The sequence below is a fragment of the Cytobacillus sp. genome (assembly GCF_032154635.1).
In the GTDB taxonomy this organism is placed as follows: Bacteria; Bacillota; Bacilli; order Bacillales; family Cytobacillaceae; genus Cytobacillus.
This window is the reverse complement of the sequence record NZ_JALDXW010000009.1, coordinates 1-57,671: the sequence shown is the minus strand read 5'-3', so window position 1 is coordinate 57,671 and position 57,671 is coordinate 1. Positions and strand designations below refer to the sequence as shown.

At 36.2% G+C, this 57,671-nt stretch carries 56 protein-coding genes (1 of these 56 running past the window's edge); 48 read left to right on the top strand and 8 right to left on the bottom strand.

Annotation, left to right across the window (positions count from 1 at the left end):
• From RUH74_RS08580 to RUH74_RS08570, 3 genes are all read left to right on the top strand, one after another.
• On the top strand, window positions 1-585 hold the 3' end of the coding sequence (locus RUH74_RS08580; protein WP_313799876.1) for a TldD/PmbA family protein. Its footprint begins 807 nt before the window's first position; 585 of the gene's 1,392 nt are visible here — the last part of the coding sequence; its start codon lies off the left edge, out of view; its stop codon occupies window positions 583-585.
• Window position 586: 1 nt separating this feature from the next.
• Complete coding sequence (locus RUH74_RS08575; protein WP_313799875.1) at window positions 587-1,930, top strand: TldD/PmbA family protein; 1,344 nt, start codon at window positions 587-589, stop codon at window positions 1,928-1,930.
• A 103-nt stretch (window positions 1,931-2,033) separates the two neighbouring features.
• Window positions 2,034-2,333 carry a hypothetical protein gene (locus RUH74_RS08570; protein WP_313799874.1) on the top strand — a complete coding sequence of 100 codons (300 nt, stop codon included), beginning with the start codon at window positions 2,034-2,036 and terminating at the stop codon, window positions 2,331-2,333.
• Between the two features lie 66 nt (window positions 2,334-2,399).
• Here RUH74_RS08570 and RUH74_RS08565 read toward each other — a convergent pair whose 3' ends face one another.
• Complete coding sequence (locus tag RUH74_RS08565) at window positions 2,400-3,038, bottom strand: Bax inhibitor-1/YccA family protein (RefSeq protein ID WP_313799873.1); 639 nt, start codon at window positions 3,036-3,038, stop codon at window positions 2,400-2,402.
• Window positions 3,039-3,110: 72 nt separating this feature from the next.
• Window positions 3,111-3,488 carry a large conductance mechanosensitive channel protein MscL gene (gene mscL, locus RUH74_RS08560; protein WP_313799872.1) on the bottom strand — a complete coding sequence of 126 codons (378 nt, stop codon included), beginning with the start codon at window positions 3,486-3,488 and terminating at the stop codon, window positions 3,111-3,113.
• A gap of 278 nt (window positions 3,489-3,766) precedes the next feature.
• Here mscL and RUH74_RS08555 point away from each other — a divergent pair, with 278 nt between their 5' ends.
• From RUH74_RS08555 to RUH74_RS08545, 3 genes are all read left to right on the top strand, one after another.
• Window positions 3,767-4,063: a YhdT family protein gene (locus RUH74_RS08555; RefSeq protein WP_313799871.1), complete on the top strand. Its 297-nt coding sequence runs from the start codon at window positions 3,767-3,769 to the stop codon at window positions 4,061-4,063.
• Window positions 4,060-5,508, top strand: coding sequence for a sodium/pantothenate symporter (panF, locus tag RUH74_RS08550; RefSeq protein WP_313799870.1), 1,449 nt, complete (start codon window positions 4,060-4,062; stop codon window positions 5,506-5,508). Before RUH74_RS08555 ends, panF begins: the two co-directional genes overlap by 4 nt.
• A gap of 133 nt (window positions 5,509-5,641) precedes the next feature.
• On the top strand, window positions 5,642-6,796 hold the full coding sequence (locus RUH74_RS08545; RefSeq protein WP_313799869.1) for a DUF4309 domain-containing protein: 1,155 nt from the start codon (window positions 5,642-5,644) through the stop codon (window positions 6,794-6,796).
• Window positions 6,797-6,839: 43 nt separating this feature from the next.
• On the opposite strand, the gene RUH74_RS08540 is transcribed toward RUH74_RS08545, so the two are convergent.
• The 3 genes from RUH74_RS08540 to RUH74_RS08530 all read right to left on the bottom strand — a co-directional run bounded on the left by RUH74_RS08540 (window position 6,840) and on the right by RUH74_RS08530 (window position 10,979).
• Window positions 6,840-8,072: an aminopeptidase gene (locus RUH74_RS08540; RefSeq protein WP_313799868.1), complete on the bottom strand. Its 1,233-nt coding sequence runs from the start codon at window positions 8,070-8,072 to the stop codon at window positions 6,840-6,842.
• Window positions 8,073-8,270: 198 nt separating this feature from the next.
• Window positions 8,271-9,551, bottom strand: coding sequence for an MDR family MFS transporter (locus tag RUH74_RS08535; protein WP_313799867.1), 1,281 nt, complete (start codon window positions 9,549-9,551; stop codon window positions 8,271-8,273).
• Between the two features lie 114 nt (window positions 9,552-9,665).
• Complete coding sequence (locus RUH74_RS08530) at window positions 9,666-10,979, bottom strand: short-chain fatty acid transporter (protein WP_313799866.1); 1,314 nt, start codon at window positions 10,977-10,979, stop codon at window positions 9,666-9,668.
• A gap of 179 nt (window positions 10,980-11,158) precedes the next feature.
• Here RUH74_RS08530 and RUH74_RS08525 point away from each other — a divergent pair, with 179 nt between their 5' ends.
• A complete protein-coding gene (locus tag RUH74_RS08525; RefSeq protein WP_313799865.1) occupies window positions 11,159-13,348 on the top strand; it encodes a DNA topoisomerase III in 2,190 nt (729 codons plus the stop codon).
• A 494-nt stretch (window positions 13,349-13,842) separates the two neighbouring features.
• Window positions 13,843-15,336 carry a histidine ammonia-lyase gene (gene hutH, locus RUH74_RS08520; protein ID WP_313799864.1) on the top strand — a complete coding sequence of 498 codons (1,494 nt, stop codon included), beginning with the start codon at window positions 13,843-13,845 and terminating at the stop codon, window positions 15,334-15,336.
• Between the two features lie 49 nt (window positions 15,337-15,385).
• On the opposite strand, the gene RUH74_RS08515 is transcribed toward hutH, so the two are convergent.
• Window positions 15,386-15,559, bottom strand: a complete 174-nt coding sequence (locus tag RUH74_RS08515) for a hypothetical protein (protein ID WP_313799863.1) — start codon at window positions 15,557-15,559, stop codon at window positions 15,386-15,388.
• A 196-nt stretch (window positions 15,560-15,755) separates the two neighbouring features.
• Between RUH74_RS08515 and RUH74_RS08510 the strand changes: the two genes are divergently transcribed.
• The 3 genes from RUH74_RS08510 (at window position 15,756) to motB (ending at window position 17,764) form a co-directional block, all read left to right on the top strand.
• The gene (locus tag RUH74_RS08510; protein WP_313799862.1) at window positions 15,756-15,968 is read left to right on the top strand and encodes a hypothetical protein; all 213 of its coding nucleotides are present in this window, start codon (window positions 15,756-15,758) and stop codon (window positions 15,966-15,968) included.
• A 220-nt stretch (window positions 15,969-16,188) separates the two neighbouring features.
• Window positions 16,189-16,983, top strand: a complete 795-nt coding sequence (gene motA, locus RUH74_RS08505; protein WP_313799861.1) for a flagellar motor stator protein MotA — start codon at window positions 16,189-16,191, stop codon at window positions 16,981-16,983.
• Window positions 16,976-17,764, top strand: coding sequence for a flagellar motor protein MotB (motB, locus tag RUH74_RS08500; protein ID WP_313799860.1), 789 nt, complete (start codon window positions 16,976-16,978; stop codon window positions 17,762-17,764). The genes motA and motB overlap by 8 nt, the downstream gene beginning before the upstream one ends.
• Window positions 17,765-18,218: 454 nt before the next feature.
• On the opposite strand, the gene RUH74_RS08495 is transcribed toward motB, so the two are convergent.
• Both RUH74_RS08495 and RUH74_RS08490 read right to left on the bottom strand, forming a co-directional pair.
• Complete coding sequence (locus tag RUH74_RS08495; protein ID WP_313799859.1) at window positions 18,219-19,421, bottom strand: MFS transporter; 1,203 nt, start codon at window positions 19,419-19,421, stop codon at window positions 18,219-18,221.
• Between the two features lie 153 nt (window positions 19,422-19,574).
• Window positions 19,575-19,991 carry a MarR family winged helix-turn-helix transcriptional regulator gene (locus RUH74_RS08490; RefSeq protein WP_313799858.1) on the bottom strand — a complete coding sequence of 139 codons (417 nt, stop codon included), beginning with the start codon at window positions 19,989-19,991 and terminating at the stop codon, window positions 19,575-19,577.
• Between the two features lie 152 nt (window positions 19,992-20,143).
• Between RUH74_RS08490 and RUH74_RS08485 the strand changes: the two genes are divergently transcribed.
• The 37 genes from RUH74_RS08485 (at window position 20,144) to RUH74_RS08305 (ending at window position 57,651) form a co-directional block, all read left to right on the top strand.
• The gene (locus RUH74_RS08485) at window positions 20,144-21,241 is read left to right on the top strand and encodes a carbohydrate kinase (RefSeq protein ID WP_313799857.1); all 1,098 of its coding nucleotides are present in this window, start codon (window positions 20,144-20,146) and stop codon (window positions 21,239-21,241) included.
• A gap of 13 nt (window positions 21,242-21,254) precedes the next feature.
• Window positions 21,255-22,166 (top strand): pseudouridine-5'-phosphate glycosidase, encoded by a 912-nt coding sequence (locus RUH74_RS08480; protein WP_313799856.1) that lies wholly within the window; start codon window positions 21,255-21,257, stop codon window positions 22,164-22,166.
• A 629-nt stretch (window positions 22,167-22,795) separates the two neighbouring features.
• Window positions 22,796-24,616, top strand: coding sequence for a polysaccharide biosynthesis protein (locus RUH74_RS08475; protein ID WP_313799855.1), 1,821 nt, complete (start codon window positions 22,796-22,798; stop codon window positions 24,614-24,616).
• Window positions 24,617-24,705: 89 nt separating this feature from the next.
• Window positions 24,706-25,740: a UDP-glucose 4-epimerase GalE gene (galE, locus tag RUH74_RS08470; RefSeq protein ID WP_313799854.1), complete on the top strand. Its 1,035-nt coding sequence runs from the start codon at window positions 24,706-24,708 to the stop codon at window positions 25,738-25,740.
• 76 nt (window positions 25,741-25,816) lie between these two features.
• Window positions 25,817-26,413, top strand: a complete 597-nt coding sequence (locus tag RUH74_RS08465) for a sugar transferase (protein ID WP_313799853.1) — start codon at window positions 25,817-25,819, stop codon at window positions 26,411-26,413.
• Entirely contained in the window at window positions 26,413-27,603 is a 1,191-nt protein-coding gene (locus RUH74_RS08460) for a DegT/DnrJ/EryC1/StrS family aminotransferase (protein ID WP_313799852.1), read from the top strand. Before RUH74_RS08465 ends, RUH74_RS08460 begins: the two co-directional genes overlap by 1 nt.
• A gap of 73 nt (window positions 27,604-27,676) precedes the next feature.
• Complete coding sequence (locus tag RUH74_RS08455) at window positions 27,677-28,030, top strand: helix-turn-helix domain-containing protein (protein WP_313799851.1); 354 nt, start codon at window positions 27,677-27,679, stop codon at window positions 28,028-28,030.
• A gap of 83 nt (window positions 28,031-28,113) precedes the next feature.
• Window positions 28,114-28,863 carry a YveK family protein gene (locus RUH74_RS08450; RefSeq protein WP_313799850.1) on the top strand — a complete coding sequence of 250 codons (750 nt, stop codon included), beginning with the start codon at window positions 28,114-28,116 and terminating at the stop codon, window positions 28,861-28,863.
• Window positions 28,835-29,530 carry a CpsD/CapB family tyrosine-protein kinase gene (locus RUH74_RS08445; RefSeq protein ID WP_313799849.1) on the top strand — a complete coding sequence of 232 codons (696 nt, stop codon included), beginning with the start codon at window positions 28,835-28,837 and terminating at the stop codon, window positions 29,528-29,530. The genes RUH74_RS08450 and RUH74_RS08445 overlap by 29 nt, the downstream gene beginning before the upstream one ends.
• 63 nt (window positions 29,531-29,593) lie before the next feature.
• On the top strand, window positions 29,594-30,358 hold the full coding sequence (locus RUH74_RS08440; protein ID WP_313799848.1) for a tyrosine-protein phosphatase: 765 nt from the start codon (window positions 29,594-29,596) through the stop codon (window positions 30,356-30,358).
• Between the two features lie 35 nt (window positions 30,359-30,393).
• Window positions 30,394-31,611, top strand: coding sequence for a glycosyltransferase family 4 protein (locus tag RUH74_RS08435; protein WP_313799847.1), 1,218 nt, complete (start codon window positions 30,394-30,396; stop codon window positions 31,609-31,611).
• A complete protein-coding gene (locus RUH74_RS08430) occupies window positions 31,611-32,645 on the top strand; it encodes a polysaccharide biosynthesis protein (RefSeq protein WP_313799846.1) in 1,035 nt (344 codons plus the stop codon). The genes RUH74_RS08435 and RUH74_RS08430 overlap by 1 nt, the downstream gene beginning before the upstream one ends.
• 20 nt (window positions 32,646-32,665) lie before the next feature.
• Window positions 32,666-33,775, top strand: a complete 1,110-nt coding sequence (locus RUH74_RS08425; RefSeq protein WP_313799845.1) for a polysaccharide biosynthesis C-terminal domain-containing protein — start codon at window positions 32,666-32,668, stop codon at window positions 33,773-33,775.
• Window positions 33,776-33,780: 5 nt separating this feature from the next.
• Window positions 33,781-34,905, top strand: coding sequence for a non-hydrolyzing UDP-N-acetylglucosamine 2-epimerase (gene wecB / locus RUH74_RS08420; protein WP_313799844.1), 1,125 nt, complete (start codon window positions 33,781-33,783; stop codon window positions 34,903-34,905).
• Window positions 34,906-34,919: 14 nt separating this feature from the next.
• Window positions 34,920-36,017 (top strand): glycosyltransferase family protein, encoded by a 1,098-nt coding sequence (locus RUH74_RS08415; RefSeq protein WP_313799843.1) that lies wholly within the window; start codon window positions 34,920-34,922, stop codon window positions 36,015-36,017.
• An 11-nt stretch (window positions 36,018-36,028) separates the two neighbouring features.
• Complete coding sequence (locus RUH74_RS08410; protein WP_313799842.1) at window positions 36,029-37,222, top strand: glycosyltransferase family 4 protein; 1,194 nt, start codon at window positions 36,029-36,031, stop codon at window positions 37,220-37,222.
• 17 nt (window positions 37,223-37,239) lie between these two features.
• The gene (locus RUH74_RS08405; protein ID WP_313799841.1) at window positions 37,240-38,562 is read left to right on the top strand and encodes an O-antigen ligase family protein; all 1,323 of its coding nucleotides are present in this window, start codon (window positions 37,240-37,242) and stop codon (window positions 38,560-38,562) included.
• 4 nt (window positions 38,563-38,566) lie between these two features.
• Window positions 38,567-39,880, top strand: coding sequence for a glycosyltransferase family 4 protein (locus tag RUH74_RS08400; protein ID WP_313799840.1), 1,314 nt, complete (start codon window positions 38,567-38,569; stop codon window positions 39,878-39,880).
• Window positions 39,864-40,847, top strand: a complete 984-nt coding sequence (locus RUH74_RS08395; protein ID WP_313799839.1) for a glycosyltransferase — start codon at window positions 39,864-39,866, stop codon at window positions 40,845-40,847. Before RUH74_RS08400 ends, RUH74_RS08395 begins: the two co-directional genes overlap by 17 nt.
• A gap of 9 nt (window positions 40,848-40,856) precedes the next feature.
• Window positions 40,857-41,921, top strand: a complete 1,065-nt coding sequence (locus RUH74_RS08390) for an ATP-grasp domain-containing protein (RefSeq protein ID WP_313799838.1) — start codon at window positions 40,857-40,859, stop codon at window positions 41,919-41,921.
• Window positions 41,887-42,390 (top strand): GNAT family N-acetyltransferase, encoded by a 504-nt coding sequence (locus tag RUH74_RS08385; RefSeq protein WP_313799837.1) that lies wholly within the window; start codon window positions 41,887-41,889, stop codon window positions 42,388-42,390. Before RUH74_RS08390 ends, RUH74_RS08385 begins: the two co-directional genes overlap by 35 nt.
• 33 nt (window positions 42,391-42,423) lie before the next feature.
• Window positions 42,424-43,329 (top strand): glucose-1-phosphate thymidylyltransferase RfbA, encoded by a 906-nt coding sequence (gene rfbA / locus RUH74_RS08380; protein WP_313799836.1) that lies wholly within the window; start codon window positions 42,424-42,426, stop codon window positions 43,327-43,329.
• A complete protein-coding gene (locus RUH74_RS08375; RefSeq protein ID WP_313799835.1) occupies window positions 43,295-44,383 on the top strand; it encodes a DegT/DnrJ/EryC1/StrS family aminotransferase in 1,089 nt (362 codons plus the stop codon). Before rfbA ends, RUH74_RS08375 begins: the two co-directional genes overlap by 35 nt.
• Window positions 44,384-44,419: 36 nt before the next feature.
• Complete coding sequence (gene rfbB, locus RUH74_RS08370) at window positions 44,420-45,463, top strand: dTDP-glucose 4,6-dehydratase (RefSeq protein ID WP_313799834.1); 1,044 nt, start codon at window positions 44,420-44,422, stop codon at window positions 45,461-45,463.
• Between the two features lie 4 nt (window positions 45,464-45,467).
• Window positions 45,468-46,958, top strand: a complete 1,491-nt coding sequence (locus RUH74_RS08365) for a lipopolysaccharide biosynthesis protein (protein WP_313799833.1) — start codon at window positions 45,468-45,470, stop codon at window positions 46,956-46,958.
• 13 nt (window positions 46,959-46,971) lie between these two features.
• Entirely contained in the window at window positions 46,972-48,258 is a 1,287-nt protein-coding gene (locus tag RUH74_RS08360) for a phosphotransferase family protein (protein ID WP_313799832.1), read from the top strand.
• Between the two features lie 38 nt (window positions 48,259-48,296).
• A complete protein-coding gene (locus RUH74_RS08355; RefSeq protein ID WP_313799831.1) occupies window positions 48,297-49,988 on the top strand; it encodes a M28 family peptidase in 1,692 nt (563 codons plus the stop codon).
• A 74-nt stretch (window positions 49,989-50,062) separates the two neighbouring features.
• Window positions 50,063-50,995, top strand: coding sequence for a beta-1,6-N-acetylglucosaminyltransferase (locus RUH74_RS08350; RefSeq protein WP_313799830.1), 933 nt, complete (start codon window positions 50,063-50,065; stop codon window positions 50,993-50,995).
• 8 nt (window positions 50,996-51,003) lie between these two features.
• The gene (locus RUH74_RS08345; RefSeq protein WP_313799829.1) at window positions 51,004-52,305 is read left to right on the top strand and encodes a type III PLP-dependent enzyme domain-containing protein; all 1,302 of its coding nucleotides are present in this window, start codon (window positions 51,004-51,006) and stop codon (window positions 52,303-52,305) included.
• 13 nt (window positions 52,306-52,318) lie between these two features.
• Window positions 52,319-53,287, top strand: a complete 969-nt coding sequence (locus RUH74_RS08340; protein ID WP_313799828.1) for an ATP-grasp domain-containing protein — start codon at window positions 52,319-52,321, stop codon at window positions 53,285-53,287.
• Between the two features lie 42 nt (window positions 53,288-53,329).
• Window positions 53,330-54,247 carry a metallophosphoesterase gene (locus tag RUH74_RS08335; protein ID WP_313799827.1) on the top strand — a complete coding sequence of 306 codons (918 nt, stop codon included), beginning with the start codon at window positions 53,330-53,332 and terminating at the stop codon, window positions 54,245-54,247.
• A gap of 476 nt (window positions 54,248-54,723) precedes the next feature.
• Window positions 54,724-55,320 carry a signal peptidase I SipW gene (sipW, locus tag RUH74_RS08330; protein WP_396229950.1) on the top strand — a complete coding sequence of 199 codons (597 nt, stop codon included), beginning with the start codon at window positions 54,724-54,726 and terminating at the stop codon, window positions 55,318-55,320.
• A gap of 82 nt (window positions 55,321-55,402) precedes the next feature.
• Window positions 55,403-56,035: a TasA family protein gene (locus RUH74_RS08325; protein WP_313799825.1), complete on the top strand. Its 633-nt coding sequence runs from the start codon at window positions 55,403-55,405 to the stop codon at window positions 56,033-56,035.
• An 81-nt stretch (window positions 56,036-56,116) separates the two neighbouring features.
• A complete protein-coding gene (locus RUH74_RS08320; RefSeq protein ID WP_313799824.1) occupies window positions 56,117-56,677 on the top strand; it encodes a TasA family protein in 561 nt (186 codons plus the stop codon).
• Window positions 56,678-56,772: 95 nt separating this feature from the next.
• A complete protein-coding gene (locus RUH74_RS08315) occupies window positions 56,773-56,991 on the top strand; it encodes a hypothetical protein (protein WP_313799823.1) in 219 nt (72 codons plus the stop codon).
• Between the two features lie 100 nt (window positions 56,992-57,091).
• Window positions 57,092-57,217, top strand: coding sequence for an anti-repressor SinI family protein (locus RUH74_RS08310; RefSeq protein ID WP_313799822.1), 126 nt, complete (start codon window positions 57,092-57,094; stop codon window positions 57,215-57,217).
• A gap of 119 nt (window positions 57,218-57,336) precedes the next feature.
• Entirely contained in the window at window positions 57,337-57,651 is a 315-nt protein-coding gene (locus RUH74_RS08305; RefSeq protein ID WP_313799821.1) for a DUF5658 family protein, read from the top strand.
• The last annotated feature ends 20 nt before the right edge of the window (window positions 57,652-57,671 follow it).

Below are 57,671 nucleotides of genomic sequence, written 5' to 3'. Positions count from 1 at the left end.
GTAGCTTCAGACGTTGTCACATACATTGATGATGGCACGATTGCAAATGAGTGGGGATCGATCACCATCGATGATGAAGGAGAAAAGGCACGTAAAAATGTCTTAATTGAAAATGGAATTTTGAAAGGGTATTTAATCGATAAATTTAACGGCCGCAGAATGGGAATGGAGTCGACAGGATCAGGAAGACGACAGTCCTACCGATTTGCCCCGACTTCGAGAATGACGAATACGTACATTGCGGAAGGAAAATCGACTCCTGAGGAAATTATCAGTAATACTGACCATGGCATCTATGCAAAATATATGGGGGGAGGTTCTGTAAATCCTGCAACGGGAGATTATAACTTTGCTGTAATGGAAGCTTACCTCGTTAAGGATGGAAAGATAGGAAAGCCGCTGAAAGGTGCTACACTTGTGGGGAATGGACCAGAAACAATCAAGCTTGTAGACATGGTTGGAAATAATGTAGCACATGGTGCAGGCATGTGTGGATCATTAAGTGGAAGCATTCCTGTCAATGTTGGCCAGCCGATGATACGAGTCAGTGAAATGACAGTGGGCGGAAGTAAGGAGGGGGAGTAGAATGAATATCCAAGCATTTCAGCAGAAGCTTTTCGAAATCGGTGAACAGCAAGGCTTTACGGATATGGAGCTTTATTTTGAACGTAAGGAAAAATTTAAATGTGGACTGTTTAAGGGGGAAATCGACTCCTATGAGACTTCTGAAATTGCCGGAGGATCATTCCGCGGGCTTTTCAATGGAAAAATGGGCTATGCTTATACAGAGAAGTTAGATGATGATTCCTTATTATATCTCGTTGAAAGCGCGAAGGAAAATGCGCAATTGATTGAGGAAGAAGTTCAAGAGGAGATTTTCAGAGGCAGTGAGGAATATCAAGAAGGGAGCTTCTACTCTACTGAACTTGTTAAAGTGACCGTTCCGGAAAAAATTGAACTCCTTAAAGAAATAGAAAAGCATATATATGCTTATGATGAAAGAGTTAGTGGAACGGATTACTTTATTCTAGAAAGTGAAGAATCAGAGCGTTACATTATTAATAATAAAGGGCTTTCTCTTAATGAGAGACAGAATTATATTGGGATGTTTATTACTGTTGTAGTTAAGCAGGGTGATGAGACGAAAACAGGGGCTTACGTAAAGGCAACTAAGGATTTTTCTTCCTTTGACCCAAAGGAGATTGCCACATATGCAGTGGAGGAAGCCCTGTCAAAGCTTAATGCACAAACGGCAGAAAGCAAACACTATCCTGTATTATTACGTAACGATGCTGCGGGAGACCTATTCCAAACATTCTCAGGAATTTTTTCAGCTGAGAACGCGCAAAAAGGAAGATCAAAGTTAAAAGGGATGGAAGGAGAATCAATTGCTGCTGGAGCACTGCAATTGGTAGATGATCCATTTCTAGAAGACGGCCTATTAAGCAGAAGCTTTGACAGTGAGGGTGTTGCCACAATGAAAAAAGCAGTTGTAAAGGATGGCAAGCTTGTCACTTTGCTTCATAATCGGAAAACAGCTAGCATTGCGGGAGTGGAATCTACAGGAAATGCGTATAAAGGTTCTTACAAAGGCAGCTTAACTGTGTCTCCAACAAATTTATATGTGGTACCGTCAAATAAGAGCCGTGAGGAGCTAACTGCATCGGTTGATGAAGGAATCCTCATTACTGATTTAGCAGGCTTGCACTCTGGTGCAGATACGATATCAGGAGACTTTTCTCTAGCAGCTAATGGCTTTTTAGTAAAGAATGGAAAAATCGAACGCACAGTGAAGCAAATGACGATTGCGGGGAACTTCTTTGATTTATTAAAAAACATAGAGGCAATCGGTTCCGATTTAGCATTCTCGATGTCTAATATTGGCTCTCCATCATTGCTGATTAAAGAATTAGCTGTAACTGTTGAATAGGCTGAAAATGGCATATCACATTGTAGTGGTATGCCTCTTTTGTTTGTTCTATAGGTGTGATTTATGTTTCAATGGAATCAGAAAAGACATTTGGAGGTTCTTTGTGAAGATAATCGCTGCCCTTCCTTATATGATTGTGTCTCGTTCAATTGATTGGAATAAACAATATTTTCAAGAGAGAGAAGAGCAATTGCTTCTAGCGGAAGATAAAATTATATCCCACATAAATGAATTTCTCTTAGATGAAGTCTGGGATATTTCCTACAGAGCATCTAGTTCTGAATTCGGTTTTTTCTATCTTCATACAAATAGGGGATTATTTTCCTTTCAAGTTAAAGCAGAACCGTCTAAATTTATTGGTAAGTATCATAAGATGAAGAAACGGGGAAAAGAGTATGATTAACTTTTTACCCGTTTTTTTTATTTTTGTAAATACCGTCAATAAGAAAAGCAGGAGTCACTCTCCTGCTTAGTCTCTGCTTCCAAGAATACCGAAAATACGTAAAATATTAATGAACAAGTTTATAAAATCAAGATATAGATTAAGTGCCATTAAAGGGACTTCTTCAGCTGATACCCCATAATGCTTCATGCGGTTAAAATCATACAGTACATATCCGCTGAATACGAGTACACCAATGAATGAGAATGCAAGCATTCCTGTAGAGCTCAGCGGCCAAAATAGGCTGAAGATTGAAATGGCAATCAGCGCTAATAGTGCGGCCATTAGCATTCCGCCTAGGAAAGATAAATCCCGTTTTGTCGTCGATGCGTAAATGGCAAGGCCAGTAAATACCGTAGTTGTCGTAGCAAGAGCAAGTAAAACTGGGTTAGGTCCTATAGTCGCTAAGTAGTGCGAAACAATTGGGTACGTGGTGACACCAGAAATAAATGTAAATGCAAACAGGAATGAATAAGACATTGCTTTTTTGCGGCGGATAATAAACGCAAAAATGAGCATCCCAATTTCAAGAATCATGAGTGGCAAAAACATAGCGGGTGGAACAAAAACACCTGCCATCGTACCAGCAAAGGCAATTCCTAAAGAAATCGCAAACGTTCTCAAAACGGATGGCAAATATGGATTAGTTGTTTGTTGTGCATACATATTTTCATTTCTCCTCAAATTAATTTAACTATAGTTAATATACGGGTATCCTTAAAAATGGTTTCAAAAAAGTTATTTTTCCTTTAATAAATCTCTTATTTCTGCTAATAGCTCCTCTTTCTTATCCACTTTCGGTGCAGCTTGTACTTCTTCTTCTTTTTGTCTAAATCGTTTATTAATTATTCTTATAAAGACAAAAATAGAAAATGCAATAATAAGAAAGTCAACAACTGTTTGAATAAAAGCTCCGTATTTTACTTCCGCATTTCCTATTGGAAAAGCAAGGTCTGAGAAGTCAATCCCACTTCCAATAAGAACCCCTACTAACGGCATAATAATGTCATCAACGAGCGAGGAAACAATTTTTCCAAAGGCAGCTCCGATGATGACTCCAACAGCAAGATCTAGAACGTTTCCTCTCAAAGCAAACTTTTTAAACTCATTCCACATGGATGAAAGCACCTTTCTATATAAAAAATTATCGTTATTATACTATTTGTAAGCAGAGGAAGCTAGTTTAAAAGGTCTCAATTTCAAGAAATCGGAAAATCCTTAATACATTCATCTGTGTGAATATTGACCTAGTGTAAAAGAAATTGTTGCGAATGTTTGGGTATCATGTAATTATTAGTATGAATATTCAGTTATTTGTTCTTTGATATTTTATGCTATGCAATATTTTGAGGTTTCTTTACAATACTAAAAGTAGAATACTTTAGGAGGATACAATGGAAAAACACAAACAGCGGAAAGATCCTCGATTTAAAATTGCTGTTAAGGAAGCTTGGATCGGGATTGGATTGGTACTTTTTAATTTTGTCTGGTGGTTTGGCTTTGCTTATGGTCCTCTTGGATCAGAGTCTGTCGAAAACTACCAATATATTTTCGGCTTGCCTGCTTGGTTTTTTTATAGCTGTGTAGTTGGATTTGTCATTATGGCCATTCTTGTTATTTTAGCGGTTAAATTATTTTTTAAAGATGTTTCTTTTGATGATGAAACAGAAGGGGAGGCCGAGACAAAATGAATGGGCAAGTGGTTACCCCGTTAATCATTTTTTTAGTTTTTATTTTTATTATCGGTTTTTGGGCAAGCAAAAAAATGAACTCATCCAATTCTTTTCTTCAGGAATATTTTCTTGGAGGGAGAGAGCTTGGCGGCTTTATATTAGCGATGACAATGATGGCGACATATGGGAGTGCGAGCAGCTTTATTGGCGGTCCTGGTGTAGCGTATACACAAGGGCTTGGATGGGTGCTGCTGGCTATGTCACAAGTCGTCACAGGCTATTTTGTGCTCATGATCCTAGGGAAAAAATTTGCTATCATGGCAAGAAGATATCAGGCAGTTACCTTAATTGACTTTTTAAAGGAACGTTATAAAAGCAAGTGGGTCGTTATACTGTCAGCCTTTAGTATTATTATCTTTTTATTTTCAGCAATGGCAGCCCAATGGGTCGGCGGGGCAAGGCTTATTGAATCACTGACGGGTATTAGCTATATGTCTGCTTTATTTATTTTTGCCATTTCTGTTATGGTTTATGTTGTTATTGGCGGATTTCGTGCGGTCGCCTTAACAGATGCTGTTCAAGGTGCAATCATGTTCATTGGCACACTTATACTTCTTATTGCTGTTATCATTGCAGGTGGCGGAATTCCAAAAATTATCAGCGATTTGGCAGCTGAGAATCCGAAATTAGTTACTCCTTATGGATTTGATGGAGGACTGACACCGCTCTATGTTTCCTCATTTTGGATTCTTGTTGGTGTTGGTGTTGTTGGACTGCCGCAAGTTACGGTCCGTGCCATGTCTTATAAAAACTCGAAAGCGATGCATCGGGCAATTATTATCGGAACAATTGTTGTAGGATCTATCATGCTCGGCATGCATTTAATAGGTGTTTTTGCCCGGCCGATTATGCCTGGTATTGAAGTTGGAGATTCGGTTATGCCGTTAATTGCTCTGAAAGTATTGCCACCATGGCTAGCTGGTGTGGTCTTGGCAGCTCCGATGGCTGCCATCATGTCAACAGTGGATTCTCTTCTGCTACTTGTAAGTTCTACCGTTGTAAAGGATGTATATATTAATTATATAAGACCAAATGCAAGTGAAGGTTCCATTAAAAAAATGAGCTTTGGTGTAACGGCCGTGTTAGGAATCCTTGTTTTTTTAATGGCAATTAGTCCTCCAGATTTGCTTATTTGGCTAAATTTATTTTCCTTTGGCGGTTTAGAGGCAGCATTCATTTGGCCAGTTGTCCTTGGGCTTTATTGGCAAAGAGGAAATAAATTTGGGGCAATAACATCGATGCTTGTTGGGACGGGTTCTTATATCATTATTCACCTTTACTTTCCAAATCCTCTCGGTATGCATACGGTTACCCTTCCGATTGTTTTATCATTGATTGCGTTTATTTCAGTTAGTTTAGTGTCTGGGAAAAAGGAAACAAATCAAGTAAGCCAATTAACCTAATAAAGAAAGAGTGTGAAATCTATATTGATTTTGCACTCTTTTTTAGTTCATTTTTGAAAATTGGGAGATTTGTAGAATCCTTTTTCTTTTGTTACACTCTTAACATAGTGATTGACATACTAGGGAGAATTCAATGAAAAATTATATATATATATTAGCTTTATTGATGCTAGCCGGAATGGCAGCTTGTTCACAGAAACTAGACACAACAATTAAAATAGAAAATCATGAGATGAAAAAAAACACCCAACAATCAAGTGATAATAGATTAGCAGTGATGACAGAAGGAAAAGAAAAGATGGAAACAGTATGGCTGAAGGAAAAAGCACTCTACCAATTTGAAGCAGTGGCTGATGAATTTGAATACACTGTGTTTCTTTTTGCAGATGATGAGCAAAGCCGATTAAAAGAGGCACCTTCAGATAATGCCAATAAAGGGGAACAATTGTACACAGGTCATTATTCTATGTATTTGGCAGAAAAAGATTCAACGGTCGCGTATAAACAGGAAGTGTTGGAGCAAAAGGGAGAATTAACTTTTAGTTCCTCCGCTGTTCAGGCATATCCATTAAACTTAGGGAAAAATACGGTTATTGCAGTGATAGACAAAGAATCACACCCCAATTTCTATTTTATAGATAAAGGAGAAATAAAAGAAATTCAACAAAGTGAGAGCATACTGCCGATTGTTGGTACTAAAGTGAAAGCAGTTAATCAGAAGTTTATTCAAACAGCTCATTTAGTTGGCGGGGAAGATTGGATATTTACGACATGGGGATTTGATAAAGAAGCAATGGTTTTATATAAGCATGATGAGACACAGGTGGAAGAACAAGAAGGGGAGAAATGGTACAAGCTATGGAACGAAAAAAGTGAATACTTTTTTCCGTTTTTAAATATAGAACTTACTAGTGAAGTACTAGAAAAAGCAAAGCAAGGAATTCCTTTAGGAAGCCCATATCCAATTGGAACAAGTATTTCAAATATAAAAAAGTCCAACCCGCATTATATAGATGAGGGAAGAGATGCAATTGATGTTCCGTACGTATCATACCCCGAAATCACCTACTATTTTGAAGAGGCTACAGGTATCGTCAATGCTGTATCCATTCCCGGTGAACGGCTGAAAACCACGTTAACGAATGTGAAAAAATTGTTTGGAACCCCTCAGCAAGAGATAGATAAAGGGGAAGGAAAACTTGCTGTTTATTTGGCAGATAAATACAGTATTGAAATTTTGACCGATAAAGAAGGAAAGGTAAAGCAGATGTTTTTACGAAAAAAATAAATGATCATGCGGAGGAAATCCGCATGATCATTTAAGTGTGCCTTTAAAACGCCCAATCTCCATTACGGAAGACAGGCTCGGATTTGCCGTCAGCAGTAATGCCGTCAATATCCATTTCAGCTGAACCAATCATGAAGTCGACATGTGTTAAGCTATCATTTAATCCATGTTCCTTCAGTTCATCACTGGACATTTGCTTGCCGCCTTCTAAACAGAATGCGTACGCACTGCCGATCGCTAGGTGGTTAGAAGCATTTTCATCAAATAATGTGTTGTAGAAAAGAAGATTGGATTGAGAAATGGGCGAGTTGAAAGGGACAAGTGCCACTTCTCCAAGATAATGTGAGCCCTCGTCTGTTTCGACAAGCTGCTTAAGGATTTCTTCGCCTTCTTCTGCTTTCACATCGACAATGCGTCCATTTTCAAACGTGAGTGTAAAGCGATCAATGATATTGCCTCCGTAGCTTAGAGGCTTTGTGCTCGATACCGTTCCGTTTACACCAGTTCTTAAAGGAACGGTGAATACTTCTTCGGTTGGCATGTTTGCCATGAACTCATGACCTTTTTCATTGATGCTTCCGGCACCACACCATAGGTGCTTTTCAGGAAGCTCGATTGTTAAGTCTGTTCCTGGAGCAGTATAGTGAAGTTTCTTATATCGTTTATTGTTTAAATAATTAACTTTTTCGTGAAGCGTTTCATCATGGTTTTTCCATGCTTGAACTGGATTTTCAACATCTGTATGCGTTGCTTTAAAGATAGCATCCCATAGCAATTGAACTCTTTCCTCTGCAGGTGCATCGGGGAAGACCTTGTCAGCCCATGCAGGTGAAGGAGCTGCGATAACAGTCCAGCTGACTTTGTCAGACATCATCATTTTTCTGTATTTAGACAATGCTTTCCCAGCTGCCTTTTGGAAGTTAGCTATGCGCTCTGGGTTAATTCCTTTAAATAAGTCAGGGCTTGCTGAAACGACTGACATGAATGCTGCACCATTTTCTGCAAGCTCTTCAACTTCCTTTGCACGCCATTCTGGATATTCATTGAAAGCCTCGTCAGGAGCAAGCTCGTATTTTGTACGGGAAACAACATCATCGCTCCAGTTAACAACTACATTATGTGCGCCAGCTTCATATGCTTTTTTTACGACAAGTCGGACGAATTCAGCTGCATCAAGTGTCGTGTTCACGACAAGAGTCTGCCCTTTTTGAATATTTACACCAACTTTTACTGCCAGCTCAGCATATTTTTCTAAGTTTTTTTGAAAGTCACTCATTATGTAATCTCCTTTTTCAGAATCTTCATTAACATTGTAGCGTTTTTATGGCAAAAAAGAAACTTTGAATGATTCAAAAGTTCCTGCTTTATCATATTCCGGTTAGATTATTAATGATTCCGGTCACTTTTGTGAGTTTTCCGGTTAATTTTTCAGTTTATCGGTCACAATAATGATGCTTGTTAAAAAAAGGAATCCTTATCCGGATTCCTTTTTTACTTTCAGATGATTTGACTTTTCAGTCATCGCAAACATAACCCAATATAAGAATGCACTTAATAAGGCAAGTACAGCTAATATAACAAATGTCCAGTCATAGCCAATCCATACAGTTAATGGGATCGAAATGGGGGCAATGGTTTTGCCGATCGTAAAACGAAGGCTTGCCGCTGCAAAATATTGTCCTCTCATATGATCAGGAGCAATTTTAGAAACAAAGCTTTGCTGAATGCCTGCGGCCATCAATTCACCAAGTGTAAAGAGTGCCATCGCAAAAATTAATCCCCAAATCCAATTCGTTTGACCAATCATAAAAATTGCTACTGCGTAGATTAAAGAAGAGAAAACAAACACATTTCTCTCTCTATACTTCGTCATCATTTTCGTAACGACTACTGTAAACAATGCAACTAAAAAGCCATTTTCAGAAAGCAAGATGCCAAAGGCTTGCTCCCCATGGACCGTGAATGACCACTCCCCAAATTGAAGCAACGTCTGATTTTGCACAAACTCTTTCATATAAACGGGAAGCAGCAGGTCGAGCTGCATAAATGTTTGTGCTGCTAGAACACCGGCTATAATAAAAAGCAGAAATGTTTTGTCCCGGAAAATTATTCCATAATCTCTTATTTGATCGATTAAAACAGTATGCCATTTCTTATTTTCTTGGGATAGTCCAGTATGTTCCGGCACGGTTTCTCTCGTCATTTTGGCAAGAAGCCCTGATAGAACGATGCAGATAATCCCCGCAGCAAGTAGCAGCTGATAGCGATAATCGGTATAAAAAATCGCTCCTAAAATCGGACCGACAACAACAGCTATATTAATAGACGTATAGAAAATAGCGAACACATGACTGCGATGCTTTTCTTCGACTACATCGGCAACCATGGCTTGACTTGCTGGCCAATAGAATGAGCTGAAAACACCGACAAGCGCAAAGCAGATAAACCCAATCCATGGGGAGTTTAACCATGGAGAACTAGCTAGAGCGAAAACAAGATAGCATATCCCCTGCCCGAAAGATGACAGAACCATCATCGTTTTACGTCCAAAACGATCGGCGAAATAACCGCCCATTAAGTTAGCTATTACAGAAAATACTTGTGAAAAAATAAGCATTAAGCCAGCTTTGTCTTTCCCAAATTCACCTGCGAAATAAATAGTTAAGAACGGAAAGAACATCCAAAAGGCAATATTTAAAGCGGCTTCCCCAAATAATCGAACCTTTAAATTTGAATCCCAATCTTTAATTCTCATGTTGTTTCCTCTATTTCCATTTTAGAATAACGCTATCATACTACCAAATTTGAGGAAAAAACAAGAAATATTTGAAAAAAGCGGAGAGTTGAAACATTCAATATAGAAAATTAATTAGTATACAAAATAGATAAGAACAGTGGTTAGGGCCCCTACCCAAATACTTAATAAAATGCAATAACCCATAATATGACGAATATGAAGACCGACTACAGCCAGTATTGGCAATGCCCAGAATGGCTGAATTAAGTTAGTCCAAGCGTCCCCCCAGCCAACTGCCATAGCAGTAATCGCAGGATCAACACCGAGCTGGATGCCTGCTGGAACTTGAAGCGGACCTTGCAGTGCCCATTGCCCTCCTCCAGAAGGGGCAAGAATGTTAACGAGACCTGCTGTCCAATACGTAAAAATATCAAATGTATCTTTGCTTGCAATTGAAGCCAGGCCATTAATAATAGCTTCAGCAAGTCCCGAGTTGCCTAGTACGGCAATGATTCCTGCATAAAAAGGAAATTGAAGGATAATAGGAGAGATCGCTGTCCCAGCATCTTTAAAAGCCTTTGCATATCGTCCCAGTGATTTATGGAGAATCAGTCCAAGTGATAAAAAAAGAATATTGATGATATTTAAATCCAGGTCTCTTCCATTAATACATTCATAAACAACATAAACGATTCCGATTAATCCGGTAATAATGCCTAAAAAAGAGGTATTTTCTAATCGTTCTGCAGGAGTTGATTCTATTTCATTGTGATTCTTAGTTTCTGCTTTTTTAGACTGAGATGAATAGGAAATGATGCCTTTTTTAGGAGCCATTAGAACAATAAAGATAGGAAGTGTTATTAATAGTGAGAGGAAGATGATCATTGTTCCGGGATGAAAGATAGTCTCGGAAGTTGGAACAACACCCATAACATTTTCTAGGAAATGGCCTTTAGTGGCAACCGTCAGCCCAATAGAACTAGATAAGCCAGCTGTATAAAGTGCAGTTGGTGTATAGGCAGCTGCAACTAAGAGGGGGAAGTGAGCTTTTTTATTCCTTTTGCCTAATTCCCGGGCAATTATGGCGCCAACCACAACAGCTAGTCCCCAGTTAATATAATAGGCAGCAGAAGATACAAGAAAGGTTATGACATATGCATGATTGGCTGTTTTTGCCTTAGCTGCAATAAAGGCAAGCATTTTTTCAACGATAGGTACAGAAGCTAATGCCATTCCAGTCATTAATAATAGAACCATTTGCATGGTAAAAGTAAGGTAAACCCAGAACCCATCACCAAATGATTTGAAAAGCTCGACAGGTTCAGACGGTCTCATAAAGAAACCGAGGACAAAAACAAGAAGCGTCATTAAAACAGCAATAACAAACGCATCAGGAAGATATCTTTCTACGAGCTTTGAAAAGCGGTCTGCAATTCTGTTTAACATTTCTTCACTCTCCTTCATTAAGTTAGTACATGCTATGAAAGGAGACGAGCTTTTTATGACAAAAAAGATAAAGAGAGGATATTGATCATTCAAAAAACTAGACTAATTCAGAATTGCTGATTCCACTAAGGACGTATGCTATATTTAACTTACGGCAATTTTGAAAGGATGTTTTAAATATGGCAAAAAGTGTTGTAATCGCAGAAAAACCTTCAGTTGCACGAGATATTGCACGTGTGCTGAATTGTAATAAAAAAGGAAATGGGTATCTTGAAGGAGATAAATATATTGTAACTTGGGCATTGGGCCATCTTGTCACACTTGCAGATCCAGAGAGCTATGATGTGAAATATAAAACATGGAATTTAGAAGATCTGCCTATGCTGCCTGAGCGTTTGAAGTTGACGGTGATTAAGCAGACTGGAAAACAGTTTCAAGCGGTTAAAAGTCAGCTGATCAGAAAAGATGTCAATGAAATCATTGTAGCAACAGACGCAGGAAGAGAGGGAGAGTTAGTTGCACGCTGGATAATTGATAAAGTAAAAGTCAATAAACCGCTGAAGCGGCTATGGATCTCATCTGTTACGGATAAGGCGATTAAAGCAGGCTTTGCCAACTTAAAACCTGGTAAAGCGTATGATAATTTATATGCTTCGGCAGTTGCACGTTCAGAAGCAGACTGGTATATCGGTTTAAATGCTACACGCGCCTTAACTACTAGGTTTAATGCTCAGTTAAACTGTGGCCGTGTACAAACACCAACTGTAGCGATCATTGCTGCACGAGAGGAAGAAATTAGAAACTTTAAGGCAAAAACCTATTACGGCTTTGAAGCCCAAACAACCAATCATTTAAAGCTGACTTGGCAGGATGCAAAAGGGAACAGCCGCAGCTTTGATAAAGAGAAAATCGATGGAATCGTGAAGAAACTCGGCAGCAAAAATGCCATTGTAACAGAAATGGAGAAAAAGCAGAAGAAGTCCTATGCTCCAGGTCTTTATGATTTAACAGAGCTGCAGCGTGATGCAAATAAAATCTTTGGCTATTCGGCAAAGGAAACGTTAAACATTATGCAAAAGCTGTATGAACAGCATAAAGTTTTAACCTATCCTCGAACGGATTCACGTTATATTTCTTCAGACATCGTCGGAACGCTTCCTGAACGCTTAAAAGCATGTGGAATCGGAGAATTTCGCTCATTAGCTAATAAGATTTTAAACAAACCGATAAAAGCGTCAAAATCATTTGTGGATGATAGCAAAGTATCTGATCACCATGCCATTATTCCAACAGAAAGCTATGTGAATTTCTCTGCATTTACAGATAAAGAGCGCAAAATTTATGAGCTAGTTGTTAAACGATTTTTAGCCGTATTATTCCCTGCCTTTGAATATGAGCAATTAACCCTTCGTGCAAAAATTGGTGAGGAGTACTTTGCTGCAAGAGGGAAAACAATTTTATCACTCGGCTGGAAGGAAGTATATGAAAATCGCTTTGAAGATGATGATGCAGCAGATGATTTGAAAGAACAACTTTTGCCTCGCATAGAAAAAGGAGACACATTAAACGTAAAACTAATTGCTCAAACATCTGGTCAAACGAAGCCACCTGCACGTTTTAATGAGGCAACATTACTTTCGGCAATGGAAAATCCAACAAAGTATATGAATACAGAGGATAAAAAATTAGCAGAAACGTTAAAATCAACTGGTGGTCTAGGAACTGTTGCCACAAGGGCAGACATTATTGATAAACTTTTCAATTCATTCCTTATTGAAAAGAGGGGCAAAGATATTTATATTACCTCAAAAGGAAAGCAGCTATTGGATTTAGTGCCTGAAGAGCTAAAATCGCCTAGTTTAACAGCAGAGTGGGAGCAGAAGCTCGAAGCAATCGCCGCGGGCAAGCTGAAAAAGGAAGTCTTTATTGGTGAGATGAAACGATATACGAAAGAGATTGTAGCGGAAATCAAAGCAAGCAATAAAAAATACAAGCACGACAACATTTCCACAAAGAGCTGCCCAGACTGTGGAAAACCAATGCTTGAAGTGAATGGAAAAAAAGGCAAGATGCTCGTATGCCAGGATAGAGAATGTGGACATCGAAAAAATGTCGCACGCGTAACAAATGCACGCTGCCCACAATGTAAGAAGAAGCTAGAGCTCCGAGGGGAAGGAGAAGGCCAAATATTCGCATGTAAATGCGGCTATCGTGAAAAACTATCGGCTTTCGAGGCACGCCGTAAAAAGGAATCAAAGGGGAAAGTAGATAAACGTACTGTACAAAAGTATTTAAAGGAACAAAATAAACAAGATGAACCAATCAATAATGCATTAGCAGAGGCGTTAAAGGGATTAAAATTTGATTAAGAGTTCGTTACTCTTTAATGTTGGTACTTTTCTAAAAGATTGTTATTTTGAACCAGTTGTTTAAATGAATAATGATTGCCAAAAACTTTGGTTAATTGAAGCGGAAGGTGAGAGACTCCAGAAGGAGAAGTGGGACAGCTGAGACTCTACAGGCGCAAATGCGCCGAGTAGGCTAACCGCCCACCCTTCGGGACGCTGAGCGACCTGCAGCGGAAATTAACCTCTATTCCCTAAGTATTAGTCTGCATCATTATTAAAAAAAACACTTTACTCTGCTAACGATCTAATAATCTAACTTGTTAAAATTTTACAAATATTCATTGACAATAAATCTGTTCTGATCGTAAAATTAATTATATTCGGAAAATTTTCGATTGGAATGATTGCTATGACTTGTCAATCAGTAGCTTGTTCATACAAAAAGGCTGTATTTCAAACGCTTGTTTGAAGTACAGCCTTTTCTTTATCTCACTAATGTACTGAGGAGGAAGGAAATGGTTATTTTATCTGGAAACACATTAACTTTAGAGGAAGTAAAAAAGGTTTTATTCAATAATGAAAAGGTTTCAGCATCTGAGGAAAGCATGGATAAGGTTAGGAAGAGTCATGACGCAGTTAAGAAAATCGTAAATGAGGAAAGAGTTGTATATGGAATTAATACGGGATTTGGAAAATTTAGCGATGTCCTCATTGATCCGAATGATGTGAACGATCTTCAGCTTAATCTTATTCGTTCTCATGCCTGTGGAGTAGGGGAGCCATTTCCCGAGCTTGTGTCACGTGCTATGGTGCTCTTACGGGCTAATGCGTTACTGAAGGGATTTTCAGGGGCACGACCTATTATTATTGAGCGTCTGATTGATTTAGTAAATAAAGAAATCCATCCAGTGATTCCGCAGCAAGGGTCACTTGGTGCTAGCGGGGATCTTGCACCGCTTTCCCACCTTGCACTCGTTCTAGTAGGTGAGGGAGAGGTTTATTATAAAGGGGAAAGAAGATCATCTAATGAGGTTCTTTCAGAAGAAGGAATGGAGCCTCTTACTTTAGAAGCAAAAGAAGGACTAGCATTAATTAATGGGACACAGGCAATGACAGCGATGGGGGTTGTCGGCTATCTGGAGGCAGAGAAGCTTGCCTATCAAAGTGAATTGATTGCTGCGGTTACGATGGAAGGCCTAAATGGCATTATTGATGCATTTGATGAGAAAATTCATATGGCAAGAGGCTATAAACAGCAGGTAGATACGGCTAGGCGAATCCGAGAATACTTATCTGGGAGTGCTTTAATTACTAAGCAAGGGGATATTCGTGTTCAGGATGCATACTCCATTCGTTGTATTCCTCAAGTGCATGGAGCTTCATGGCAGGCGCTTGATTATGTAAAAGAAAAGCTAGAAATCGAAATAAATGCAGCAACCGATAATCCGCTCATTTTTGATGAGGGTGATCATGTCATTTCAGGTGGGAACTTCCATGGGCAGCCGATTGCCTTTGCCATGGACTTTATGAAGATTGCTGTCGCAGAGCTCGCTAATATTTCTGAGCGAAGAATTGAACGTTTAGTCAATCCACAGCTAAGTGACTTGCCGCCATTTTTAAGCCCAGAACCAGGTCTTCAATCAGGGGCGATGATCCTGCAATATGCTGCGGCGTCACTTGTATCTGAAAACAAAACCTTAGCCCATCCGGCAAGCGTGGATTCAATTCCCTCCTCAGCTAACCAAGAGGATCATGTGAGTATGGGTACAATTGGATCAAGACATGCGTATCAAATTGTTCAGAATGTGAATCATGTCCTTGCGATCGAACTAATTTGTGCGCTCCAGGCAGTAGAATACAGAGGAATTGAGAAAATGGCAGATAAAACAAAACGCTTCTATGAAGAGGCACGGAAGATTGTTCCTTCTATTACAAAGGATCGTATCTTTTCAAAGGATATTTCAGTATGCGCTGCATGGCTAAAGGGTGTAAAAATCGATTTAATATAGAATGAAAGCGGGTCTAAATATATTAGACCCGCTTTTTCCCCTAATATTATCAGTCTTCCTCTTCCTCGACACGATTTTTAAAGGCTTCTTGAACAACAAGAAATTCTTCATCTTCCTGTGCTTCTGTAGCTGCACGCTTTTCAGTTTCGGCAATGTCAGGGAAATTCCCTGGATGATTTTTCTTTTTATGATTAAAATGTTCACCGCGAGCGATAGTAAACACCCCTTTCCTATATCTTCAAGTAGCTTCCCCCTATTCGAGAAACCTATGTAGATTAAATTTGGGTGATTTTCATTAAAAGAAGGTCTAGGTGAAAGTGTTAATTTAAGAAATATATCCCTTCATAGTAAGTTTGTCCATTCGATTCATTTTTGATTACATATTCTATAGTAATTGAGATGGAAGGAGGGGGAATATTATGTGTAATAGTTGGGGCCACCATAATAACCACCATGATAATAGCAATAGACGAGTTATAAATGCTGATCAGGTTATTATTCGTGCAAACAGAGTGTTCGTTATGGGTGCGGAAGATGACAATAATCATGGTCATCATTGCAGAAGAAGAAATGTAGCTGGTGTAGAAGACCGTAATAGACATTGCTGCAGAAGAAGATGCTGCTGGTTTTAATGAATGAAAGTCGGAAGCAGGGATAACATCCCTGCTTTCTAATTTGACCTCTCCATTTAATGCATAAAAAATGAAAATCAATTAAATATGTAATTTCACCTAAAGCTTATAAGAATATTGTCGAAATAAGAAGTAAGAAATCATTTACTATATCGAGGATTTTCAATGTATTTTTGATTAAAAATATCATTTATAGATTAATAGAAATAGGAGAGAGCATATGGATAAAACATCGTTAATTGGATTAATATTAGGAATCGTTGCTGTAGGGGTAGGGATGGTATTAAAAGGGGTTGATCTGCATGCATTGGCTAACCCAGCGGCTATCCTAATAATCCTGGCAGGTACAGCTGCAACAGTTATTATTGCATTCCCAACTAGTGAAATCAAACGGGTTCCCAAATTATTTGGCGTCATTTTTAAGGAAAAAAAACAAATGGATCCGATTGATCTAATCAAAATGATTTCTGAGTGGGCACAATTAGCAAGAAAAGAAGGGCTGCTTGCTCTTGAAGCAAAAACGAGCGAAATAGACGACCCGTTTCTAAAAAATGGTTTGTCATTAGCGGTTGATGGACAGAGTGCCGATTACATACGTGACGTTTTAAGTGAAGAAATTGAGGCAATGGAAGAAAGACATTCAGCTGGAGCACTAATTTTTACACAGGCTGGAACCTATGCTCCAACCTTGGGGGTATTAGGGGCAGTAGTAGGCTTGATAGCAGCATTGAAGGATATGAGTGACACAGATGCTTTAGGGCATGCGATCAGTGCGGCTTTCGTTGCAACTTTACTAGGGATATTCACTGGATATGTGCTTTGGCACCCATTCGCAAATAAGTTAAAACGTAAATCAAAACAAGAAGTAAAGCTTAAATCAATGATGATTGAAGGCGTATTATCTGTCTTGGAAGGAGAAGCACCAAGAGTGATTGAGCAAAAATTAGCTTCTTATTTACCTGTTGGGGATAGAAAGAAATTTCTTGAAGAAAGCAGTGTGAAGAAGGATGAGTAAACGAAGAAAGAAAAAGGGTCATGACGAAGGGCATGTGGATGAATCTTGGCTTCTTCCTTATTCTGATCTTCTAACATTATTGCTAGCCTTATTTATTGTACTTTTTGCATCTAGTTCAATCGATGCAGTTAAGTTTCAGGCGATTTCAAAAGCATTCAGCAGTGCACTTACAGGGGGGACTGGGATGATGGAGTTCCCAAGTCCATTGCCAGAGGGACAAATGCAGGCGGATGAAGAGACTAAGGACAAAAACAATGACGACCCAAATGGTCTGCAAATTGATAAAAAGCTGCTTCAAAAGGTAGATCAGAAGGAATTGGAAGCTGTCCAAGAGAAGGTAAACAAATATATTGAAGAAAATCAGTTAACAGGGAAACTGCAAACATCTTTAACAGGCGAAGGCCTAATGGTTTCTATAAGAGATAATGTGTTATTTGCACCAGGAAGTGCAGATGTCCGGCCAGAGGATTTAAAGATTGCCAACGAAATTGCTGAACTTCTAATTATGGACCCGCCAAGAAATATTATCATAAGCGGGCACACAGATAATGTTCCAATCGGGAATGCGCCATTTGAATCAAACTGGGAATTAAGTGTGATGCGGGCTATTAATTTTATGAAAATTATTTTGAAAAATAATGAACTTGATCCAAGAATGTTCAGTGCAAAAGGATTTGGTGAATTCCAGCCTGTCGCTTCAAATGATTCAATTGAAGGAAAAGCAAAAAATAGAAGGGTAGAAATTTTAATTTTACCAAGAACTGAAGCTGAACCTAAATAGGTTTGGCTTTTTTCTTTAAAAGAAAAAAACTGCTAATAGGCAGCAGCTAATAAAATGCATGAATTATTTATTTCCCTCCTGGTTAACGGTTTTATCGGGTTTACACATATGATCGATTAGAATTCCAAGACCAATCATTGAAACAATAGGAATGGTAAAATTTAATATCCAAATATAAACCATATGGTTTCCTCCTAAAAGATTTTACAATGTAAGTATCTTACTTACATTATATTCTATTTTTAACAATCAATACAATGAATATTCAGAAAAAATACATAATTATATATTGACAAATAACATTCATGAACAACTGCTCACAACCAATGTAAATGTCGATCTGCCTAATTTCTACTGTGCGGGTGTTACCTCGTACATAAAGGCTTGTTCAATTAATTAGACCGTCCATTCCCTTTTTACACAGAAAAAGAGCCCATAATGGGCTCTTCTGTCCTTACGCTGAAATATCCGCTTCAGTATGCATCATATTCTGGTCATTAGACTTTTTACCATGTAGAAGATAATAAGCAAATAAAGCAAGGAGAATCACAATAGCAAGAACTAAATACAAATTGGATAGATTCGTGTATACTGCCACAACACCTAGTGTATAGGAACCAATCCCAATCCCTGAATCAAAAAACGTGAAAAATGTAGAGGTAGCTAATCCCCTTTTTGAAGGTGCTGAGTTTTTAATGGCAACAGTTTGTAGACTTGGGGAAAGGCTCCCATAGCCTAGTCCGATAATAGCAGCTGAAAATAGGAATAAGAAGGTGCTGTTAGCCTGACTTAGCAGAACCATTCCGATAGCAAACAAAATAATAGACGGGTAAACGATTTTATTTTCCCCATAAAGGTCAAACCATTTTCCTGTAAATGGTCGTGATAGAACAATCGCAACAGCATAAACAACAAAGAAAAAGCTAGCCGCTTTAAATAATCCTAATTCCTTTGCGTAAACAGAGATAAACGAAAGGATTCCTGAATAAGCAAGAGCTAATATTCCACCTACAATGGATACTGAAATGGCATTCTTTTCGAAAAAGCTGCCAATCGAGAATTTAGAATGTACGGTTTCTACAAGGGGTGAAGCCTCAGGAATACGAACAATAAATGACAATACGAGTGCAAAGAAGGCTAAAACAGTACACAAGATAAAGAGAAGCTGAAAACTTGTTATTTGGATAACCGTTAGGCCAGCAAACGGGCCAATGACCATCGCTAAATTCATAAATAATGCATAATATCCAAGTCCTTCTCCTTTTCTTTCATTTGGAACAATGTCAGCAATGATTGCTCCTGTTGCAGTTGTTGCCATCCCAAACCCGATTCCATGCAGGAACCTGAGTCCAAGCAGTAAGGGAATCGAATTTGTCCATAAATACAAAAGACTTGAGATTAAAAAGATAATAACGGAAGAAAGAAGGATTTTTTTTCGTCCGATCACATCAATCCATTTTCCTGTAAATGGTCGACATAAAACGGCTGCAATTAAAAATACGGCTACAATTAATCCAACTTGGGTTTCATTTCCATCTAATTCATCTAATACATATAGCGGTAATGTTGTAAGCAAAATATAAAAGACAAGAAATAAAAATAAACTAATAAAGGAAATTCCTAAAAAATTCTTTGTCCATAGTGGTTGTTTCTTCATGATGACCTCCGTAAAATAGTAAGATTTTTAACTAGATGATTTTCGGAGTAAAAGTTAGCTGAAGTAAGGGAGTGGACCACAATAAATAAGCAATCGGCAGGGCACCGATTGCCAAGAATTTACCAGAGCCAAGCATATTCCAAACAGTTGGATTCAAAGGTTCCGATTCATTTTTTCAATAATACCCATCATTGAGCAAACTTCTTCGTCACTTATGTTTTTTAATACTTTTTTCTCGCATGATCGAACAGCTTCAAGCCATCCTTCATAGTTTTGGATTGCCGTGTCTGTCAGGATGATCATTTTCTCCCGTTTATCTGTTCCCGGTATTTTTGAAATCCAGCCTGCCAGCTCTAATCTTGCTAAAGTTCGTGTCATCGTCGGGGCTTCAACACCTAAGTAAAGGGATAAATCCTTTTGAGTGGCTGGTCCCTTTGTTTTTAGCAGATAAATGATTGTCCATTGAGCAGAATATAATCCTAGAGGGACAAGCACTTCGTTTAATGATTTAGAAAAATGACGTGTGAATTGGTTTATGGAATGAAAGAATGTACTTTGGTAATCGTTCATATATTCACCTAGTTAAAATTAGTTACCTAGCTAATTATATTCCTTTATTCAAAGATTGTCTAATCTTTTTTATCCGGAAAGTAATTGTATTTTTCTAAGACATGTGTTTATAATTAAGACATAAGTTTATGGATGATAGGGCTGAGCTACCAATGAATGAAAAAGAATCACTAATCTTGCAGCTAATAAAAGCGAATCCATTTATTTCACAAAATGAATTAGCTGAGAAAACACAGCTTTCAAGATCTGCTGTAGCAGGATATATTTCCTCTCTGACTAAGGAAGGAAAGCTGCTTGGAAGGGCGTATGTTCTTCCAATGAGAAAGGACATTATCTCTATCGGAGGATCAAACATTGATCGAAAAATCCAATCGTTAAGTAACCTTAAACTCGGAACATCCAATCCTGCTGAAAGTTCCCAATCTTGTGGAGGAGTGGCGAGAAACATTGCGGAGAACCTAGGAAGACTTGGCTGTGATGTAGCTCTTATGACAGTCGTTGGCGAGGATCATGAAGGGGAATGGCTGCTTGAATATACGAAGTCATTTGCTGACATCAGCCCTTCTCAAGTGTTACCGAATGCAGCGACTGGCACCTATACAGCTATATTGGATCATGAGGGTGAAATGGCTGTTGCATTAGCAGATATGGCGATTTATGACGCTATTGATCTTGATTATATTGAAAAAAGATGGGGCTATATCGCATCATCAGCAATGGTTGTCATGGATACGAATTTTCCAGCCAAGGTGCTAAAGCAGGTGATAAGCCGTTGTAAGGAAGAAAATATTCCACTTTGTATCACACCTGTGTCTTCTCCAAAGGTGAAGAAGCTTCCACCGAATCTTCAAGGAGTCACTTGGCTAATTGCCAATAAAGATGAGGCAGAAGCATTATCCGAGCTGAAAATAGAGAATGAAAGTGATTTTTTCAAGGCAGCTGAGAAAATCATGGCTAAAGGAGTAGAAAAGGTAGTTATCACTCGTGGCGATAAGGGATTAATCTACCGTACAAAAAATGGAGAAGCAGGTGCCGTACTTCCGCCAATGGTTAGTGTTGAAGATGTTACTGGTGCTGGGGACTCCCTTGTTGCTGGAATTATGTTTGCCCATTTAAATGGGATAAACACCGAGGAAGCTTGTAAGATTGGGGTTGCTTGTTCTATCCTGACACTTCAATCACATGAAACAGTGAATTCCACATTAAATCATATTCGTTTGCAAGATACATTTAAAAAATACTTTTTATAAGGAGTTTTACATCATGATCGAAAACTATTTAGACTATTCTGCTGAAGTGCAAGAAGCGAAGAAAGCAAACAAACCCATTGTTGCATTAGAATCAACCATTATTTCACACGGGATGCCTTACCCGCAAAATGTTGAAACAGCTAGAGAGGTAGAAGAAATTATTCGTAAAAATGGCGCGGTACCAGCAACAATTGCGATCATAAATGGAAGAATTAAAATTGGTCTTTCAGACGAGGATCTTGAGTTTTTAGGAACAAGCAAGGATATTGAAAAAGCAAGCCGCAGAGACCTGCCTTATTTAATTGCCAATAAGAAGAATGGAGCAACTACTGTTGCTTCCACAATGATCTGTGCACAGCTAGCAGGCATTGAGGTTTTTGTTACTGGAGGAATTGGCGGTGTTCATCGAGAAGCAGAAACGACTATGGATATTTCTGCTGACCTTCAAGAACTTGCTCAAACGAATGTAGCGGTAATTTGTGCAGGAGCCAAGTCCATCCTTGATCTTGGACTAACATTAGAATACTTAGAAACACATGGGGTACCTGTAGTTGGGTTTGAAACAGATGCGCTTCCAGCCTTTTTTACACGTACGAGCCCATTTAACGTGAATTATCGTGTGAATACTGCAGAAGAAGCAGCTGCGATGATTCGTACAAAATGGGAATTAGGATTAAAAGGCGGACTTGTTATTGCCAATCCAATCCCAGAAGCAGATGCACTAGACGAATCATTTATTACAAATGTCATCGAATCTGCATTGAAGGAAGCGAAGGAAAATAATATTGCGGGCAAAAAAGTAACTCCATTCCTATTAAGCAAGGTAAAAGAATTAACTGAAGGAAAGAGCTTGACTGCGAATATTGCCTTAGTGAAGCATAATGCTGAGGTAGGTTCAAAAATTGCAGTGAGTTTGCAGAAATAAAATAGAAACGTATGTATGATAAATAAGGCTGGTCTAATCTTGCAAACGGCAAGAAAGACCGGCTATTTTTTATTTCTATTCATTATAACGAATTGATTTAAGTGGCCTATATGTCTATGATAATGTTCATATATAGAGCTAACATTTTGATTTATATAAATCATTATTAAATAAAAGTTCACAAAAAAACTAATATTTTCTATTGATTTGTTCTTTATAATGAACTAAAATGATGTCTATAAGATCAAGTTTCCAAGGTTTGTTGTTGAAAATGATCATGATCTAGGTTTTTATTGATTTGTTGTGAAATCAGCCATTTTTTTTGCTTTATTAGTTCTTTATTAAGAACCTTATTGTTTATTGCCTTCAGATTAGGTTATGAATATATTTTTTTGCTTTAGTGTTCTTTATTAGGAATATTTTGTTCTTTTTATGCGGTGATGTCTTCTTACCGTTATCAATGGAGGCACTCGGCTATATTGTGGGTTGAAAATAACCTTAGACGCGAGTCGTCAATGGTATGGTGTGAGGATGGGTTAGATGCCCAAATTTTTAAAGTTTTTAATTATGAGGTTTTTAAGGAAGACTTTATAGATAAGAACTTTAAAAAGTATGAAAGGAGGATATAGGTGGCTAATAGGAATAGATTTTATTTTTTATTGTTTTCTGATTCATTTGTTGTACTTATAGCTATTTTTTTGGGCGTGTTTTTATCTAATAATCATCTTGAGATCACGAATAAAATATTATTTTTTAGTTCTTTTATATTAGTAATCACTCATCACTTTTATAGCTATCTTTACAAGCTTTACAAAAAGTCTTGGCAGTATGCAAGCATTGGCGAACTTATTATTATTTTTAAAACAATAACGTTATCTATCCTAACAGTTGGGTTTATCCAGATGATAATATTTCAGGATGTTTACTTTCGTCTGTTAATGATAACCTGGATGCTTCATATATTACTAATCGGAGGTATGCGTTTTTGTTGGAGGGTGTTTAGTAACCGAACAACTAAAGGAATTCAGAATAGAAAAAGAACGTTAATAATTGGTGCCGGATCAGCAGGGACGATGGTAGTTAGACAGCTTTTGCAAAATATTGATGCAGAGCTATTACCTATTATATTTATCGATGATGATGTTAAAAAACATCAATTAGAAATACTTGGGGTACCTGTAATTGGAGGAAGAAGTCAAATTGAAAGAGCCGTTCGAGAATATAATATAGAAAATATTGTCATTGCGATTCCATCGCTTCATAGTAAAGAACTAAACGAAATATTCCAGTTATGTATGAAAACGAATAGAAAAACACAAACAATACCAATGCTTGAAGATTTAATGACTGGAAAAATCTCTATCAATCAATTTCTTGATGTACAGGTAGAAGACTTATTAGGAAGGGAACCAATTGAATTAGATGTTGGGGGAATATCTAAATTTATTACGGATAAAGTTGTTTTAATTACAGGCGCAGGAGGATCAATAGGTTCCGAAATTTGTCGCCAAGTTTCATTATTTAATCCGAAAAAACTCATTTTGCTAGGTCATGGTGAAAATAGTATTTATTCGATAAAAATGGAATTAGAAGAAGTTTATGGTGAAAAGGATATTGAGTTTTGTACAGAAATTGCCGATATCCAAGATTATGAAAAAATGATGTTGATTATGAACAAGTATCGTCCACATATCGTGTACCATGCTGCAGCACATAAACATGTTCCTTTAATGGAAAGTAATCCAGAAGAGGCAGTGAAGAATAATGTGATAGGGACTTTGAATGTTGCAAATGCTGCCAGCTGGAACCATGTTGAGAATTTTGTAATGATTTCTACAGATAAAGCTGTGAATCCTACAAGTGTCATGGGGGCTACTAAACGCCTAGCGGAAATAATTATTCAAAATATGAATAGTAAAAGCAGCACAAAATTTGTTGCTGTCAGATTTGGAAATGTACTAGGAAGTAGAGGCAGTGTTATTCCTTTATTTAAAAGGCAAATTCAAAAGGGAGGGCCGGTTACTGTTACCCATCCAGAGATGGTTCGATATTTTATGACCATTCCAGAAGCTTCAAGGCTTGTGCTTCAGGCTGGTGCATTGGCTAATGGAGGCGAAATTTTTGTCTTAGATATGGGGGAACCAGTAAAGATAGTTGATCTCGCGAAAAACTTAATTCGGCTATCAGGAAAATCTATTGAAGAAATAGGCATTAAATATACAGGAGTAAGGCCGGGGGAGAAATTATTTGAAGAGCTGTTAAAAGCAGATGAAGTACATGAGGAACAAGTGCATCCAAAAATATATATTGGAAGATCACTCAATCAAGATACGGAATCAATTATGCAGCTATTAGAAGAATTTACACAAATGGATAGTGAAATGTTAAAGACGAGACTTCTCTTTCTTTGTAATCATAGTGTAGTTGATCGAACACTTGCCGTCCTCTAGATAAAGATTCGTATAAAACTAGAGCTACAAGATTAGTGTTTTTTTATTGGGTATGACTCATATTTCCTATATTTTTTGGAGGTGATCATTTGGCAATCCTCATAACTGGAGGTGCTGGCTACATAGGAAGTCACATATGTGTGGAACTTATTTATGCAGGTTATGACATTATAGTAGTAGATAATCTTTCAAATAGTAATAGAGAATCGATAAAACGAGTAGAATTAATTACTGGAAAAGAAATAGTATTTTATCAGATTGATATACTTAGCCAAAATGATCTTGAAACTGTATTTTTAGAAAATAGCATTGAAGCAGTTATCCATTGTGCAGGGTTAAAAGCAGTAGGAGACTCTGTAAAAGCTCCACTTCATTATTATCAAAACAACGTAACAGGGACGATCATTCTTAGCAAAGTGATGAAAAAATTCAACGTAAAAAAAATGGTATTCAGCTCTTCCGCTACCGTATATGGCATACCAGAATTTGTGCCAATCCGTGAGAGTTTTCTACCAAGACCGATCAATCCGTATGGCCGTTCGAAATGGATGATAGAAGAAATATTAAAAGATCTCCATTTGTCAAATAACGAATGGAGTATTACTTTATTACGGTACTTTAATCCGATTGGAGCCCATAAAAGTGGGCTTATAGGGGAAGATCCAAATGGCATTCCAAATAATCTTATGCCAATTATTACGCAAGTGGCTGCAGGAAAGTTGAACATTCTTCAAGTCTATGGGAACTGTTATCCGACAGTAGACGGAACAGGAGTAAGAGACTATATCCATGTTGCTGATCTTGCTAATGGCCATTTAAAAGCGTTAGAAAAAACATTTAATTCATCTGGAGTAGAAGTTTATAACCTTGGCACTGGTGAAGGGTATAGTGTTCTTGAATTAATTTCTGCCTTCGAATTAGCTACAGGAGTAAGAATACCTTACAAAATAACACAACCTAGACCTGGTGATGTTGCGGCCTGTTATGCAGATCCAGCAAAGGCGAGGCAGGGATTAGGATGGAGGGCAGAAAACGGAATAAGAGAAATGTGTGAGGATGCATGGCGATGGCAATCTAATAATCCTGATGGTTATCTTAGTGAAGAAGCAGAAATAAGATGCTAAAAATGCTGGCATGACAACCGGGATTTTTATTTAGAATGTGACGAAAGAAAGGTCAATTGGAATGGGAAGTGAATAGATGAAGAGATCAATGGATTTGATGATTGCATTAATTGGCTTAATTATTTTGTTGCCCTTCTTGTTATTGATTACTATTTTGGTTAAATGGAAACTGGGTTCTCCCATCTTTTTTAGACAACAGCGCCCCGGCTTGAACGGTAGACCTTTTTATCTGTATAAATTCCGAAGCATGAGTAACGAAAAGGACAATGATGGGAGGTTGTTGCCAGATCATCAACGATTGACTCCCTTTGGAGCTTTCCTAAGACAATACAGCCTTGATGAACTCCCCCAATTAATTAATGTAATAAAGGGTGACTTAAGCTTAGTTGGTCCACGCCCATTACTAATGGAGTATCTTCCGTTATATTCAGAAGAACAAGCAAGCAGACATTTAGTTAGACCTGGTATAACGGGATGGGCTCAAGTGAATGGAAGAAATGCAATTACATGGGATGAGAAGTTTAAATTTGATATTTGGTACGTGAAAAACCAATCATTATACCTAGATATAAAAATATTATGGTTAACAATTATAAAAGTTTTTCGATCAGATGACGTAAATATCGATGAGCAAGATTTTGAAGGAACAATGAGAAAAGAGAGTCATGGGTAATGAATGCACTGTCATTGGAGCTGTTAATTATGGTAGAAACGATTGTAAATAAAAGAATTCTTCTATCACCCCCTCATATGAGCGGGAACGAAATGAAATATGTTCATGAAGCATTCAAATCGAATTGGATTGCACCGTTAGGACCAAATGTTGATGCCTTTGAAAAAGAAATAGCGAGAACGGTAGGGGCAAAAGAAGCTGTTGCAGTAAGTTCAGGTACTGCAGCCATTCATTTGGCTCTTTCTTTATTGGATGTACAAAAAGGGGATACAGTGTTTTGCTCAAGTTTAACATTTGTGGCAACAGCAAATCCGATTCTTTATCAAGGCGGCGAACCTGTTTTTATTGATTCAGAGCCTGATACGTGGAATATGTCCCCAGTAGCACTTGAAAATGCTTTAAGAGATGCAGAGAGAATGAAGAAGCTTCCGAAGGCTGTTATTATTGTTAATCTTTATGGACAGATCGCTAAAATGGATGAGCTAATCGCTATTTGTGAAAAGTACGATGTTCCTATTATTGAAGATGCAGCGGAGTCCCTTGGCTCTACTTATAAAGGAAGAGCAAGTGGGACGTTTGGTGAATTTGGTATTTATTCATTTAATGGCAACAAAATTATTACGACATCTGGTGGAGGAGTCCTTGTTTCTAATAATTCCGATGCATTGAAAAAGGCACGTTTTTTGGCGACACAAGCCAAAGATCCTGCTCCCTATTATCAGCATAGTGTACGAGGATATAACTATCGCTTAAGCAATGTACTAGCTGGAATTGGAAGAGCTCAATTAGAAGTGCTGGAAAGGAGAGTTCTTGAAAGAAGGAATGTTTTCGAAACTTATCAACGAGAATTGGCTGAACTTCCGGGTGTCACTTTCATGCCGGAATTAGCGAACAGCTTCTCCAATCGGTGGTTAACCGCTTTAACGATTAATGAAGGGCTAACTGGAATGACCATTTGCGAGTTGCTTTCATCATTAGAAGAGAACAACATTGAAGCAAGGCATGTCTGGAAGCCACTGCACTTGCAGCCGTTGTTTAAAGAATGTAAATACTATTCTCATCAAGAAAATGGGAATGTGTCGGAGCAACTTTTTTTAACTGGAATATGCTTGCCGTCAGGGTCAAATATGACAATGGATGATCAAATGAGAGTAATCGAATGTTTGGTAAATAAACTGAATCATTCATAAGAACTGCAACGGTAATAAAGGAGTATTGAAGTGATCAAATTGTAAAATGCCAAAAAAGAGTAGAGGTATATAGATGATCGGAAATAATATAGTGAGAATTCGAAAAAAGAGAGGATACACCCTCTCTGAGTTTGCAGAACTAGCAAATATATCTAAGTCTTATCTTAGTAATATTGAACGGAATATTAACAAAAATCCATCCCTTGAGGTGATGCAAAAAATTGCAAAAGTGCTAAATGTAGACCTAATCACACTGTTAAAACCTAGCACGGACCTGGACAAACATCTTTATGTTGAACAAGAGTGGGTGGATTTTTTAAATGAACTAAAAGAATTAGGGATTGAAAAAGAGGAAATCCAGCGATACAAAACCTTGATTGAGTTTATTAAATGGCAGAATGAGAGAGAACTACAAAAAGGAAAGTAAATCCAGCAGCTGGTCTTTGAATAACCAATGAATCTTTTCATTTAGTTTTTTATAAATACAGGATGCAATTATCGGAGGTTCATATGGAAGATACGTTTAGTATTAAGGAAAAAATAAGTATCATTAAAAAACGTTGGTGGTTGATTGCCCTTTTTACAATAAGTACCACAGCGCTAAGTATTGTAGCCACACTTTATATTTTATCGCCCAAATATGAAGCATCTACACAGATATTAGTCAATCAAAAAAATTTAAGCAGCCAGCTTGATGTATCACAATTAAGAAATAATATTGAGTTAATTAATACTTATAGCGTAATCATTAAAAGTCCAATTATTTTAGAAAAGGTAATAAAAAAACTTGAATTGAAACAAAATGTGGACCAGCTTAATACTAATATTTTTGTAAATAGCCAATCAGATTCCCAAGTCTTTTTATTGACAGTTCAAGATAGTGACCCTGATCAAGCTGTAAAGATTGCTAATACGATTTCGGAAACCTTTCAACAGGATATTAAAGGAATTATGAATATTGATAATGTTAATATTCTTGCTAAAGCCGAGTTGAAGGATCATCCAGTTCCTATTAGCCCTAAACCTATTATGAATATTGCTGTCGGGATCGTAGCTGGGCTATTGATCGGAGTTGGGGTTTCATTCCTTATTGAGTATTTTGATAATTCAATCAAACGCAGTGAGGATATCGAGGCATTTTTAGATCTTGTCGTTTTAGGTATGATTCATAAAATACCAAAACAAAGGGTGAAAAAGAGCTACTTAAAACAAAAAATGGAGGTTGATAGATTTGAGTCGAAGGTTGAGAACGGAGGATAGAAACAAGAGCCGAATTCCATTAATTGCCCATACGAAACCTAGGGAAGTAATATCTGAACAATTGCGGCAAATAAGAACGAATATTTTGTTTTCAGCGGTAGATAAAGAAATTAAATCGATCATGATAACCTCTCCAGAACCGTCAGATGGCAAGTCAACAGTTGCTTCAAATCTATCCATCGTTCTGTCTCAGCAAGAGAAGAGAGTGCTGCTTGTGGATACGGATCTAAGAAAGCCTACTGTTCATTATTCATTTTCGGCAAGTAATCTCGTTGGTTTAACAAGTATTTTAACAAAAGAAGTTGACTTAGAAGGAGCAATTTCAAAAACGTATATACCTAACCTTGATATATTAACAAGTGGGCCAATCCCCCCCAATCCCTCAGAGTTGTTAAATTCAAAGGCGATGGAAACATTAATGAAGAATTTAAATGAAAGGTATGAATATATCGTATACGATACCCCTCCTTTACTTGCTGTAACCGATCCACAAATAATAGCTAATAGGTGTGATGGGGTAGTGATGGTGGTGGCTAGCAGGAAAACAAGTAAGGATCGTGCTTTAAAAGCCAAGGAGCTGCTGGAAAAAGCTAAAGCTAGAATATTAGGTGTCATTGTAAATAGGGTCGAATCAAAGAAGGGTGAATACTTTAGTACGTATAGTTAAATGAAATATTAACTAGATAAGTATATATATTCTAGTCTAAGTAAGAAGGAGATCGATTACAAATTGATTGAATTGCACTCTCATATTTTGCCTAATATTGACGATGGCCCTTCTACTATTTCTCAGTTTTTAGAGATGGCAAATTTGGCAGTAAGTTTGGGGATTACCCACATATTTGCTACCCCTCACCATATGAACGGGAAATATGAAAATAGAAAAGAAAGTATTTTGATGAATGTATCTTATTATAATAGACTTATTCAAAATGAAGGGCTCCCTTTAATGATTTATCCAGGTCAAGAATTAAGAATTCATTTAGATATTTTTAATTCCTTTAAGAAGGATGAAATACTCACACTCGGAAATAAGGGTAAGTATTTACTTTTAGAACTTCCATCATTTGAGGTGCCTAACTACACATATGAAGTTGTATATGAACTATTACTAAAAGGAATTACCCCCATTATTGTTCACCCCGAGAGAAATAAAGAACTGTACGAGGAACCAAATCTAATCGTTAAATTAATACAAGCGGGAGCATTAACTCAACTTACTGCTGGAAGCATATTAGGGCACTTTGGAAAAAAGGTTAAGTCTTTCTCTAAAAAGCTACTCGAGCATCATTTGGTACATTTTATCTCTTCAGATGCACATAACAATAGTTCAAGGAGTTTTTTTCTTCAAGATGCTTATGAGGCAATAACGAATGAATTTGGTTTTAAATATACATTTTACTTTAGAGAAAATACGGAATTGCTTTTTATTGGGCAAAGTGTTCAAGTAGAAGAACCGATCCGAATAAAAGGGAAAATTTTTGGTTTATTTTAATGGCTGCAAACTTTCCACTAAGCAGGTGAATGTCTTTGAATATTTTATTTTTAACTTTGTCGGGAATGGAGGATGTAAACGAAAGAGGAATCTATCCAGACCTTGTAAGAGAATTGTCTAAAAAAGGGTTGAATGTGTATGTCATATTTCCGAGAGAGAAGAGAACGAAGCTACCAACCGAATTAACAACAATAGGTAATATAAAACTTTTAAAAGTGAAAACAGGGAATATAACAAAAACTAGCTTTATTGAAAAAGGAATCTCGACTCTTTTATTAGAGGAGCAATATCTTCGGGCAATAAAGAAGTATTTTAGTAGCATTCGTTTTGATTTAGTTTTGTATTCCACTCCGCCTATTACATTTGAAAGGGTTATTAAGTATTTAAAACGTAGAGATAATTGTAAAACATACTTGATTCTTAAGGATATCTTTCCTCAAAACGCGGTCGATATCGGCATCCTGAAGGAGGGTAGTTTGATTTGGAGATACTTCCGGATGAAAGAAAAGAGTCTTTATCAAATATCTGATGTCATTGGCTGTATGTCAGAGGGAAATGTTAAATATGTACTTGAACATAATAAGGAGATTGAAAAACAGAAAATGGAGGTTTTCCCCAACTCAATTGAACCAATAGATATCAGAAGGAGTGGAGATAGAAAGACCTTTGAAAAATATCATATTCCAAGTCATTCAACATTATTTGTATACGGTGGAAATCTAGGAAAACCACAAGGAATTGATTTTTTATTAAAAATTTCCGATCATTTCGATAAAGTTAAGAATGGTCATCTCTTAATTGTCGGTTCTGGTACAGAATATGCATTAATTAGAAGACATTTAGCAAAAGTAAATTCTAAAAATGTAACACTTATTCAAGAACTGCCAAAAATAGAGTATGATCAGCTGCTTGAAGTAGCGGATATCGGTTTGATTTTTTTAGATCATCGTTTTACCATCCCTAATTTTCCATCTAGATTAACTGCCTATATGGAACATTCCCTTCCAGTCCTTGCAGCGACTGATACTTGTACGGACTTAAAGGAAGTAATCATTCAGTCAATGAGTGGGCTTTGGTCAGAAAGTGGAGATATAGAAGCTTTCATCTCTAATGCTAATAGACTTTCTATTGATGTAACTTTAAGAGGCAGATTAGGGATAAATGGACGGAAATATCTAGAAGAACATTATGATATTAGAAAGAATGTCAAAACAATAACGAAACATTTACCAATCTTGAAAGGGGCTACTTGATGTTTAAAGATAAAACCTTACTAATAACAGGTGGAACAGGTTCTTTTGGGAATGCGGTGATGGAAAGATTTTTAGATTCGGATTTGAAAGAAATTCGAATTTTTTCAAGGGATGAGAAAAAACAAGATGACATGCGAAAAAAATATAATAATAAGAAGTTGAAATTCTATCTGGGTGATGTAAGGGACTTAGCAAGCATCCAATCTGCCATGTATCAGGTGGATTTCGTATTTCATGCAGCGGCTTTTAAACAGGTCCCATCCTGTGAATTTTTCCCAATTGAGGCGGTAAAAACAAACATCCTTGGCACAGACCACGTATTAACAGCTGCGATTGAGCATGGAATTAAAAAAGTAATATGTTTATCCACTGATAAGGCGGCTTATCCGATCAATGCAATGGGGATCTCAAAAGCGATGATGGAGAAGGTGCTTGTTGCAAAATCAAAAACAATTGCACAAGAACAAACGTTAATTTGCGGTACTAGATATGGAAATGTAATGGCATCTCGGGGATCTGTAATCCCTTTGTTTGTCGAACAAATTAGAAGCGGGCAGCCATTAACTATTACAAATCCCAAAATGACAAGATTCCTAATGAGCCTTGAGGAGGCTGTGGAACTTGTCATTTTTGCATTCCAGAATGCTGATGCTGGAGATATTATGGTTCAAAAAGCACCATCATGCTTTATTGGAGATTTAGCTCAAGCCGTAAAAGAATTATTTAATGCGGATAATGAGATTAAAGTGATTGGAACTCGTCATGGAGAAAAACTATACGAGACTTTGTTGACAAGAGAAGAATATTCGGTTGCCGAGGATTTAGGTGGATTCTATAGGATCCCATCTGATAAGCGCGATTTAAATTATGACAAGTTTTTCAATGAAGGGGATGAAAAACTTTCAGAGGATATAGAATATAACTCCCAAAATACACAATTATTAAGTATCGAACAGATAAAGGAAAAATTACTGAAATTAGAATATATCCAAAATGAATTAAAAAGAGAAAGGTATACATTAGGCGTAATTTGAGATAAGGGGACGGGATTTAGGTGAACATACTCGTTACTGGTGCAAATGGCTTTATTGGAAAAAATCTACTATTACACTTAGAGAATTGTGGATATAAAAGTATTTTGAAGGTGACAAGGGAAACGGACTTAGCAACACTAGAACAATATGTGAAAGAGTGTCATTTTGTGTTTCATTTGGCTGGCGTGAACAGACCGGAAGATGAAAAAGACTTTAAAATGGATAATGATGGTTTCACAAAGGATTTATTACGTTTATTAAGAAAGTACGATAACAAATCACCGATTGTATTTTCATCTTCCATTCAAGCAGAAATGGATTGCCCATATGGAATTAGCAAGAAGAACTGTGAGGATTTACTATTTTCACATAGCAAGGAAACAGGCACTAGTGTGTATGTTTATCGATTACCTAATGTATTTGGTAAGTGGTGCCGTCCGGATTATAACAGTGTTGTCGCAACTTTCTGTTATAAAATAGCGAGAAATCTTCCTATAGAGATTCATAACCCTATTACAGAGTTAACGCTATGCTATATCGATGATGTAGTGAATGAGTTTTCAAGAGGCTTAAATGGCAAACCTACAATTAAAGGGAATTTTTGCATCGTTCCGGTAACATATGGAATCCAGCTGGGTGAATTAGCTGAGAAGCTGTATTCCTTTAAAGCCAACCGAGAGTCACTTGTCATGCCATCATTAGAAAAAGAATTTGATAGAGCATTATATAGCACATTTTTATCTTATTTAGAAGAGGATAATTTTTCTTATCTGCTAAAGAAAAATATGGATCAACGTGGATGGTTGGCGGAGTTTATTAAATCAAAGGAACTTGGTCAAATTTTTATTTCAAAGACAAAGCCGGGAGTGACCCGTGGGAATCACTGGCATCATACGAAGGTGGAGAAATTTCTCGTCATACAAGGAGAAGCAGCAATTAGATTCAGAAAAATTGGTTCAGATAAAGTCATCGAATATAAAGTAAACGGCGAAAGTCCTGAAGTTGTTGATATTCCAGTTGGATACACACATTCTATTAAAAATACAGGAGATGAAGATGTTATTACATTATTTTGGGCATGTGAAATCTTCAATCCAGAAAAGCCGGATACATTTTATGTGGAGGTTTAAAAAGGGTGAAAAAGCTTAAGGTAATGACGATAGTTGGAACGAGGCCAGAAATTATCCGCTTATCAGAAGTGATTAAAGCTTGTGATAAGTTTTTTGATCATATTCTCGTCCATACAGGTCAAAACTGGGATTACAAATTAAATGATATCTTCTTTGAAGAATTAAAAATAAGAAAGCCAGATTATTTTTTAGGGGTTGTTGGGGAGCATCTTGGTGAAACGATGGGGAATATTATCTCGGCTTCATATAGCTGTTTGTTGCAAGAAAGGCCTGATGCTCTTCTTATCTTAGGAGATACAAACAGCTGTTTAAGTGCAATTTCTGCAAAGCGTTTAAAAATCCCCATTTTCCATATGGAGGCTGGGAATCGCTGCTTTGATCTAAATGTACCAGAAGAGATTAATCGCAGGATAGTCGATCATGTTTCAGACATTAATCTTCCATATACGGAACATAGCCGGCGTTACTTGATGGCGGAAGGGATTCGAAAGGAACATATTTTTGTCACAGGATCGCCAATGGCAGAGGTGTTACGTGAAAATATGGATCAGATTCAGAATAGTAAAATACTAGAGGAATTAAAACTTGAACGAGGTAAGTATATGCTTGTTTCTGCCCATCGAGAGGAAAATATTGATCACGAGGAAAATTTTTTATCATTAATGAATGCAATTAACGAGATTGCAGAAAACTATCAGCTCCCGGTCATTTATTCTACACATCCTCGCAGCTGGAAGAAAATTGAGGAAAGTGGATTTTCCTTTCACCCACTCGTTCGTCAGCTGCAGCCATTTGGATTTTTTAACTATAATCATTTGCAGTTACATGCTTTCACGGTTCTATCAGACAGTGGAACGTTATCAGAAGAATCGGCTATTCTCGGTTTTCCTGGAGTCCTAATTCGTACCTCAACAGAACGACCAGAGGTGCTTGATAAAGGTACAGTAGTGATAGGAGGAATCAACAAAAGCGATATAGTGCAATCAGTTAACTTAAGTAGAGCAATGTGGGAAGGAAAAGCAAAAACCTACTTAGCAAATGATTATCAGGATGACAATGTATCTGTGAAGGTTGTGAAAATTATCCAGAGTTATACGGGAGTAATTAATAAGGTGATTTGGGGGAAATGAAGGATGAACAATAAATGAAAATTGCCTTAATTTGCCCATCTAATCTGCTTTTTATGCCCTATGTTTATAACTATGAAGTGATTTTGCGAGAAAATAATATTCAGTATACGATTATTAACTGGGATAGACATCAAATAGAACTCGAAAAGAAGGAAAGCGTTTATCGTGATTATAAGCAGGGGCATCAACGGAATTTTTATGATTATTTAAAGTTCAGGACATTCGTCATTAAACAGTTAAAAGTGTCCCATTTTGATAAGGTTATTATTTTTGGGGTCCAACTTTCGTGTTTTTTAGGAAGATATATAATGAAAGAATTCAAGAATAATTACTTAGTAGACATTCGTGACCATCATAGAATGATAGACTTTCCTGGCATGAAGCAAATCATTACTTCTTCAGCATTTACAGTTATTTCTTCTCCAGGTTACAAAAAATTTCTCCCGGAAGATGGGGATTATGTAATTAACCATAATACTTTAGTTGAGTCTCAAAATCAGAGGAAGATCTTCCATAATCAGATTAATAAAAAGAAAATAACAATTGCCTGTATTGGAGCGTTAAGGGATCTGCCAGCAAATACCTTATTTATCGGCACTTTAAAAAACAATCCTCGTTTTAAGCTTGAATACCATGGGGATGGGGAGATAAATCGAGATTTACAAAAGTATATTTCTGAAAATGAAATTAATAATGTAACAATAACAGGACGTTATACAAAGGAGCAAGAAGGAGAATTATATGAAAAATGCGACTTTGTCAACGTGATACATTTTTATAACGGAATGAATGACATGACTTTTTTGCCCAATCGACTTTATAATGCGGCGAAATTTAGGAGACCTCTACTTGTATTAGCTGGAAATTGTTTAGCTGAGTATATAAAAAAATATAGATTGGGTCTTGTGCTAGAAACCATTGGACAATTGGAAGAACGGTTAATAAATTATATCGAAAACTTTAATCAAGCAGAGTATGAAAGTGGCGTCCAACATTTTTTATCTGATGTCATCTCTGATAATCAAATTTTTAAAGCTAGATTACTGAACTTCTGCGGGAATAATAGTCATTTAGGACGGGATCTAGGTCGATTAAAACTTCAAATAAAGTGAGAAGAATAAGGATGAAAAATATTTTTTATGTATCATCAGTTTGTTCAGAACAGAAATTTGCGAGTTTATTTAAAGAATGCAAGGTAAAGCCACAACAGCAGGCACAAAAGTTCCATAGCCTCTTGGTGAAAGGATTAGAACAGTTAGGTCATCAAGTATCGGTCATGTCCTCGTTGCCAATAAATGCTGGGAGTATTGATAAGTTTTGGATTGGATTTAAAAAAGAAAATGAGGAGAATGTTCATTATACATATCTCCCATTCACCCGATTACCGATAATAAAACATCTTCTAATTTTTGTTTTCGGATTTCTTACCTGTCTAGTGTGGAGTTTGAAGAGGAAGAATAAAGTACTTATTTGTGATGTTTTAAATATTTCAAGTTCTGTTTCAGCATTAATCGTTGCAAAATTATTTAGGTACAAAAGCGTGGCAATCGTCACAGATCTGCCAGGCTATATGATTCAATACTCTCAACAAAAAGGGGTCAAATCTCATATCTTACATTTGTATGCCAAAGTATGTAATTATTTGATCAAGAAATACGATCGGTATTTAATCTTAACAGAACAGATGAATGAGATAGTTAACCCAATGAACAAGCCTTATGTTGTTATTGAAGGAATGGTTGATTCGAGGATGATTGACATTGATAATGATCTTGATCATAAGCATGGAGAGAAAGTTATCCTTTATGCAGGAGCACTCTTTGAAGTATATGGAGTCAAGAAGCTTTTAGAAGCTTTTATGAAAACAAACCATAAGGATGCACAATTATGGTTGTTTGGTTCAGGAGAGCTTGTCGATGAGATAAGAAGATATGAAAAATTAGATAATAGAATACGCTATTTTGGAGTAGTACCAAACGCGGATGTAGTTATGGAAGAACGGAGAGCGACCCTTTTGGTGAATCCTAGAGCAACTGAAGAGGAGTTTACAAAATATTCTTTTCCATCGAAAAATATGGAATATATGGTTTCAGGAACGCCGGTGATTACAACTAGACTTCCAGGAATGCCAATGGAATATAATGAATATGTCTATTTAATAGAAGATGAATCTGAGACAGGATTTCGGGAAACTTTTGAAAAAACGTTATCACTAGATAAAAAGGAATTACATGCACAGGGAGCTAAAGCAAAAGCATTTGTAATGAAGAATAAAAATAATATATTACAGGCAAGTAAATTATCAAAAATATTATGATAAATGGTGCTAATTCTATGAAAAATAGAAAAGATCAAGGTGATTCCAACAGATTAAGGTTGATGAATCCTTCTAATAGTAATGGGAAAGTACATTTTCTTGTACATCAATGGGCAGTTATTTTTATGTGTATATGGATATCCTGGCCATACTTAAATTATCAATTAGGAATTCTGCCATTCTTAGTTCTTTTTGTGTGCTGGTTCTTTTTAACTGATTTCAAATGGGTTTTTCATTATTTATCTATTGATATAGTAATGCTAATCGTTTGGGGAATCACACTTATTCCATTTATTTTTACAGGGGATTTTGAATATGGAAGCCTCTCTCCAAAGAATGCATTGGTTTCATTTCTATTATTTTTCACCGGTATGATTATTAATCATTATTATATGTATTACAAAAAGAATCCAGTTGTTTTAGGAAGGGTAGTATTTATTACGCTTCTTTTTTATTTCATCGCATCCATTCAAACATATTTCGGATTAAAGCAATTCCCTTTTGCTGCAAGGGAGCTTGCAACAGGTATGTCTTCACTGCCAACAGCTTACTATTCATTAGGCATAGGCGGCTTCGGGTTTGTATACAGTGCCGTCTTTATTAACATATTATTACTGTATTTTATATTTAATAAACAATCTAAGGGGCAGCGCTCCTTTAAAATTCTATGCTTGCTTATTTTTTGTATGATTACCGCAATGCTAGTTTTAGCCTCTTATGCAACGGCTTTGTTGTTTTTATTTATCGGATCTATGCTCGTACTTTTTATAAGAGGGAAAAGGAGCTTTATACTAGCTATTTTTTTGTCCAGCCTGTTTCTGCTTATCGTGCCAAAGGAAATATTTGGGCAAGTATTCATACATGCAGCTTATTTATTTGATGGAAATGGAGTTATTCAATCGAAGCTTTTCGATCTTGCACAAGGATTTGTAAGTGGGAACTATGGTGATCAGACAGTAGGAAGAGGTCAGCTGTACCTATCCTCTATACATGCCTTTTTGCATAATCCATTTTTCGGCATATATGGTCCGTTTAGTAATCCATTTAATACATTTGTTGGGGGGCATTCAGGCTGGTTAGACCAACTTGCCTATTATGGTTTGTTTGGGTCATTTCCATTGTTTACTGTGTTTTTTCTAAATATCCGAAAGCACCTGCAGCATTTTTCTAAACATCCATATTATCGTATTCTACTAATTGCCCAACTATTGTTTATTTTATTTGGATTTATAAACCCGGTCTTATATATCTATCAATTGGGGTTTGTTATGTTTGTTATTGCTCCTGCAATACCCTATCTTCCATATGCATTTTCAAAGAAAGAGCAAGGAAAGGATTAATCGTATGAAAATACTATGGGTCATTAATATTCCTATGTATGAGGCAAGCATTCTGATGGGAGAACCTCCTGTTCCCTATGGGGGCTGGCTTATTCATGCTGCGGCACAAATTAGTCAAATGAAAAATGTGTCACTCGAGATCGCTTTTCCATACAAAAATAGTGAAGTTATAGAATGGAAGGGCGAATATATTAAATATTATTCATTTCCTCCTGTTCCAATGAACAACAGGGAAATGCTAGAAAATAATTATCACCTAGAGAAGATAATGGATAAATCCTCTCCAGATATTGTTCATATTTTTGGCACTGAATTTGCACATACACTTGCAATGGTAAATATCTGTAAAAAAAGGAGCGTTGAGGCAATTATTTCTATTCAGGGGCTGGTATCAGTAATAGCCACTCATTATACATTAGGCTTACCAATGAGCAGTATTAAGAAGTACACTTTTCGCGATTTTATTAAGAGAGACAATATTTATCAGCAGCAGAAAAAATTTATGAAACGTGGGGAATTTGAGATTGAAGCGATAAAAAATGTATCACATATTATCGGGCGTACCACATGGGATAGGGCGTGTACAACCTTTATAAATAAGGAGGCCAAATACTATTATTGCAATGAGAGCTTAAGGGATTCATTCTATCAGAACTCTTGGAGCATCGATTCTTGCGAAAAATACTCCATTTTTTTAAGTCAAGGTTCTTACCCAATTAAGGGGCTGCATTTTGTGATAGAAGCAATGAGGTTAATTTTAAAACGGTTTCCAGAAACAAAGCTTTACATTGGTGGAGAAAATATTTGTCATTCAAAAACAGTTAAGGAAAAATTAAGAAGATCTTTTTATGGGAAATACATCAATGATTTAATTAAAAGGTATGCATTGGAGAATCATGTTAGTTTTACTGGGGTATTAAATGAACAACAGATGTGTGACCGATATCTTCATTCACATGTTTTTGTATGTCCATCAACAATTGAGAATAGTCCTAACTCTTTAGGCGAAGCAATGATTCTTGGTGTTCCATCAGTAGCATCCGATGTTGGTGGAGTATCTGACCTGCTGACAAATAAAGAAGAAGGATTTCTTTATCAAGCAGATGCCCCGTATATGCTGGCCTACTATATTTGTGAGATATTCGGGAGTAAGGAAAAAGCGGTAACCCTATCTGAGAGGGCAAGAAGAAAAGCGCTAATGATTCATGATAGAGAAAAGAATCTTCAAAAGCTAGTAGAAATATATACAGCAATATGGCAAGAAGGATCTTCAGAAATACTTGAAGTAAAGGGGAATTCTTATGAAGCCATTGGTTAGCATTAATTGTGCTACCTTTAATCATGAAGGATATATTGCCAAGGCAATAGAAGGATTCTTGATGCAGAAAACTACTTTCGACTTTGAGATTTTGATTGGAGAAGACTGCAGTACGGACAAAACGAGAGAAATTGTAGAAAAATATGTACGTCGGTTTCCAAACAAGGTAAAACTTATTACATCTCATGAGAATGTTGGTGCTGCGCAGAATTTTTTTCGGCTTTTTCAAAACTCTAAAGGGAAATATATTGCTTTATGTGAGGGGGATGATTATTGGCTAGATTCCTTGAAACTTCAGAAGCAGGTTGACTATATGGAGCAGCACCCAGACTGCACCTTATGTTTTCACAATGGAGAAGTTCTAGATTCATCTACTGATAAGACGACTAGGAAGGTAATTCCTTGGATGACTAACAATGAAAAATATTACCGCAAAGAAAATGCAAAATATTCAGCAGGAGAATTAGCGCTGCTAGGATATATTCCAACGGCTTCCTATTTGTATCCTAAACATTTGCTTTATAATCTTCCAGACTGGTGTTTTCACTCAGTGGTTGGGGATAATGTGATCAAGCTAATTACGGCGAGTCATGGTTATGCTTATTATATCGATGAAGTTATGTCTGTCTATCGGTTTGGCGTACCTGGTTCAGCGACTACAAATTGGGTGAACGATCACAACACGGTAAAAAGGCACATTAAACTTTGCCAAGGTTTTATAGAGCTTTTCGATAATTTTAATCATTACTCGAATTTACGGTTTGAAAGAGAAATTGACGAAGCAAAAAAATTTTTTGAGTTTCAAATTTCTTTAGCAAAAGGTGAATGGAAGGAAATTAGAGAAAACAGATATGTGAATATATTTAGGGAACTAGATACGAGTGTAAAGTTGGCTACATACATTAGATGTAATTTTCCACAAGTATACAAACTGCTAAAAAATTTTAGAACAGCCCTAGTAAGGTAAGGTGAGAACATGAACATTCTTTTTACATCAGCAGGCAGAAGAGGTTATCTTATTCGATATTTTAAAGAAGTAATTGGAAATGGTGAAATTCATGTTGCAAATAGTTCTAGCGATTCTACTGCCATTTTTTTTGCTGATAAAACCATCGTCACACCACTGATTTATGATGAATCGTATATTCCGTTTCTGCTAAACTATTGTATGGAGTATAGGATAGACGCGATCATCCCATTATTTGATGTGGATCTACGTTTGTTAGCAAAAAACAAAGAAAAATTTGAGAGAATGGGTGTTACAGTAATTGTTTCAAATGAAAAAATTATTGAAATTTGTAATGATAAATGGATGACCTATAATTATTTGAAAAGTAATGGGTATGAGATGCCTGTTACTTTTTTATCTTTAGAGGAGGCATTGGACTCGCTGGAAAAGAAATGCACTTCCTTCCCATTCATAGTAAAACCAAGATGGGGAATGGGGTCAATGCTTGTGTACGAGGTTGCAAATATTGAAGAATTGAAGGTTCTCTATAAAAAGGTAAGAAACAACCTTTCTAGCACTTATTTATCTTATGAATCTGAGCAAAACATGGAAGAAAGTGTTTTGATTCAAGAAAAGGTAGTTGGACAGGAATTCGGGCTAGATATTATTAATAATTTAAGTGGGTGCTACGAAAATACGATTGTAAAAAGAAAAATTTCGATGCGAGCCGGAGAGACGGACGCAGCAGTAACAGTTGATGATGTAAAGTTGCGTCATTTGGGGGAACACTTGAGTAGAATCGTAGGACATATTGGTAATCTGGATGTCGATATAATTAAGAGTGAAAAAGGCACATCATATATTTTAGAAATGAACGCACGTTTTGGTGGTGGTTATCCCTTTAGTCATATCGCGGGGGTGAACTTGCCGAGGGCTATTATTGCATGGTTAACGAATAGCCCAGTGGAGGGGAATGAATTAAAGGCTGAGGCTGGAATTGCAGGATACAAGGATATAAATATGATTTCAAAGGAAATAGAACGGGGTGCAGAAAGGAATGAACAAAGTAGAGGAATGCTTTCAAAAATATAGAAAGCAGTTTCAAAAAGAAAAAATTGATTTTCTTTTGTTAGATAAGGAAGCAATTCACATAGATAGAATTGCTGCTATTATGAAAAATATCAACTCAGAATATGTAATTCCGACAGATGATGAGGTGAAGCTTAGGCAATACTATAAGAAGCTGATTGAGAATGCCTACAATTTTGTTTTGGTACATGGGACTGAGGACATTGGGATTTTGTCCATTTATGCAAATAACTTTCAATCGAAAATCGCCTATACAAGTACAATTGGAATAGTTCCGTCATATCGCGGGGGAACAATTGCTCCTTCCCTTGTAAAGTTCGCATTGCAGTTTGCAAAGGAAGCTGGTATGGACGTTTATAAGGCGGAAATTGATAAGAAGAATACGAGGTGGCTTGCATTTCTAACTCGATATCACTTTCGTATAGAGAGTGAGACAACTAACAATTCCTACATTGTTTCGAGAGATCTATAAAAGTCAAATGATATCTCCATAGGAAGGTGTACTATGAAAGGGATTATTTTAGCAGGTGGCAGTGGAACGAGACTTTATCCAATTACACAAGCTGTTTCAAAACAGCTATTGCCTATTTATGATAAGCCGATGATCTATTATCCTTTGTCTGTACTAATGTTAGCGGGAATTAGAGAAATCCTTATTATATCAAGTCCTAAGGATCTTCCGCTTTTTAAAGATTTATTAGGGGACGGTTCAAAATGGGGAATCAGCCTTGAATATGCGATACAAGAGCATCCGCGCGGTCTGGCGGATGCTTTTATTATTGGAGAGGAATTTATTGCTCAAGATGCTGTTTGCCTTATTTTAGGAGACAATATTTTTTACGGACATGGGTTTAGCCCAATTTTGAAGCTTGCATGTGAAATAAAGAATGGCGCAGTCATATTTGGATATCAGGTCAAGGACCCGCACCGTTTTGCTGTCGTCGAAATGGATCACGAATATAATGCTTTATCACTGGAAGAAAAGCCAGTACATCCAAAGTCAAATTATGCTGTAACGGGTTTGTATTTTTATGATAATCAAGTTGTAGAAATAGCTAAGCAGGTTAAACCATCAGCACGCGGAGAACTTGAAATTACGGATATCAATCAAGTGTATTTAAAAAGAAACCAGCTAAAGGTTGGTGTGTTAGGGCGTGGATTTGCATGGCTTGATACAGGGACCTTTGAGAGTTTTATTGGTGCTAGTCAGTTTGTAGAAATGATTGAAAAAAGACAAGGGTGTAAAATTGCTTGTTTAGAAGAGATAAGCTTTCGAAATAATTGGATCACAAAGGATGACGTCTTGGACCGAGCGCTTGATTATAAAAATGACTATGGTTCATATTTGTATGATTTAGTACATGGGAGGTTTTTGAATGATTCCAGTCTCACACCCCTTTCTACCTCCTAAAGATGAGTATGATCAATTATTATCAAAACTATGGGAATCGAAATGGCTAACGAATAATGGTGTTTTTGTTCAACAATTGGAGAGGTTGCTAGAAGATTATTTGCGAGTACCATCACTTCATTATGTTAGTAATGGTACAATTGCTCTGCAATTAGCTATCAAAGCACTAGGTTTGAAGAATGAGATTATCACGACCCCGTTTTCTTTTGTGGCAACGACAACCTCGATTCTTTGGGAACAATGCACACCTATTTTTGTAGACATTGATCCAAAGACTTTATGTATTGATGCCAATCAAATTGAAGTAGCAATTACAGAAAAGACAGAAGCCATTCTTGCCACTCATGTGTATGGAATTCCTTGTGATGTTGAAAAAATAGAAGAAATAGCTAATCGGTATCATCTAAAAGTAATTTATGATGCGGCACATAGTTTTGGCGTTCAATATAAAGGACGATCGATAGTATCCTATGGTGATCTTTCGACACTAAGCTTTCATGCCACAAAGCTGTACCATACGATTGAAGGTGGAGCGGTAATCAATAATTCTGGTCAGCATCTAGATGAGCAAATCACCCAATTAAGAAGTTTTGGTTTTGTGGGGGAAAATTATTATTCTGCTGGAATTAACGGGAAAAACTCTGAGTTTCATGCTGCTATGGGGTTATGTAATTTAAAATACATCGATGTGATCATCGAAAATCGAAAAAAACGAACGAGAGAATATGATGAATTACTAGATGGCAAACTGGGCAGAATTCTAATCCCAGAGAACACCCATTACAATTATTCTTATTATCCAGTACTCTTCCGTTCAGAAGAAGAGTTGCTTGCAACCCAATGGAAACTAAAAAAAAATAATATTGATACTCGAAGATATTTCTATCCATCATTGAACAAACTGCCGTATGTAGCAAAGGATGATTCATGTCCAATTTCCGAGGATATTTCAAAAAGAATTTTATGCTTACCCCTTCATGATGGGGTGAAGGAAGAAGATATTATTCGTATTTCAGCACTTATAACAGAAAAAGAAACGTTAAGTATATTCTAAGGAAGCGGATGAAAATAACTTTATGGAGAGAGAAACATGAATTTACTTGTTACTGGAGGAGCTGGGTTTATTGGTTCCAATTTTGTTATCTACATGCTAGGAAAATATAAGGATATTCAGATTATAAATCTTGATCATTTAACATATGCAGCAAATTTACGTTATCTAGATTCAATAATGGATGATCCCCGCCATATTTTTGTGAAGGGAAATATTTGTGACCGAAGTCTTGTAGAAACTCTGTTTGACCAATATGAGATTGAGGGTGTCATCCACCTTGCTGCTGAATCACATGTTGACAACTCTATAAAGAATCCAATGGCCTTCATTGAAACGAATGTTCTTGGTACAAGTAATGTACTGGATGTGGCAAGGCGATACTGGATGGAACAGGTAGGTTCCTATAAAGAACGCTTCAAAAATGCACGCTTTCATCATGTATCTACTGATGAAGTTTATGGATCTCTTGGTATAGAAGGATTCTTTACAGAAGAATCACAGTATGCACCTACTAGCCCATATTCCGCGAGCAAGGCATCATCAGATATGATCGTTCGCAGCTATTTTTCTACTTATGGAATGAATGTGGTGATTACTAACTGCTCCAATAACTATGGTCCAAGACAGCATGAAGAAAAGCTCATCCCAACCATCATTCGAAAGGCTCTTGCATTGGAATCTATTCCTATTTACGGTGACGGGAAAAATATTCGTGATTGGTTATATGTAGAGGATCACTGTCGAGCCATTGAGCAGGTATTTTTCAAAGGAAAAGCTGGGGAGACCTATTTAATTGGTGGGCATAATGAATATTCAAACATCGAAATAGCTTGTAAAATTTGTGAATCACTTAATAAACTTATGCCAATCCGAAAGGACGAAAAAGGAATTACTTGCTATGAACAATTGATTGAATTAGTGAAGGACCGGCCTGGCCATGATTTTCGTTATGCAATTGATGATAGCAAATTAAAAAAGGAAGTCGGATTTGAAATCCTGTCTGATTTTGATCAGGGAATGGAGAAAACAATACGTTGGTTTCTAAATAATGATGCAGTAGTAAAAAATAATGAGGATTGAAAATATGACAAAGGAAACCTCTCTAAAGCAAAGAACGATTAAAGGTTTATTTTGGAGCTTTAGTGATCTGGTCGCTAATCAAGGAATTCAGTTTTTAATCCAAATCATATTGGCACGTTTATTACTGCCAGAACATTTTGGATTAGTTGGTATGATTTTGGTCTTAATCGCAATCTCAAATGCCCTTATTGAAAGCGGGATGGTTCAAGCATTAGTTAGAGAACAAAATTCCACTCAGGCTGAATATTCAACTGTTTTTTTCTTTAATCTATTTATGGCCCTCGCGTTATATGGTGTATTATTTTGCGCTGCACCAATTATAAGTGATTTTTTTAGAACTGGGGAATTGACTCTTATTATAAGAATACTTTCGATTGGTCTTATCATCAATTCTTTTGGAATGATCCAGCGGGCACAAATCATAAAAAAATTAGATTTTAGAAAACAAACAATCGTTAATATTGTTGCTGGCATTGTATCAGGAGTTGTTGCAGTGATATGTGCTTTATGTGGATTAGGTGTATGGAGTCTTGTTATTAAAATACTATGTATGCAACTATTTCAATCGGTGCTTTTTTGGTATTTTAATAGGTGGATTCCTTCCTTCTTATTTAAATATGAGTCTTTTAAGAAATTATTTGGATTCGGATCTAAGCTTATGCTGGCTGGGTTACTGTCTACGTTTTACTCTAATATTTTCAATATTATAATCGGCAGAATGTATTCAGCCACACGGCTTGGTTATTATTCCAATGCTCAGAAACTAAATGAAGTAGCATCAAGTTCGATCACATCCGCATTACAAAGTGTAACATATCCTGTACTTAGCAGCATTCAAAATGATGAGGAAAAATTAAAATACGGTTTTAAGAAAATAATACGCATTTCAACCTTCATTCACTTCCCATTAATGATAGGCTTAGCCGCAATTGCCAATCCGTTAGTATATTTGTTGTTTGGGGAAAAGTGGATGCCTATGGCGATCTACTTTCAATTACTGTGTATTGCAGGAATGATGTACCCGCTTCATGCAATTAACCTTAATATTCTACAGGTAAAAGGGAAAGCAAATTTATATTTATATTTAAGTATTCTCAAAAAGATTATGCTAACAATTTATATTTTTATTGCTATTTGGCTGGATACAGGTGTCTTAGGGTTACTAGGAGCGGCTATACTTGATTCTTATGTTTCTTTTCTAATTAATGGCTTTTTTTCTGGGAAAGAAATTGGCTATTCTTCAAGAGAACAATTAAAGGATGTTTCATTTTTTTACGCAGCCTCGATCATAATGGGCCTAGTAGTCTATCTAAGTGGAATGATGTTACCCGGAAATACATTAGTGAAGTTGATTCCCCAGGTGCTTGTCGGGTTGGTATTATACTGGGCAATGTGCACAATTGCTAAGGTTAAAGAATTACGTGAATTCTCGGATATTATTAGTCCGATAGTAAAAAAGCTTTTAGGTAAAAAGGGAACTAAACTAGCGCAGTAAGGGGAAAGTGTAAATGCGTTTAATAATCAAGTCATTAAGGATCATGAAAGAAAAAGGAATAATGGCTTTCATTAAAAAGGTAATAGAATGGAAAAATAATAGGGATTTCCAAAAATCCATCATTCAAAAGGAATGGGATAAGGCTTTAATTTATTGTCAAAGGCTAGCATTTGTCCATCCGGAGAAAATTGAATATAACCTGAGGATAGCCAGATGCCTTAAAGAGTTAGGGAGAGATGTTGATGCTACCCTTACCATGGAAAAATGCTTTAATAGCATTAGTTCATTAAATGAAGTAATGAACAAATTAAATCCCATTCTTCATTTGGACCCTTCTGCCACCCATAAGTATATGTATTTGGGAGGAGATCAAAATTTGGGATGTATTGAACATTCGGTTTTTTTAACGCAGAAAAACAAGAAATATTTAACGAAAATATCTACTTTATCCATTGGCGAAAAAGAGAGGCTTTTTTATTTGGAAATATATAACACCTATCCAGAAATGAATGAAATCACACCTAGATTACTTAACTATACTGAATGGCCTGAAAAAAAACTTTCTTTCCTAACTATGGAGAAAGTTGAAGGAGAATTACCGATTTTTAACAAGGAAACAATACGAGAAGTCATTAAAACTAGTAAGATTATCGCATCTATAAGGTATGAAAAACTAATAGAACGAATTCCAAATCCTCATTTTAATGAGGATTTTATTCTGATTTTTGATCTTTATCCAAGACATCCAATAAATGCTCTTCATTCATTTAGCTCGATCCATCTTCAATCGACGAACGAACAATTATTTCAGTTGATATATAAAAGAATGGAAAAATTAAAATACTCTTCCGCTTCGTTTCGTTACATTAAGCGTTTAGAGAATGTGATTTTACAAAAAAAATTGTACAAAAATATAAAGCCACTGGTTCACTATTCCCTTCAGCATGGTGATTTTCAACAACATAACATGATCTTGGATAAATCTAGAAAACTATACGTTATTGATTGGGGAAACATGAGGATCGGACCAAGATGGGTAGATATTGCAGGGTTTTTAGGGCAATTAAAGGAGCCGTTTCCTGTGATCAAAGATGATTTTTTATTAAATCGAGAGGAAAGTGACCATTTTGATTTAATTGAAAAAGTGTTTTTTATTTATACACTCATTGTTACATGGTTTATTGTTTTTTCACGTGAGGAATTTGAAGGTCAATATAAAAATTATCATGAACCTGCTTTAGAATGCATGGAAGGGATGGCTCAAAATATTGTAGAGTATGCCCATTTATTAATAGGCTAATAAATGATCTCTAAAATGAAAAATGAGGAGTTGAAACGGTGATAGAGTCAAATCAAAATATGAGACAAGTGTCTATTATGCGGAAATCCCTGGCTATCACCTTGTTACTTTTAATACTCGTACTTACCATTTGGATTAGTTTACTTCAATTTCGTACACCTGAGGTAATATCTAAAAGTGCAAATTTAGACCTATTTTCTGCCGAAAGGGCACTAAATTATTTAAAGGATTTTGCAGTTCAACCTCATCCACTTGGTTCCAAAGAGCATGATAGAGTTAAAAATTATCTGATAACGACTTTCTCAGAACTCGGACTATCTCCTACAATTCAAAAGGTTGATAATCTAAAAGAAGAAATGGGAATAAATTATGAGGGTAAATTGGAAAATATTTTGGTGAAAATTCCAGGTGAGAATAGCTCAGGGACAATTATGCTTGTTTCTCATTATGACTCTGAAGAAGGGAGTCCGGGAGCAGGGGATGCTGGATCAGCCGTTGCCGGAATAGTAGAAACGGCACGAATCTTAGCACAAGGTCCAGCTTTAAAGAATGATCTGATTTTACTTTTGACAGATGGAGAAGAGAATGGATTGTATGGAGCTCAAACATTTGTATCAAAGCATCCATGGGCAAAGGATGTAGGACTGGTGTTTAACTTTGAGGCGCGTGGAAGCTCAGGACCGTCTGTATTGTTTGAAACGAATGCAGGGAATGATCGTTTGATAGCTGAATTTGCCAAAGCTGTCCCAAACCCTGTTGCACATTCTTCTCTGAATGACCTTTATAAATTGGTTCCGCGAGACACCGATTTATCCGTTTTTAAGTACTGGGGGATGTATGGATTGAACTTTGCATTTTTTGGTGATGTAATTAATTACCATACGCCTAATGACTCCATTGAAAATTTAAATATCGGGAGTTTGCAGCATCATGGAGATTATATGATTCATCTAGTTCAACATTTTGGAAACTTAGAACTAGTGTCAAAAAAAGATGGGGACCGTATTTTTTTCAATATAATAGGAAAAAAGCTTATCACTTATTCTGAACAAATGGTTTTGCCAATAATGATATTCTCCATCCTTTTATACATTTTAACCTTTATTCATGGCTATAAGTTAGGGAAACTAAAATTTTCAAAGACAGCGCTCGGCTTTTTATTTGTCCTTATTAAAGGAATCATTGTATTTTTATCTGCTTACGGAGTTTGGTGGCTTATTTCTAAAGTATTTGTTGGCAGCATAGCGACAATTGAAGGAGAGCTAAGAGTAAGTAATCCTGTTTTTGTCGTTTTTATTCTTACACTTATTTGTATCCTCTCACTGATTTATCAAAAAATTTCTAAAAAAATTTCTGTATATAACCTAACAATGGGTGGGTATTTTATTTGGCTCTTATTAGTAATCGTAACTAGCATATATTTTAAGGGTTCAAGCTATATTTTCGTATGGCCACTTATCTTTGGAACAATTGGTTACAACCTATTTATTAGATTAAAAAATAAATCCCTTGTTAAAGGATATGTACTATCAATAGGATTTGCTATACCTGGAATCTTAATTACTGTGCCAGTTTTATACCTAGTCTATCTACTCTTCACTTTAGATGCTATGGGTGTCTTACTAGGCATCACTTCATTACTTGCTGTATTCCTAATTCCAGTATTAAGTACATTAAACCTATTCTTTATTCCATCGGAGTATAGGGAGAGGGTAGAAAAATATATGTAGGTATAAGTTACTAAAATAATGCTTTTTTTTTGCTTTTAATAACGAAAACTCTCTATTTAGGAGGGGAGATAAAGATGAATCCGATTCATCAACGCACAGCATATATTTTACAAGTTCATAATAATCCAGATCAAGTCAATAAGTTTATTCGTCAGCTCATTATAGAAAATCAAGCGGATGTATATATTCATATTGATAAAAAAAACGTTGAAAAATTCAACGGTAGAATTATTAATAGTCCCAATGTGATCGTTTTAGAGCAAAGTATAAATTGTGAATGGGGAGATATAAGTCAAGTAGATACCACCCTTTTACTGTTAAAAGCAGTTATGGACTCAAAGAAAACGTATGATTATGTTTGTTTAAGAAGTGGGCAAGATTTACTTGTTAAAAAGGGCTTTAAAGATTTTTTAATGGAGAATAATGGGAAAGTATTTATTAATATAAGATCAATGAAAAATGAATTAGCGCTTGTTAAGCTGGATTGGCCAAAAATTACGCGCAAACGTTACACAACAGCTCATCCTGTACGGATTTATAGGAGAATTGTTCAAGAGTTGTTTAGAAAAGGAATCAATATATCACCTAATGATCATTATTGGCCAAAAGAATATTCATTTTATAAAGGCTCGCAGTGGTTTTCGATTCCTTTTAATACAGCTAAATATATTAGTAAGTTTTTAGAAGAGAATGAGTGGTATTACAAATTTTTTGAAAATACGTTAATTCCAGACGAAAGTTTTTTCCATACGTTGATCATGAACTCACCATACAAAAATGATGTTGTGAACAACAATCTTCTATATTTAAAATGGGGAGAAACATTAAGTGAGAGAAACTCCCCACAATATTTGACTAGTAAAGATATTCCTGTGATTGAAGGCTCTAGTCAGTATTTTGCCAGAAAGTTTGATGAAACAATTGATCAAACGGTTGTTGAGTACTTTGCTGGAAAGTATCATTTGGAGAAATCAGAAGAGGAGAAAATGATTGTATTGGCAGATTAAGGAGGAAAATGATGAAGAGCATAGCTAAATCAAAAGATTCTTATTCAGAATATGAAGAAAACACACATAAAAATATCACACAATTAGAGGAGGAGTTCGGCTCCTCCTTTTATTTATTAAATCTAGAAAAATTAAGAGAGAATTATAAAAAAATAGACCAAGCATTTAAAAGTAGATATAGCAATTTTATTATTGGGTACTCCTATAAGACAAATTATGTGCCATATCTATGTAAAGAACTAGCAAAATTAGGTGCATATTCAGAGGTAGTTTCGAGGTTGGAGTATGATTTAGCTATAAAGATTGGCGTTGATCCTAGCAAAATTATCTTTAATGGGCCATTAAAGACGAAAGATGATATTTTTAATGCATTGAATAATAATAGCAAAGTAAATATTGATTCTATTTATGAGATTGATTTTGTAAAGGAATATTGTAGGAGAAATCAACAAAAACAAGTCAAGATAGGTTTAAGACTAAACTTTGATATTTTTGAAGATGGTGTTAGCCCACTTATAGAGGGACATGAGGTATGCAGATTTGGAATATGTACGGAAAATGGCAGCATGAATGATGTAATGAATGAATTGAAGAATATTAATAATTTGAGGGTTGTAGGCTTACATGGTCATTTTTCTACTAGCAGGAGAAGAGTATCAACTTATTCAAAAATTACTAAAAGTCTATGTAAAATAGCAAAGTCATATTTATTCGATCATTTAGAGTATATTGACATTGGCGGGGGAATTTTTGGTGAAGTGCCAAAGTCTCTTATTGATCATGCCCCGACGTTCGATGATTATGCGGAAGCCGTATGTTCCATTATGAATCAGGAATTTCCTAATGAAAAAGAGCAACCAGCGTTAATTCTAGAGCCTGGAATTGCCATGGTAGCTAATGCGTTTAATTTTGTGGCAAAAGTTATTGGTACAAAAATGATTAGGGATATTAACTTTGTATTGGTAGATGGGAGCATACATAATATTAAACCGACCATGCATAGTAAAAACCTCCCCATGAAAATTATTAGAAAGAACAATGATGATACGAAAACTGCCAAAAAATTTCATATTGTTGGGTATACGTGTTTGGAAAAGGATTATTTAGCTCGCGAATTGGAAGAAGAAATGCCAGAAATAAATGATTTTATCATCTTTGAAAATGTAGGGGCATACACAATTGTTTTTAATCCTCCATTTATTAAAGAAAGACCAGCTATTATTGCTAAAGATAAGAATGAACTATTTGTTGTAAGAAAAAAGGAAACGATTAAACAATTTTTTAATGAAGAATTATACATTTTTAGTTAGGGGAAATGGGTTTATGAATATTCTAATTTGCAGTGTAGGAAGGCGCGTACAGCTAATGAATTACTTTAAAAAAGAATTGAATAAAATAAACGGGAAGGTTATAGCAGTTGACTGTGATCCAACTGCCCCTGCCTTGTATCATGCTGACCTATTTGAGGTTGTTCCAAGGATTGATCATTCGGAATATATTTCTGTAATCAAGCATCTATGTAAGAAGTATGATATCAATGGAATTCTAACACTGATTGATCCAGAACTCACCTTATTAACCAGCTACAAAAATGAGTTCGAAAGGGACGGAGTTCAGGTTATAGTATCGGATAAGAAAGTAATCGATATTTGCTATGATAAATATTTAACATACCAATTTTTACAGGATAATGAATTGCCATCCGTTCCAACCTATATTGATTTAGAGCTTGTTTTTCAAGAATTAAATGAAGGAAGGCTTAAATTTCCTTTGGTCGTCAAGCCACAAAAGGGGAGTGCAAGTATAGGTGTACAGAAAATAACAAATATAAACGACCTTAAAGCATTTTGGGAAACACATCCTGGATATATTGTGCAACCTTTTATGGATACTAATGAATATTGTGTGGAGTGCTACATCGATTTACTCACACATAATAATACGAGTCAGTTTAGTAAACGGAAGTTTAATATGCGGGGGGGAGAGACTGACAAATCCATAGTAGTAAGAGACGCTGCTTTAAATCAAATCACTAAAAAGTTAATCGAGTCGCTAAAGCCTATTGGTCCAGTGGATATCGATTTCTTTAAAACTGCGGATGGATATAAGATTTCTGAAATCAATCCAAGATTTGGCGGGGGATACCCTTATGCCTATGAAATGGGAAATAATTTTATAGAAAATATTATAAACAATTTAAAGGGGATTCCAAATATTCCAGTGAAAGAATATTTAGGCGAATACGAAGAGGGAGAAATAATGGTTAGATATGATCACTTTGCAATTTTATAGTAATAGCTAAACTAGTTCATTTTGGATCTAAAAGGAGCAATAATGATTACGTCCATTAGTAAAAGAATAAAATGGAAGGGTTTATTATTTGGTTTTTGCATTTGTGTAAGTGTAATTGGCTATACCGTCTGGGACAATCATCGCATAATAATTGAAGAACAAGAAATAGTAATTGATCATCTTCCAGAAGAGCTGGATGGCTTTGCTATCCTTCAAATTACAGATTTGCATGAAAGAGAATTTGGTAAAAATCAAATTAAACTATTGGAAGCGATTAGATCTATTGAATATGATGCAATTGTTTTTACAGGGGATATGCTTGATGCTGCGAGCAGTACAAATTATAAGCCATTTTACACATTAATAGAGGGAATTGAAAATAAGGAGATTGCATTATTTGTTCCTGGGAACACAGATCCGCAAATTGATCCGATAGATCATGTAAAGAATGATTTTATTAAAGGGATGGAACAAAGAGAAGTAAAATGGCTAGAGTCGGTTTACACAACTAAAATAGCAGATTCAACTGTTTATTTTGTCAATTTCGAAAAGTCGATAATGAAATATCAAAATGAAATAAAACGATTAAGCGGAATGAAAGATGCTGATATTTTAGTTGCTCTCAGTCATTACCCTGTAATAGATGAAAAAATCGATACTATTAAGATGGATGATTATTATCAATTTAGAAATTATGATTTAATTATTGCCGGCCACTATCATGGTGGCCAAATTCGACTGCCTTTTATAGGTGCGCTTTTTGTTCCAGAAGAATCCTATTTATGGGGTGGGCTGTTTCCGCCCTCTGATCGAGTAAAGGGATTATGGGAATATAAGAAAACGAAACAGTATGTGAGTACAGGCTTAGGCAGTAGCGATGCGATTCCTTTTATGAAATTTCGCTTTTTAAATCCCCCAGAGATTAACTTGCTTACATTTAAGAAATCTAATGGAGAATAATCTTGCAGTATGCACAAAGGCCAGTCTATTCTTTACTAATATAAAGTTTTAGACTGGTCTTTATTTGGATTCACAATGAGTAAAAATTAGCTTCCAGTCAATATTTTTAATTGAATAATAGAATTTTGCCCTCCAAGATCAGATAGCGAATGCATATTAGTAAATAGAAACTAGCATTTAATCATCTTCATCGAATCACTTCCTCCTAAAAGATAATTTCATTATAAAGAACAAATAGTTCGATAAAAAATACAAGAATGTAAGATAATGTAAGAAAACGCAAGGAAATCAATGAGAAGTGTTCTTTATAACGCAAAAATGACAGAATTTAAACTTTTTCAAAATATTACATTTGAACTATACTCAACTCATGGGATTCTTTAAAAAGAACGATAGTGTTGGTAGAAAAGAACAAAAGTGTGGTTCTGATAGAAACACATTGTTCGAAAAAATAGTATCAAAGGAAGGTGGACATGATGAAATTGATATGGGGAAAAGGGAGAAAAATCTTAAGTACTATCATTACTACTATTTTATTCATCAATTTAATTGTAATGGCCGTTTTAGTCATCTCTTCAAAAGCATCAGGAGGAGAACCCCAGGCATTTGGTTATCAGCTTAAAACAGTATTATCTGGTTCTATGGAACCAACCTTTTTAACAGGGTCTATTATAGCAGTTACACCACTTGAGGGGGAAGAAAAGAAAAACCTCAAAGAAGGAGATGTGATTACTTATGTGGATAGTGAAGAAAGGCTCATTACCCATAGAGTCATCGGAATCAAAACGAGCGGAGAACATGTGATGTTTGAAACAAAAGGGGATAACAATGATGCAGCTGATTTGGAGCCAGTCCTTTCTGAAAATGTTCAGGCAATCTACTCTGGCTTTACGATTCCTTATGCAGGGTATTTCATTGATTTTGCTCAGTCTAAAGAGGGAAGTGCCATTCTGCTGATTGTTCCAGGTTTACTGCTCATAGCTTATGCAGCATATTGCATTTACCAAGGTCTTAAAGAACTTGAGCCTAAAAAGAAAAAAAACGACATCGATACAGAAGAAAAGCCAGCTTAATTCGGTTGCACTCCTTGTACATAACAAGGGTCAATATACAAAAAATTATACATACCCAAAGGGTAAGAGGAGGAAATTGAAAATGAGCATTAAGAAAAAATTAGGTTTGGGAATTGCATCAGCAGCACTAGGTATTTCATTAGTTGGCGGGGGAACATTTGCTTACTTTAGTGACACAGAAGTAACAAATAACACTTTTGCTGCTGGTACACTGGATTTAGCAGCTAATCCAACTGAGATTATTAAGGTAGACAATATCAAGCCTGGTGATACGATGGTCAGAGAATTTATTCTAGAAAACAATGGGACTCTAGACATTGCTAAAATTGATTTATCCACTGCATATACGGTTAGCGATGCAAAGGGGGACAATTCGGATGACTTTGGTAAACATATTAAAGTCCTTTTCCTTGAAAATGCAGACAAAACAGGTGATGGCTGGGTGATCGGGGACTACAACGATGTCATTTCAGAGACAACTTTATATGACCTGCAACAAATGACACCTGATGCTGTAGAAAATTTAAATAGCTTCTGGACGGAGCTCTTAGGATTAGGGGGAGAGGAAAGCGGTTTAAAAGCTGGTACTGCTGATAATATGTATGTTGCATTTGAATTCGTTGACAATGGAGAAGATCAAAACGAATTCCAAGGTGATGGTTTAGAACTTACATGGACATTCGTAGCTCACCAAACAGAGGGAGAATCAAAATAATATTCTAATAGTCAAAGGCGGGAATTCGTTCCTGCCTTTTATTAAGAATCATATCGAGAGGCAAAGAGGAGGATTTTAATAATGAGTATTAAAAAGAAAATCGGTCTTGGAATTGCGTCTGCAGCACTAGGAATATCATTAGTTGGCGGAGGAACATTTGCATACTTTAGCGATGCTGAAACAACGAATAATATATTTGCTGCAGGAACACTGGATTTAGGGATTGATAAGGAAGCAATTATCAGTATTGACAACATTAAGCCAGGAGACGGTTTCTTTAGGTATTTCCAGCTTTCAAATAATGGATCACTTGATATGAAAGAAATAGTGCTAAACACAACTTATGAAGTAGCTGATGTGAATGGTGACAATGCTGGAGAAGATTTTGGGGAACATATTATGGTCGAATATTTGTACAATGCATCTGGTAAAGATACAGTTATTTTCCAAAACACTTTGGCTGAAATAAAGGATAATCCAATCCAAATCCTTGAAAATTTCCCTGCAGGAGCAAAAAACGCCAAATTTACTGTTCAATTTAAGTTTGTTGAAAATAATGAAGATCAAAACAAATTCCAAGGTGATTCTTTAAAGCTAAAATGGTCTTTTGAAGCTAAACAGCAGGATGGAACCAATAAATAAATTGATTTAGAAAATATTAAAAGGGAGGTTCATAGTTTCTGCGGAATCAAAAAAATTCCTCGGCAAAACATTCCTTACATAGGAGGAATCCTTTTATGTATCAAAAAAATTGCGATCGATGCAGCAGGCCTTCATATAGCAGCAGTGAAAAAGGTGAGTGGCTATGTCCAATTTGTGGACATGACCTAACCGCTTATCCTTTTTTTGATGCGATGACATTGGAAAGAATAAATGTAAAACTACCATCCATTCGGAAAAAGGTTGAAACCTATCGGAGAGGATACGCTTATATGAAAAGTAGGAATGAACACTAGTCGCATATTTTAAATTTTTCCTACAAAAGAAGCATAAAAATAGATACATAATAATAAAAATAGATTATCTAGTATATGATTCCTATTAGGGGGAAAAATAGTGGCTGAGACAAAGGCTAAGGTTACAGAAATAGATAGAGAATGGGTACAATTAATAATAGAAGCAAAGAACTTAGGAATAGAGAAAAAAGAAATCATAAATTATTTAAATAGCATGTGCAAGTAATGGGAAAATGGATTGAATGAGCAGTATGGCATAAAAGTATTTCTAAGAAAAGTTTCTCCTTTCTTGGGAATGCTTTTTATTTTGGAAGGGAAAAGCAAAGTAAAGGGGTGGCCGACTATTTGAAATTTGTTTTTACTTATCTTGCAATAGTAAATGTACTAGACGGAGCCGTTACTTATTGGGGTCTCCATATCTCTGCGATTGAAGAAAGCAACCCGCTAATGAATGATTTATATGAGATAAGCCCTTTGCTCTTTATTGGATATAAGTTGTTTCTCTCAAGTGTTCTTTACGGGCTGGTCATGATGAAAAAGCTTCCAACCATTCGTATGGTTAAGGTTTTGTCAATTGCAGCCTCAATGATCTATACAATGGTTATCATATGGCATGGTGTTTGGAGCATTCCGATAATTATTCATTTCATTTCTCACTAAATTTAAAACACGATAATCAT

Coding starts and splice junctions, on each gene's coding strand:
- RUH74_RS08575 (WP_313799875.1), top strand. CDS start 587: ATGAATATCCAAGCATTTCAGCAGAAGCTTTTCGAAATCGGTGAACAG.
- RUH74_RS08565 (WP_313799873.1), bottom strand. CDS start 3,038: ATGTATGCACAACAAACAACTAATCCATATTTGCCATCCGTTTTGAGA.
- mscL (WP_313799872.1), bottom strand. CDS start 3,488: ATGTGGAATGAGTTTAAAAAGTTTGCTTTGAGAGGAAACGTTCTAGAT.
- RUH74_RS08555 (WP_313799871.1), top strand. CDS start 3,767: ATGGAAAAACACAAACAGCGGAAAGATCCTCGATTTAAAATTGCTGTT.
- panF (WP_313799870.1), top strand. CDS start 4,060: ATGAATGGGCAAGTGGTTACCCCGTTAATCATTTTTTTAGTTTTTATT.
- RUH74_RS08545 (WP_313799869.1), top strand. CDS start 5,642: ATGAAAAATTATATATATATATTAGCTTTATTGATGCTAGCCGGAATG.
- RUH74_RS08540 (WP_313799868.1), bottom strand. CDS start 8,072: ATGAGTGACTTTCAAAAAAACTTAGAAAAATATGCTGAGCTGGCAGTA.
- RUH74_RS08535 (WP_313799867.1), bottom strand. CDS start 9,551: ATGAGAATTAAAGATTGGGATTCAAATTTAAAGGTTCGATTATTTGGG.
- RUH74_RS08530 (WP_313799866.1), bottom strand. CDS start 10,979: ATGTTAAACAGAATTGCAGACCGCTTTTCAAAGCTCGTAGAAAGATAT.
- RUH74_RS08525 (WP_313799865.1), top strand. CDS start 11,159: ATGGCAAAAAGTGTTGTAATCGCAGAAAAACCTTCAGTTGCACGAGAT.
- hutH (WP_313799864.1), top strand. CDS start 13,843: ATGGTTATTTTATCTGGAAACACATTAACTTTAGAGGAAGTAAAAAAG.
- RUH74_RS08510 (WP_313799862.1), top strand. CDS start 15,756: ATGTGTAATAGTTGGGGCCACCATAATAACCACCATGATAATAGCAAT.
- motA (WP_313799861.1), top strand. CDS start 16,189: ATGGATAAAACATCGTTAATTGGATTAATATTAGGAATCGTTGCTGTA.
- motB (WP_313799860.1), top strand. CDS start 16,976: ATGAGTAAACGAAGAAAGAAAAAGGGTCATGACGAAGGGCATGTGGAT.
- RUH74_RS08495 (WP_313799859.1), bottom strand. CDS start 19,421: ATGAAGAAACAACCACTATGGACAAAGAATTTTTTAGGAATTTCCTTT.
- RUH74_RS08490 (WP_313799858.1), bottom strand. CDS start 19,991: ATGAACGATTACCAAAGTACATTCTTTCATTCCATAAACCAATTCACA.
- RUH74_RS08485 (WP_313799857.1), top strand. CDS start 20,144: ATGAATGAAAAAGAATCACTAATCTTGCAGCTAATAAAAGCGAATCCA.
- RUH74_RS08480 (WP_313799856.1), top strand. CDS start 21,255: ATGATCGAAAACTATTTAGACTATTCTGCTGAAGTGCAAGAAGCGAAG.
- RUH74_RS08465 (WP_313799853.1), top strand. CDS start 25,817: ATGAAGAGATCAATGGATTTGATGATTGCATTAATTGGCTTAATTATT.
- RUH74_RS08460 (WP_313799852.1), top strand. CDS start 26,413: ATGAATGCACTGTCATTGGAGCTGTTAATTATGGTAGAAACGATTGTA.
- RUH74_RS08455 (WP_313799851.1), top strand. CDS start 27,677: ATGATCGGAAATAATATAGTGAGAATTCGAAAAAAGAGAGGATACACC.
- RUH74_RS08450 (WP_313799850.1), top strand. CDS start 28,114: ATGGAAGATACGTTTAGTATTAAGGAAAAAATAAGTATCATTAAAAAA.
- RUH74_RS08430 (WP_313799846.1), top strand. CDS start 31,611: ATGTTTAAAGATAAAACCTTACTAATAACAGGTGGAACAGGTTCTTTT.
- RUH74_RS08415 (WP_313799843.1), top strand. CDS start 34,920: ATGAAAATTGCCTTAATTTGCCCATCTAATCTGCTTTTTATGCCCTAT.
- RUH74_RS08410 (WP_313799842.1), top strand. CDS start 36,029: ATGAAAAATATTTTTTATGTATCATCAGTTTGTTCAGAACAGAAATTT.
- RUH74_RS08405 (WP_313799841.1), top strand. CDS start 37,240: ATGAAAAATAGAAAAGATCAAGGTGATTCCAACAGATTAAGGTTGATG.
- RUH74_RS08400 (WP_313799840.1), top strand. CDS start 38,567: ATGAAAATACTATGGGTCATTAATATTCCTATGTATGAGGCAAGCATT.
- RUH74_RS08395 (WP_313799839.1), top strand. CDS start 39,864: ATGAAGCCATTGGTTAGCATTAATTGTGCTACCTTTAATCATGAAGGA.
- RUH74_RS08390 (WP_313799838.1), top strand. CDS start 40,857: ATGAACATTCTTTTTACATCAGCAGGCAGAAGAGGTTATCTTATTCGA.
- RUH74_RS08385 (WP_313799837.1), top strand. CDS start 41,887: ATGAACAAAGTAGAGGAATGCTTTCAAAAATATAGAAAGCAGTTTCAA.
- rfbA (WP_313799836.1), top strand. CDS start 42,424: ATGAAAGGGATTATTTTAGCAGGTGGCAGTGGAACGAGACTTTATCCA.
- RUH74_RS08375 (WP_313799835.1), top strand. CDS start 43,295: ATGATTCCAGTCTCACACCCCTTTCTACCTCCTAAAGATGAGTATGAT.
- rfbB (WP_313799834.1), top strand. CDS start 44,420: ATGAATTTACTTGTTACTGGAGGAGCTGGGTTTATTGGTTCCAATTTT.
- RUH74_RS08365 (WP_313799833.1), top strand. CDS start 45,468: ATGACAAAGGAAACCTCTCTAAAGCAAAGAACGATTAAAGGTTTATTT.
- RUH74_RS08360 (WP_313799832.1), top strand. CDS start 46,972: ATGCGTTTAATAATCAAGTCATTAAGGATCATGAAAGAAAAAGGAATA.
- RUH74_RS08350 (WP_313799830.1), top strand. CDS start 50,063: ATGAATCCGATTCATCAACGCACAGCATATATTTTACAAGTTCATAAT.
- RUH74_RS08345 (WP_313799829.1), top strand. CDS start 51,004: ATGATGAAGAGCATAGCTAAATCAAAAGATTCTTATTCAGAATATGAA.
- RUH74_RS08340 (WP_313799828.1), top strand. CDS start 52,319: ATGAATATTCTAATTTGCAGTGTAGGAAGGCGCGTACAGCTAATGAAT.
- RUH74_RS08335 (WP_313799827.1), top strand. CDS start 53,330: ATGATTACGTCCATTAGTAAAAGAATAAAATGGAAGGGTTTATTATTT.
- sipW (WP_396229950.1), top strand. CDS start 54,724: ATGAAATTGATATGGGGAAAAGGGAGAAAAATCTTAAGTACTATCATT.
- RUH74_RS08325 (WP_313799825.1), top strand. CDS start 55,403: ATGAGCATTAAGAAAAAATTAGGTTTGGGAATTGCATCAGCAGCACTA.
- RUH74_RS08320 (WP_313799824.1), top strand. CDS start 56,117: ATGAGTATTAAAAAGAAAATCGGTCTTGGAATTGCGTCTGCAGCACTA.
- RUH74_RS08315 (WP_313799823.1), top strand. CDS start 56,773: ATGTATCAAAAAAATTGCGATCGATGCAGCAGGCCTTCATATAGCAGC.